We start from the raw sequence: 54249 nt of genomic DNA on the forward strand, positions 1-54249 counted from the left end.
CCGGCGGGTGGTGCCGGTGCCGCGGCGGGTCGCGCCGCGAGCGGTGCCGAGAGCGCGGCGGGTCGCGCCGCGAGCGGTGCCGAGAGCGCGGCGGGTCGCGCCGCGAGCGGTGCCGAGTGCGATGCCGGTGCTGCTGCGGGTCATGGTGCCTCCCGTCGTCGGGGTGGGCGGCGTGCGCCGCCTCTACCCTCTCAGACGACCGGCACGGCCGAACCGTTGGGATGCGCTCAGTAGACTGGAGCATCCCCACCGACGGTCACCGCGGCACCCCCCTGTCTGAGAGGCACGATGTCTGAGATCACCCCCGAGCGCGTCGCGCATCTCGCGTCGCTCGCGCGCATCGCGCTGACGGCCGACGAGATCGAGCAGCTCACAGGCGAGCTCGGAGCGATCGTCGACTCGGTCGCGAAGGTGCAGCAGGTCGCGACGCCCGAGGTGCCCGCGACGAGCCACCCGATCCCGCTCAAAGGCGGCATGCGGGTCGACGAGCCCGGTGTGACCCTCTCGACCGAGCAGGCCCTGGCCGGAGCGCCCGACCACGACGGCAGCCGTTTTCGCGTCACCGCGATCTTGGGGGAGGAGCAGTGAGCGCCGCCGCATCGTCAGGCGCGACATCGTCAGGCGCGACCTCGTCGGGCGCTGGTTCGTCGGGCGTCGGTTCGTCGGGCACAGGTTCGTCCACTGATCTCACGCGCACCTCGGCCGCCGACCTGGCCGCGCACCTCGCCGCGGGAGAGGTCTCGAGCGTCGAGGTCACGCGCGCGCACCTCGACCGCATCGCCGCCGTCGACGGTGACGTGCACGCCTTCCTGCACGTCAATGCTGCAGCCCTCGAGACGGCCGCGCAGGTCGACGCCGACCGTGCCGCCGGCGTGACGCTGCCCGCGCTCGCGGGTGTGCCGATCGCGATCAAAGACGTGCTGTGCACGCTCGATATGCCGTCGACGTCGGGCTCGCGCATCCTCGAGGGCTGGATCCCGCCCTACGACGCGACGGTTGTCGCGCGCTTGCGCGCTGCGCGCATGATCCCGCTCGGCAAGACGAACATGGACGAGTTCGCCATGGGCAGCTCGACCGAGCACTCCGCCTACGGGCCGACGAAGAACCCGTGGGATCTGACGCGCATCCCCGGCGGGTCGGGGGGTGGTTCGGCCGCGGCGGTCGCGGCGTTCGAGGCGCCGGTCGCGCTCGGCAGCGACACGGGTGGCAGTATTCGTCAGCCGGCTGCGGTTACCGGTTCGGTCGGTGTCAAGCCCACCTACGGTGGCGTGAGCCGGTACGGTGCGATCGCGCTGGCGTCGTCGCTCGACCAGGTCGGGCCGGTGTCGCGCTCGGTGCTGGATGCTGCGCTCGTGCACGACGTGATCGGCGGGCATGATCCGCGTGATGCCACGAGCATCCCGGATGCGTGGCCCTCGATGGCCGCGGCTGCTCGGGCCGGGCAGTCGGGTGATGCGCTGAAGGGTGTGCGCGTCGGTGTCGTGAAGCAGCTCGAGGGCGAAGGTTTTCAGGCGGGGGTGTCGTCGGTCTATCACGAGACGCTCGAGCTCATGGCGGCGGCGGGGGCCGAGATCGTCGAGGTGAGTGCGCCGCACTTCGAGTACGCGGTGGCGGCCTACTACCTGATTCTGCCGGCGGAGGCGTCGAGCAACCTGGCCAAGTTCGACTCGGTGCGGTTCGGCCTGCGGTCGGAGGTGCCGGGCGGAACTGTCGAAGACGTCATGGGTGCGACGCGCGAAGCCGGGTTCGGGCCTGAGGTGAAGCGTCGCATCATCCTGGGGACGTACGCGCTGTCGGCGGGCTACTACGACGCCTACTACGGCAGTGCGCAGAAGGTGCGCACGCTCATTCAGCGCGATTTTGCGGCGTGCTTCGAGCAGGCCGACATTCTGGTGTCGCCGAGTGCGCCGACGACGGCGTTCCGGTTCGGCGAGAAGCTCGCTGACCCGTTGGCGATGTACCTCAACGACGTGACGACGATTCCGGCGAACCTGGCGGGAGTGCCGGGCATGGGTCTGCCGATGGGGCTCGCGCCCGAGGACGGTCTGCCCGTGGGCCTGCAGCTCATGGCGCCGGCTCGCCAGGATGCGCGGCTGTACACGGCGGGTGCCGCGATCGAGCAGCTGCTCGAGGCGCAGTGGGGCGGGTCGCTCTGGGCCAAGGCCCCCGAGCTGCGGACGGCATAGCGGCCTGAGCGCAGCGGGCGCATGACGCGGTGCCGGTCTCATCCCGCGCCCGCGACCGGGCGCTCATGACGTGGTGCCGGTCATCCCGCGCCCGCGAGGGCGCGCTCACAGCGCGGCGCCGGTCAGCCTGCGCCCGCGAGGGCGCGTTCGCGCTCGATGATCGGGCTCTTGCTCGGGGCCGGGATCGGTCTCTGCTCGGGGTCGATCGACCGGGGTGGAATCAGCACGAACTCATCTCGTCTGCGTTCGAACCGCCAACCGTTGTTGTGCAGCAACAGGTGATGGTGCCGGCAGAGCAGTACTCCGGTGGCGAGGTCGGTCGCTCCGCCCTCTGACCAGGGGACGATGTGGTGCGCTTCCGTCCACGAGGGTGGGCGGTCGCAACCGGGGAACCGGCAGCCTCCGTCACGGGCGGCGAGGGCAACCCGCTGACGTCGGGTGTAGAGGCGCGTCTCGCGGCCGAGCGCCACGACATCACCGCGGGCATCGATGACGACGGGAACGACTCCGGCGGAGCATCCATGTCGGTCGGCGGTTTCGATGCTGACCGGTTCGGTCTGGCCTTCGATGCGGGCGAGGCCTCGGCGAGCGGCCAGGTCGCGCTCGGCGACGATGACCTGCACGGCGGGGGAGCGCGTGCCGATCACCTCGGTCGGGGCCACGTCGCCGCCGATGCGCACGAGGTCGACGAGGGCGTCGAGCGCGAGCTGCTCGGTGGTGCGGGTGTCGCGCGCGATGCGCTCGGCGCGCTCGCGCTCGCCGGGGCTCACGAAGCGCGGGCCGCCGCGGCGCGGCGAGGTGGCGCCGTCGACCGCGTCGTGCACGAGGGCGGCCGACTCGGGGTCGAGCAGTCCGCTCAGGCGCGTCATGCCGTCGGCCTGGCGGCTGAGGAAGAGGTATCGGCGGTCGCGCAGCGACTGCTCGCGCTCGGCGACGAGCTCGGGCTGGCCGTCGAGATCGAGCAGCGCGCGGGCGTTTCGGGCGCGCACCGACAGCTGCTCGAGCGTGAGCAGAGTCGCCTCGGCGACGAGCTGTGCGGCGGCGACCCCGAGCTGTGCTGCGGTGACGTGCGCGTCGGGTTGGCCGAGCGCGCGGGCGATCGCGTCGCCCGCCTCGACGCTCAACCGGGCCTCGCCGACAGCCGCCGCGATGGGGGCGAGCCACGGCGCTGCTGTGCTGGAAGATGCGTTCGCGGGCGCACCGGCGGGCGCAGGAGAGGATGAGGCAGTCGGGCTGTCATCGACCGAGGAGGCCGCCCCGAGCATCGACCCCACGCGCACGAGTGCGGCGGCGTCGCGGGCGCTCGTTCCGGTGAGGTGCTGCACGAGGTGCTGCGGGGTGCGGCTGCCGAGTCGTTGCGCGAGGCCGTCGTGGCCGAGCGAGTGGTGCGATCGGCGGGCGATCTCGTCGGCCAGGATGGCCAGGTTGGTCTCGGTGCGACGCCGCAGCTCGGCGAGCCTCGACTGCAGGCCGAGCAGCGCGTCATCGCCCAACCCGCCGACCTGCGCCCCGTCGTACACGTCAAGGGCGGGCACAGCGAGGCCAGGCACAGCGCGCACGGGCACAGCGAGCGCAGGCACATCGCCACCAGGCACGTCGAGCACCGCGGCATCGCCCAGCGGGGCGGTCGTCGTGGTGTTCGAATGAGCCATGCCTAATTCTCTCGCACTATAGAACTGGTGTACAGGTCATGAGCGAAACTCGTGGAGAACTTATTTGCGGGCAGCCTGTGGAGGAGGGGCAGCACGCACCCGCACCCGCGAACCCCCGAGACAGAGCATCCACCACCTGCAAGAATCGCCCCACGATGCCCGCCCGCCTGATCACCCTGCTCGCGTACACCGCGCTGCCGCTCGTCGGCGTGATGCTGCTCGGCTGGGACTGGCGCGAGATCGTGCTGCTGTACTGGCTCGAGAACGTCAGCCTCGGGGTGGCGATGGTCACCAAAATGCTGCGCTCGGCCGACGCGCCCGGCGGCGACGACCCCGCCGTCGTGGGCAATCTCACCGTCAACGGCCGCCCGGTGCGCGGCCCCGGCGCCGGTCGAGCGCTCGCGGGCTTCTTCGCCCTGCACTACGGAATCTTCACCCTCGTGCACGGCGTCTTCGTGCTTCTGCTGGTCGCCGGCGTCTTCATCTCGACGGGCAGCGCGCCGGGCCCGCTCAACTGGCTCAGCGCCCTGATCGTGTGGCTCATCGGCGGAACCGCCCAGGTGCTCGCCGCCCGCTTCGGCCCCCTGCCCGAGCAGCGCGGGTCGCGCCTCATGATGAGTGCCTACCCCCGCATGATCGTGCTGCACGTGAGCGTCATCGTGGGAATCGTGCTCATCGACGCACTCGCCTGGCCCGCCGCGGCGGCGATTCTGCTCATCGCCTTGCACGCCCTGGTCGACGGGGCGGGGTGGATGCTCGCAGCGGCCCGCGACCGCGCCCGAGCATCCTGACCCCACCGTCAACGCCCGTAGGATTGCGTCATGGCGCGCGCTGATCTCATGGACTTCGACAAGGCACTGGAACTCTTCGAGCCGGTGCTCGGCTTCGAGGTGCACGTCGAGCTGAGCACGAAGACGAAGATGTTCAGCGACGCCCCGAACCCCGCCTTCAGCGGCAACGCCGTCACCGAGCCCAACACGGCCATCACGCCGGTCTGCCTCGGCCTACCGGGAAGCCTGCCGGTCGTCAACGAGCAGGCGGTGAGCTACGCGATCTCGCTGGGCCTCGCGCTCGGCTGCCAGATCGCCGAGAGCAGCACGTTCAGCCGCAAGAACTACTTCTACCCCGATACTCCCAAGAACTACCAGATCAGCCAGTACGACGAGCCGATCGCGTTCGAGGGCGAGGTCGAGGTCGAGCTGCCCGATGGCCGCCTGTTCACGGTGCCGATCGAGCGCGCCCACATGGAGGAAGACGCCGGCAAGCTGACGCACGTCGGCGGGTCGACGGGCCGCATCCAGGGCGCTGAGTTCTCGCTCGTCGACTACAACCGCGCGGGGGTTCCGCTCGTCGAGATCGTGACGAAGCCGATCATCGGCGCCGAGGCCGACGCGCCCGCGCTGGGGGCGGCGTACGTCTCGCTGATCCGCGACATCGCGCGCGCGCTCGGCATCAGCGAGGCCCGCATGGAGCGCGGCAACCTGCGCTGCGATGCCAACGTCTCACTGCGTCCGCGCGGGCAGCAGAAGCTCGGTACGCGCACTGAGACGAAGAACGTCAACTCGTTCAGAAGCGTCGAGCGCGCCATCCGCTACGAGATCCAGCGGCAGGCGGCGATCCTCGCGGCCGGCGGCAGCATCCAGCAAGAGACCCGCCACTGGCACGAAGACACCGGCACCACCTCACCCGGACGCGTCAAGAGCGACGCCGACGACTACCGCTACTTCCCCGAGCCCGACCTGCTGCCGGTGGTTCCCGGCGCGGCGCTCATTGAGCAGCTGCGGGATGCCCTTCCCGAAGCCCCGGCAACCCGCCGACGTCGCCTGAAAGAGCAGTGGGGTTTCTCTGACCTCGAGTTCCGCGACGTCGTGAACAGCGGCCTGCTCGTCGAGGTCGACGAGACGGTCGCCGCCGGAGCCGCCCCCCAGCAGGCCCGCAAGTGGTGGACGGGCGAGATCGCCCGCATCGCCAACACCAAGAACGCCGAGCCCGCCGCCCTCATCACGCCGACGGATGTCGCGGCCATCGTCGCCCTCGTCGACTCCGGTGCGCTCACCGATCGTCTTGCGCGTCAGGTCGTCGAAGGTGTGATCGCGGGAGAGGGCACGCCGGTTCAGGTCGTGGAGTCGCGCGGCCTGCAGGTCGTCTCCGACGACGGCGCGCTCATCGCGGCGATTGATGCGGCGCTCGCGGCGCAGCCAGATGTTCTCGAGAAGATCCGCGAGGGCAAAGTGCAGGCGGCCGGGGCCGTGATCGGTGCGGTCATGAAGTCGATGGGTGGCAAGGCCGATGCGGCTCGCGTGCGCGAGCTTGTGCTGGAGCGGGCGCAGGCCTGACCCCGCCCGTGATCGTCGAGAGCTCAGCGTCGCTCGTCATCACGAGCCCCACCCTGTCCGCCGAGCAGATCACGCAAAGTCTCGGGATCACCCCGTCGACCAGTCGCAACATCGGCGACCCGCACGGTGCGCCCCGACCAGACGCGAGCGGAGTGGTCGTGCAACGCACGGCACGCGAGACCTTCTGGCGCCTCGATTCCGGCGCGGGACTTTCCCCAGGATCCTTCAGTGGCCTGGTCGCCCTAGCCGAGCTCTTGAGTGACAAGAGCGAACAACTCGCGTCGCTCAGGCCGTTGTGTACGACGGTGATTAGCTGGGGCGGCTTCAGCGACAGCGACCAAGGCGGCTTCGTTTTCCCGGCAGCTCTCCTCACCGACCTCGGAGCCCTAGGTTGCGACCTCTACGGCACCGCATACCTCGCCAGCTAGGAGAATCGCGATGTCGACTAAGGGTTCACGTTGACTTCTGGCTGTCCCGTTCACTGCGGTTGCGTTCGTGTTGGCTAGAGCAACTTGCGCCCTGTCGGCAACCGCGACACCCACCACGCGGATCGCGAGCAACGTCTTGAAGGTCTTGGGCTCACTAGCCGTGTTCCCGTGTCGGGTCTAGTAGCGATCTAGGCAACGCGCGGATCGCAATTGAGATCTCCCTTGAATCTGAATCGCGATAGCCGTGGCCTTGGCTTAGATCTCAGGATGTCTTCGTAGCGTTGCCCTCAGAGAGTCCGATAACAGAGCGTTGGGAGCCGCGGCGTAACGCCGCATTTCCTCGAGAACTTCAGCGAACGCGTGACTCTTGATTCTCTTTAGCGTTTCGACCCCATCTTCTGTGAGTCCCGCGTCCATTTGCCTTCCGTAGGCAGCGACAAGGGCCTCGAGCCCCGCCCATGCATCGGTTCGACCGGCGCGAAGTCTCTCGCGATTCAGGTTGAAGACGCGGATGGTTTCGAGGCCTTTCTCTGTGTGCGTCACGATTTGCCCATTGGCAGGATTCAGGGTTAGGTGGTCGCTCGGTTCCTCTCGCATCGGATTCACGAGTAGGGAGTCGCCGTTTTCGTCAATGGGAAACTGTGATCTCTTTGCATTCGAGTTGCAGCCCGAGCAAGCAAGCAAGTAGTTGTTCCATTCAAACGTCAGCTCGGGACTTCGGATCCTCGGATCAAAGTGGTCGATGGCCGTCCCCTCGTTGTCATCGCAATACATGCATCGAAGGTTGGTCCCGGCCGCTCGCTCGAGTGCGGCCCTGATCTCACGGAACCTGGCGCTGCTCTTGTTGGTCCACGTCCTTTTCGAAGCGTTGGCGCGATCGGGCGATGCCAAGATCTCTTGAGTCTTGGAATTCAGATAAGCAGTTTCGCTAGCGGCAAGAGCGGGGCGATGAAACCTACGCACGTCGCGCTCTCAGAATCTCATTGAGCGCGTTAATGGCCTGTTGCACGTCATCCGAAGGGCCGATCCCGAGGGTCCTGCGCAAATCTCGGAGGTCTTCGGAAGGAGCCTGGCCCATTTGAGCATCTTCCAGTTCAGACCACTTTCGGCGTCGCACCAGCGTCTCTTCGCTGTAAGTACTCTCAAGTCCAAAGAGGTGGCTCATGGATACTCGGTCCACGTCTCCGTTCACGATCTGATCGAAAGTGTCCTCTGCGATGAAGCTCGGTGTCCGGTTCTCGTCGTTTGGCGCAGGCAGCCTCAAGAGCCCGTTGGGGCTTGCTGCCTGAGCCACGAACGGACTGTGGGTGGAGACTATGAATTGAATATTGGGGAAGTGCTCGCGCAACCAGAAACCAATCCTTTGTTGCCAGCCCACGTGAAGGTGAACGTCAACCTCGTCGATGAGCACGACGCCTTCATGGCTGCAATACACCCCGCCTGACCCGTCGTCGATGATGCCGAGATGGCCAAACGACGCATATAGACGGCGAAGAATGTCAATCACGAGCGCGGAGACAACACGATATCCGTCGGACATTTCCTCCAAGACAAGCTCGGCCCCGCCTTGACGAACCCAAAGGCCTTCGGATGTGTAGTCAATAACCTCAGTGCCGTCTGGCATCAAGCCATCGTTGAGAAATCGGCGAATATCTTGATGAATTAGTTCAGAGGTTCGATCACCCTCCAATTGCTTCGGATAAAGCTCCTGGAGCCACCACGTGGACTCAGCTAGTGATGCGGATTCATCAAAAAGTGTGACCAAAGCGGCAGTTCGTTTGCTGCCTAGCATCGAACGTTGCGCTTCTGCCGCCGCGCCACTCAGTCGTCGAAAGGGTCCGTAGCCGGCGAGAAACCAGCCTGATGGATTCTCTAGCCAAGGACCACGTCGAGCCGTGAGCTTCGCAGAGCTCTTGGGAATCGACTCCTGCATCTCGACGAACGAGCCTGTTGACTCTTGGTCCCAGCGGAGTCCCGCCCAGGGCCGTGTCTTCGGCGGGGCCCCTCCGGTTCCGAATGAGTCCGCATGACCTTGGGAAAAGGCGGCCTCTACGCGTGCCGACCTTGAGCCGTTGGAGATCCATCCGTGGAAGCCGGGCGAGAGAGTTCTAGCAGTAGTCGGGCCGGAAAGTGCAAGCGCTATGCAGCGAAGCAGCGTCGATTTTCCACTCCCGTTTCGCCCGGCGACAACTGTGAATCCTGCGTAGGTTCCATCTGGTCGCGCAAAGTCGAGCTTTATTGGTTCCTCTGACGTCCGGAAACCTCTGACGTTCTCCAGGACCAAGGTCTCTAAAAACATGCTTGCCATTCCTCACGCTTGGACTGACGTGAACATACATCATCTGAATCCTCCACGATCGGCTAGAGAGCCCCCTTCTACCTCTCTCCAACCGGCTCCAACCCACAACCCATCGCGGGCGCGGGTCATGCCGACGTACAACTCGCGCCGCTCGATCTCTCGCCGTTCGAGCGCGCCCTCGTCGAAGTCGGCGGCAGCGGGGGAGAGTAGCGACCCATCGACTCGCGCCAGCAGCACTTGCTTGAACTCGAGGCCCTTGGCGCGCTTGATCGTTCCGACCTTGACCAGCGGTGCGGGTGTGCCTGCGTAACTCTCGAGCTCGATGGCGTCGAAGCCGGCGGCGCGCAGCGCGGCGAGCATGGCGAGAGCATCCCGATTCGTTGCGGTCAGCACGCCGATGTCGCCGGGGTCGACACCCGAGGCGACCAGCGCGCGCACGTGCGACACGAGCGCCGCGTCATGCAGTGAGACAGACTCGAACGACGCGAGTTCGGGCGACGGGCCCGTGCGGGGAACGTCGAGCGCAGCATCCGCCCGCCCCGGACCGCCCTCGAGGTCGACGAACTCGTCTCCCTCGACGATCGCCGCAGCGAACTGGGCGATCTCGCGGGTGTTGCGGTAGTTGGTCGAGAGCAACACTCCGCGGCCGGCGACCGAGATGCCCGCCTCGGCGAGCGAGTAGCCGCCGGGGTAGATGGTCTGCTGGCCGTCGCCGATGAGGGTCAGGCCGTCGGGCGGTCGCCGACAATCGCGTGCAGCTCTTTCTGTTGAGTAGCTGGAGAGGGCTGGGCGGTTTCGTGAGTCTCGCATCAAAGCGATATTGCCTACGCCTTGCCCGCAGTCTTGGCGTGCTCAGAACTGAAAGCTCCCAGCGGAGTCTTTGGATGCGCGTGGGCTAGGTAAGGCAGTCGCCTAGCGGTTTAGTACTAACGTCTGATCATGGATCTACTTGCCGAAGTGTCAATGAGCGCGGCGATCGGAGCGGCTACTGGACTGGGTGCGAGTTTCACCGTCTGGTGGTACGTCACGAGATATCTAGTGCCGAAGTTGGCGTTCAGCCCTGGCATTCGACAAGCGGTGGTGAACCGTCGGCTCGTCAACAGCGTCAAAGTGCACAACTATGGCAGGCGAGCAATCGTCGACGTGACCGTCCAAGTGGAGCTCCGCTTTGGACCTATACCCGACAACAAGGCTCGGGTGAAGGTTGTCAGGCTCAAGACATCTCCCGAGTCGATTCTCTTCCTCGCCCCAGGAAACGGTCGCCTCATTCGGCTCGAGTGCCGCGAGTGGTCTGATTTGTTTCGCGGCCGTGTGCCGGCCCGCGTGCGGCGAACACTACGAGCAAGCAGAACTGTTTCTCTGAGTGAGATGTTTAGCGAGCTTGGCCCCACAGCGAAGGTTCGGGTGGTTGTGACTGGCTACGACGAATACACAGGCGCTAGGCGCACTTTTGTGTCGCCGCGCTACTCTGGCGGTGACATCGACAGTCGCGTATTCGACACGAATTCTGCGGAGTTCGCCTGATACGCAGCCCCTTGGGTCTCTCGCAAGACGTCAGTGAAGGTCCTCACCCGGCCCAAACCGACGTGACTCGTGTGCGGCGATGAAAGGCTGCAACCATTCCAATTGTCCTCGACTCTTGCAAGCGGATCGTCACTGGGGATACTTGACTCATCGCCAGCCGAGCTTCCAGCGTCGCTCAGCGGCGCCCCCCCGTTTGCGGCGCGACCGAGAGTCAAGTAGAGCCTCGTCCTGATTTACGTGGTTGTACAAGGGCACCCCGCAAGAGTGGGCGAGTCACACGATTCGGGAGTCGCGCGTCACCCCTCTGCGGCAGACTGACCCGGTGCGAGCATCCGACGCCAACCCCACCGTCTACGACTTCACGGCCGCGCTCTACGAGTGGACCGGCCCCGCCGCCTGGCACTTCGTCACCGTTCCGGTCGCGATCAGCGATGAGATCGACGCGCGCACCCACGGCCTCACGAACGGGTTCGGCAGCGTGCGGGTGCGCGTGCGCGTCGGCGGCAGCGAGTGGGCGACGAGCCTGTTCCCCGACTCCAAGCAGCAGGCCTATGTTCTGCCCATGAAGAAGGCCGTGCGGCAGGCCGAGGGGCTGACCGCGGGCGACGACGTGCGCGTGCGCCTCGAACTGATCGAGCTCTCGTGAGGCACGCGTTCCTCTTTCGCGCCGTGAACGTCGGCGGCACCGCGAAGCTGCCGATGGCCGAGCTACGCGCGCTCGCCGCCGAGCTCGGCGCCACCGACGTGCAGATCTACATCGCCTCGGGCAACCTCGTCGCCGTGCCTCCGGGCGACCCGGCCGCGTTCGCTGTGCAGCTCGCAGACGCGGTCGAGACCCGCTTCGGGTTCCGTCGCGAGGTCATCGTGCGCGATGCGGCGGCGTTGCGTGCGGCTCGGGATGCGCATCCTTTCGTCATCGTCGACCCGGCCTTCTCGTACCTGGTGCCGCTCACGAGCGCCCCCGTCGACCCCACCGCCGCGGCCGACGTGCCGAGCGGAGACGACGAGTGGTCACTCATCGGCGTCGACCTGCACGTGCGCTACGCGAAGGGCGCGGGCCGCGCCGAGCTCGATCTCACCCGCCTGCTGCGCGCGCTCGGCGTCGTCGGCACGGCCCGCAACCTGCGCACGATCGACGCGCTGCTCGCCCTGCTCGACCGCCAACCCGTGACAGAACCGTGACCACAGCCAGCGCGACACGCCCGGGATGCATGAGCTAGTGTCGTGACTCGCACCTGCACGAGGCAGGCGCAGAATCACGAGCGCCTGCCATCGGCAGGCGCCAGAACACCGCCCACGGAAGGAGCACGAGCATGAATACGGCCTATTCGCCGATTCGCGAACAACTCGCGCAGCGCCTCGAGCGCTTCCTTCCCGACCTCACCTAGGGGCGGTCCGTCGCATCCAGCGACGCTCCGTGCCATGAGGCCCGGGGCGTCGTTCTTCTGTGTTGCCCATCAACACGGCTCCCACCGCGGGGGAGCAGAGCGCGACTCTTCGGGACCGGTCGGTCGAGCATCCACTCGCCGACCCACGACAGAAACGAACACCGAAGAGAATCGAAAGGATCATGCAGAAGATCTCGAAGACCCTCGCCAGTTGGGCGAGCATCCTCGACGAGAAGACGCTCGAGCAGGCGCGCACGACCGCGACCATGCCGTTCATCTACCCGCACCTGGCCCTCATGCCCGACGCCCACCTGGGGTTGGGCGCGACGGTCGGCTCGGTTATTCCGACGCTGCGGGCAGTCATGCCGGCGGCCGTCGGGGTCGACATCGGGTGCGGAATGATCGCCGTGCTGACCGACAAGACGGTCGACCAGCTGCCGGATGACCGCACTCCGTTGCGGCTCGCCATCGAGCGGGCCATTCCTCTGAGCGCGGGTGCGGCGAACAACCGCATTGTCGCAACGGCCGCGCCGCGAGTGGCCGAGCTCGAGGCGATGGCCGAGCGGGCCGGGTTCGACCCGGCGCAGCGGGCCGGCCGGTGGAAAGAGCAGCTCGGCACGCTCGGCAGCGGCAACCACTTCATTGAGGTGTCGGCCGACGAGCTCGACCGGGTGTGGCTGTTCTTGCACTCGGGCAGCCGGGGCGTGGGCAACAAGATCGCCCAGACCTACATCGACATCGCGAAGAAGCTCGCCGCGCAGTGGTTCATCTCACTGCCGGATGCCGACCTCGCGTACCTCGTGGAGGGCACCCCGGAGTTCAGCCGGTACATCGCCGAGCTTCGGTGGGCGCAGCACTACGCGCTGCTCAACCGGGAGGAGATGATGGACCGGGTCGTGCGGCAGTTCACCGAGTGGGTGGGCGGCGACGTCGCGCAGCTCGAGCGGATCAACTGCCACCACAACTTCACCCAGAAAGAGACCCACTTCGGCAAGGAGGTGTGGGTCTCGCGAAAGGGTGCGATCTCGGCGAAGGCCGGAGAGCTCGGGTTGATCCCCGGCTCGATGGGCACCGCGTCGTACGTCGTGGAGGGCACGGGCAACGCGATGGCGCTCGAGTCGTCGCCGCACGGAGCCGGACGGCTCTACTCACGGTCGGCGGCCCGGAAGACCTTCACGCAGGATCAGCTGCGGGAGGCCATGGTGGGCATCGAGTTTCGCGACACCGACGCCTTCATCGACGAGATTCCGCACGCGTACAAGCCGATCGACGAGGTGATGGCCGACGCGGCCGACCTGGTCACGATCCGGCACACGCTGCGGCAGCTCGTGAACGTGAAGGGCGACTGAGTGAAGCGCGACTGAGCACGCCGCCGGTCGTCTCGCTGCTTCGGCAGCGGGGCGGCCGGCGTCGTCGTGCTACAGCGGCAGGCAGAGGTGCGCCCACTGCCCGCCCGCGGTGGTTCCCCACTGCAGCAGGTTGACGACGGGCGAGCCGTCGGTGAGCGCGAAGACGTACTTGGCGTCGCTGTCGGGGTCGTCGACGGTGATGCGCGTCATCGGCCCGACACTGATGTCGTCATAGGCGTCGACGACGGCCGACGGGTAGGCCGCGAGCACCTCGGCCTCGGTCGATCCGACACCCACGCCCTCGGCGTTGCGCGGCATATCGCCCATCACTTCGCCGAACGCCTGGGTGTAGAAGAACGAGATTCCGGGGTCGACGCCCTCGGGGTCGGTGAAGGCGTAGGTGGCCGCGTCGGCACCGTGCGTCTCGACCTCGGCGTACCAGGGGCACTCGGCGATGCCCGTGATGGTCGCACCGAACTGCGTGCTGAATTCGGCGAAGTCGGCGGCGCTCAGCTGCCCGCCGCGAAAGTACGTGAAGCCGTAGTCGGCCAGCTCGGGCTCGGGGCTCGGCGTGACCGTCACGGTCACGGTCGGCACCGGCGTCTCGGCGGCGGGCGGCGCGGGCGTCGCGCACCCCGCGAGGGCGAGCAGCACGGCGGCGATCAGCCCGGTGGATGCGGTGCGCACGGTCATGCGGGGACTCTAGCCCCCGCGCACCCCTGCGCGATAGGGAGGATCCGGCCTATTCCCGTGCGGCGAACAGCGGAGCGCACGCCGCCGCGATCGCGTCGATATGACGGTCGTCGGTGCCGCAGCATCCCCCCATGATCGTCAGGGCCGGCAGCAGCGCGGTGAGCTCGCGATAGCGCTGGCCGAGATCGGCCGGGTCGCCCGCATCGAGCTCGTCGGCCTCGTCGAGCTCGGCATGGCTGAGCGTCGACGCGTTGGCCCGCACGCCGCGCAGCCGGGCGAGCGTCGGCGACCCCTCCTCGAGCGCCGGCATGAGGTGCGAGGGATGCGCGCAGTTGACCATGACGTACGCCGCGCCGGCGGCGGTCGCCGCGTCGAGCTCGGCGATGGCGTCGACGAGCCGCTGGCCGCTCGGCAGGTGGCCGTCGACCTCGACCGTGAAAGAGATCACCACGGCGGCACCGACGCTCACGGCTGCGCGAACGATGCCGATGGCCTCGTCGACGTTCGTGATCGTCAGCGCGGTGATCAGCTCGGCGCCGGCGTCGACGAGCGACTCGATCTGCTCGCGGTGGTACTGCTCGGCCTCGGTCGCGCTCATGGCGCTCGTCGGCGCGTAGCCGTCGCCGCGCGGGCCGAGGTTGCCGCTGATGACGATGGGCGCGCCCCCCGCGGCGTGCGCGGCCCGCACCCGCTGCAGCAGCTCGACCGCCGCGGCGTTGACCGCGCGCAGCGCCTCGGGGCTGTAGCCCAGCCGGTCGCCCCAGTCGGCGCTCGCCCGCCAGGTCGGCGTCTCGAGCACGATGCCGGTCGCATGCCGCTCGGCGATCTCGATGTACGAGCGGTAGTACTGCTCGAGGGCCGCCCGACCCACCTCGGTCTCGATGAGCGGAAACGCGGCGAAGTCGGGCAGCTCGAATCCGCCGTGAAAGATGAGCGTGGTCTCGAGGCCGCCGTCGGTGAGAAACAGGCGCGGCGCGAGCTGGGGCAGGGAAGCGGGTGCCGGCACGGTGACTCCTCGTTCGGTCGGGTCGACGCTCGGGGGTGAGCGGGTGCTGGCCCCCAGTGTGGCCCGCGAGGAGGTCGGCAGCAACCGACGGTTCGCGGTCGGCGCCCGCGCGGCGGGCCCCCGATCTCGGGATTGTGAGCCCGCACGACCGGTCGTACTCTCAGCCCTGTGCCGAGCAGCGGAGGGATCAGCGACGACACCTTCGCGAGCGTGCTGAGCGCGGCGCAGGCCGGGGCCGGGTGGGCCTGCACGCGCCTGTGGCGCGACCATGCTCCCGCCGTCGCCGCGTTCGCCACCGCGCGAGGATCGCGAGATTCAGAAGACCTGACGAGCGAGGTGTTCTTGGTCGTCTTCGATCGCCTGCGCGAATTCACCGGTGATGCCGCCGCCTTCCGCTCCTTCGTCTTCTCGATCGCATACCGCCGCCTCGTCGACGAGCTGCGGGTGCGCGGGCGGCGCGGCGAGCCGGTGCAGCTGATCGCCGAGGAGGACCCGCGCCGGGCATCCAGCGCCGAAGAGGATGCGCTCGAACGACTGGCGAGCGAGCGAACGGTGGCGCTGCTGGACTCCCTGGCTCCTGACCAGCGCGACGTCATGATGCTGCGCATCGTCGCCGATCTCACTGTCGAGCAGGTCGCCGTCGTGCTCGGTAAGCGCGAGGGTGCGGTGAAGGCGCTGCAGCGCCGAGCGCTCGTGCAGCTGCGAAAAAACTTTGCCGAACCCCGTACCCCTGCGGGCCCCGCCGACGATAGCGATTAGTGAGATGAGCAAGAGAATCGACGACACGGAGGCCGAGCAGCTGCTGGCCGGGATGACCCCCGCGGGTCGCCCGGAGCTTCGCGACCTCGCAGACGCCCTCGGTTCGGTGCGGACGTCGGCGCTCGCCGTCGCCGCGCCGCAACCGAACGAGCGCCTGGTCGCGCGACTGGAGGGGCAGGCGCTCGCGCCCATCTCGATCACCGGCGTCGCTGATGTGGCGACGCCGTCGACAGCCGGTACGGCATCGCACGCGGTGCGCCGACCGGCGTTCATCGAAGGGGTGCGCAGCATGATGGAGTGGATCTCGGGCGTGAGCCTGACATCGAAGATCGCGATCGGCATGGGGGTTGTCGTGTTCGGGGTGACCGGGGTGGGCGCTGCTGGCGCGCTGCCCGGCCCGGCGCAGTCGGCCTTCGACACGATCGTCTCGACCGTGACGGGCTCAGAACCCGAGGTCGATGACGACCCCGCGCCGTTCGTCGACGACGAGTCCGATGTCGATGACGACCCGGTGCGGCAGGAGGAGAACGAGGTCGAGGTCGACGACGACCCCGAGTCGTCGACCGACGATGACGAGGGCGAGGTCGACGACGACCCCGTGCGTCACGACGACGACGATGAGGCCGAAGTCGACGACGACCCCGTGCGTCACGACGATGACGACGAGGGCGAGGTGGATGACGACCCCGTGCGCGACGGCGATGACGACGAGGGCGAGGTCGATGACGATCCGGCTCCTGAGGGCGACGACGAGCCCGAGGTCGACGACGACCCGGCGCCGGAGACCGAAGAAGACTGATCCGTCGCGCCGCGGCCCCGCGCAGCTCAGCGCCGCCGGGGCCGCGGGTGCGTCGTGGCTATTCGCGCAGTCGCACGAGGTGGATCTGCGTCGATTCGTCGAGTTCCACGATGTTGGCGCGAGACTTGACGAACTTCGAGAAGCTGCTGTACCCGAGCGCCTTCTCATTGAAGGCCGGGTCGAGGCGCTTCATCTGGTTCTTGAGAGCCGAGGCATGCGCCCAATCGGCGTCGTCCGCTTCGTGCACGAGCCGCAGAGCACGAACGAGGAGGGCGCTCGCAGCGCGCTTCGAGGTCGCGGTCTCGGCGAGAGCGGTGTCGTTGGCGGGCTCGGTGACCACGGCGGTGGTTGACGCACGGCGTGGCGCCTTGGTCGCGGCAACCGCCTCTCCGGGCACGACGACGAGGTCGGCCACGATGTGGGCGGCCGGCCGGATGCCCGGCAGCGAGTCGTAGTCGGCGTACTCGTTGCACGCCGCCGCGAGCGACTTGCTCGTGCCGCCGGCCACACCGATGCCGACGATGTACCGGCCGAGCCGCTTGGCCCGCTGCGCGAGGGCGATGTAGTCGCTGTCGCCCGCGGCGATGACGACGTGCGTGATGTCGGGCAGGCGGAAAAGGTCTTCGACCACGTCGACCGAGAGGCGGATATCGGCGCCGTTCTTCATCTGCTGCGTCGCGGGGAAGAGCTGGGTCAGGTCGACCGCGCGCTCCATGAGCTGCCCCTGGTAGGTGGCGTTGACGCCCACCGACCAGTCGGCGTAGGCGCGCGAGAGCACGATCGTGCCGAACGACGAGGCGAAGTCGAGGATCGCGCTGATGTCGACCGTCGCGTGCCGCACCTTGTCTCTCTGCTCGGCGCTCGCATCCGACAGCCCCGGCGCGAGCTTGTAGACGTTGTCTTTGCGCCAGGCGCTGCGGCCGTGCACCTGGTCGTAGCGCGAGATGACGATGTTGTCGAAGTCGATGTAGACCGCCACGCGGTTCTCGGCCGATTCGGCCATGGGTCGCCTCCTTCTGGATCGGGACCCGGTCGCCCCCATCCTGTCAGCCTCGGCCCCCGAACGCGGGAGTGGGCACCGATGGTGTGCGGTGTTCGGATTGCGAATAGACGTCACGCTCGCTCGCTACCGCGCGCGCGCTGCAGGTCTACCGTTCGGGTGAGTGCAGCAACCATGAAGGGGGGGTGCATGACTGAGCCGTGGCTGTGGCCGTTCAGCGGCGCGTACGGCATCGCCGTCGTCGGCGTGATGGGGCTCGCACTGCTTCTCGCGCGCCGATGGCCGCTCGCGGGCCGTCGGGTCGCTCTCCTGCTCGTGGCCCTCACCACCGTGGCCTATCTCACCTGGCGCCTTGTCGAGACGATCCCGACCGGTTCGTGGCCGTCGACCGTGGCGGGCATTCTTCTCATCACGGCGGAGATCGTGGGGGCCGTGCAGGTCATCGCGACGATCGCCACCGGCTGGCGGCGCAGTCCTCCCGTGCGATCGCGCACCCTCGCCACGACCGGGGCGAGCGAACTGCCGACCGTCGACGTCTTCATCACGACCTACGACGAGTCGGTATCGGTGCTCGAGCCGACCCTCGCGGGCGCGATGGGTATGCGCTACCCCGGCCAGTTCACGGTTTACCTGTGCGATGACGGCAGCCGCGCATCCATTCGCGAGCTCGCTGAGCGCTACGGCGCCGTGCACCTGACGCGCACAGAGCACCAGCACGCCAAGGCCGGCAACCTCAACAACGCGCTCTCGTTGACGACGGGCGACCTTGTCGTCACGCTCGACGCCGACATGATCCCGCGCGCGAACTTCCTCGAGGAGACCGTCGGGTACTTCGACGACCCGCGCATGGCCTACGTGCAGGCACCGCAGGCGTTCCACAACGAAGACCCGTTCCAGTACAACCTGTTCTCGGGCCGCTCGCTGCCCAACGAGCAGGACTACTTCATGCGCAGCATGCAGCAGGGCAAGGCGGCCTACAACGCCGTGATGTACGTGGGCAGCAACACCGTCTTCCGGCGCTCAGCGCTCGAGTACATCGGCGGCTTCGCCACGGGGGTCATCACGGAGGACATGGCGACGGGCATGCTGCTGCAGGCGGCTGGCTACCGGAGCGAGTTCGTTCCGCAGGTGATCGCCGCAGGGCTCGCACCCGAGAGCTTCGCGACGCTGCTGACGCAACGCACCCGCTGGAGCCGCGGCAACATCCAGACGGCCCGAAAGTGGAACCCTGCGACCCTGCCCGGACTGTCGTTCATGCAGCGCTGGCTCTACATCGACGGCATCATCTACTGGCACTTCGGCATTCTCAAGATGGTCTTCGTCATCGCGCCGCTGCTGTACCTGCTGGGCGGCATCACGGTCGTCGACGCCGATGTGCCGTCGGTGCTCGTTATGTGGCTGCCCTACTTCGTCACCTCGATGTGGGGCATGAAGCTCATCTCGGGCGGACGCCGCAGCGCGCTGTGGACCCACGTCTACGAGACCGCGATGGCGCCCACCGTCGCGCTCGCCGTGATCGCCGAGTGGGTGGGTCTGAGCAACAAGGCCTTCGCCGTCACGCCGAAGGGCGTCTCGAGCGGCAGCCTGAACTTCCGGCTCGGCATCGCCGCCCCGAACATCGCGCTCGTGCTGCTGTCGGTGCTGGCTCTGCTCAACGCGTGGTGGTGGTCGGCCGACCGCTACAGCGTCGACGCGCTGCTCATCACCTCGTTCTGGACCCTCTACAACATCGTCGGCCTCACGATGGCCGTGCTCGTGTGCCTCGAACGCCCTCGGCACCGTCGCTCCGAGCGCACCGAGGTGCAGGTTCGCGCCACTGCAGCGTTGTGGCGGGGGGATGCTCGGCCGGCCCGCGTCGTCGATCTCAGTTCGGGCGGCGCCCGGGTCGTCGTGCCGTGGCCGGTGGATGGTGATCGCTCGTTCACCCTCAACGCTCCGAGGGCGCAGCCGCAGCTCGAGATCGTCGACGTCGGCGCGGTGCCCGGAGTCGTGCGCTGGGCCTCGGAGGAGCCGTCAGGACTGATGGTGGGGTTCGAGTTCTCGAACCCCACACCGACGCACATGATCGGCGTCATGCGCCACATCACCGATTCGCCGACGTGGGTGCGCAGCGATCGTGAAGACGCCGCCCGTGTCTGGGGAGCGGCGAGTCGCACGCTCGTGGGTGCCACGCAGCGGGTGCGCCCGTGGCAGCGCTCGGAACCGAGACTCGAGACTCGCGGCATCGCGGTTGTAAGTCGGGGCGACGAGGTCGAGCGCGTTCATCTCGAAGACCTGAGTTTCGGCGGGTGCCGGATTCGCGTCAGTGCCGGCATGACCCTTGTCGTGGGAGACAGCCTGCTGATCGACTTGAGCGAGTCGCACCTCGACGACTCGACGATCGCTGCGCCGCGGACAGCGACCGTGCGCTGGATCGAGAACCGTGGTGCTCGCCACATCGCTGGCCTGAAGTTCGAACCGGTAGCCGCTTCGCAGAAGGTGACTCGATGACCGACTCAACGCTCGACCCGCACACCCCGGCGGTGACGCGCCCGGTTCCGACCGGTCTCGCTCCCGAGGTCTCGCCCCTGCTGCTGGCGCGCGCGCTCGAGACCGTGAGCGAGGGCTCGCTCATCACCGATGCGCACCGCAACACCATCTATAGCAACTCGGCGTTCACCTCGATCACCGGCTACCGGCAAGACGAGATCGTGGGCACGAACTGCCGCTTCCTCCAGGGCCCGCAAACCTCGCCCGAGACGATTCAGCACATCCGCGACGCGCTGAGCGCGGGCACGGTTTTCCAGGGAACGATCTTGAACTACCGCAAAGACGGGTCGACATTCTGGAACCACCTCACGATCACACCGCTGTTCGATGACGAGGGTCAGGTCACCAACTTCGTCAGCGTTCAGCGTGACGTCACCGACAGCGTCGAGGAGCGCGAACGGCTTTCCCACGCGGCCAGCCACGACCCCTTGACAGGCCTGCCGAATCGGGAGGGCACGCGACGACTGCTCCGTCGCAGCCTCACCTCGGCTGATGAGAGCGGTGCAGTGGTGGCGGTCGGCTTGCTCGACCTCGACCACTTCAAGGCAATCAATGACGACCACGGGCACCCGGCTGGTGATGAGGTGCTGATCGAGCTGGGGGCTCGCATTCGTGGGGCCCTGCGACGCAACGATCACGTCGCACGCCCCGGCGGAGACGAGTTCGTGCTCATCGTCGCCGACCTCGATCCCGACCGGGCAACGCAGCAGTTCGCCGATGTGGCACGCCGGATCCGGGCTGAGATCGTGCGACCTATGACTCTGTCTGGCGGCGTTGAGGTGGCGATCACGACCAGCATGGGCGTCGCGATGTACCCGACCGACGGCGTCGACAGTCGCTCGCTCTACGCCGCGGCCGATCGCGCCCTGTACACGGCGAAGGAGCGCCGGGGTGCGGTGGACTGGTACGAATTGGCGACGCCCGCACCCTCAGCGCCGCCGACGATGCCGACGGACGCGACCGCCGAGGAGCGATTCGACTACCAGGGTGCGCCGGCGCATCACGTCGAGGGCACGCTCACGATGTTCATGCAGCCCATCGTCGACCTGCAGACGGGGAGCGTGACGCAGTTCGAGGCGCTCGCGCGCATCCGTCGCCCCGACGGCTCGCTCCTTATGCCCGACCAGTTCTTGCCGAACTACACGCCCGAACAGTTGCACGAGGTGTTCTGGATCGGCATCCACAACGCGCTCGACTGGGTCGCCCGCTGGCAGGAACGGGGCCACGAACTGAGCGTGTCGGTCAACGTCCCTCCCGAGCTGTTCGCATCGCCTGACAGTGCTCAGCTCGTCATCGATGCCCTCGAGTTGACAGGGGTCGACCCGAGCAGGCTCAGCCTCGAGCTTCTTGAGACGCGCGAGATCGAGCTCAGCGCGAGCGATGAGGCGATCGATGAGTTGGTGCGGCTCGGGGTCAAGCTGCACCTCGACGACATCAGCTCGGGATACAGCACCTTGAAGCGCGTGACCGAACTGCCCTTCGACGTCATCAAGATCGATCGGCACATCTTCGACAACATCCACACCCGCGCCCTGCACGTCATCACGGTGCTCGCCGCGATCACCAAGCTCGGGGCCGACTTCGGCTACGGCGTGACGGTCGAGGGCATCGAGAACCGCGAGCGCCTAGAGGTGAGCGCGGTGCTCGGAGCGCACTTCGGTCAGGGGTACCTTTTCGCGCGGCCCATGCCGCCGGAGGATGTCGTGGACTGGATTGAGTCGGTGTCTGTCCCGGTGGTCGCCGACCGCATCACGACCGCGCTCGGGGCGCTCGCCTACCACTGGAGTCGGATGCGGGGGGACGGCTCCCAGCATCCGCCGCGCGAGAGGTGCCCGCTCACCGCCTTCTTCGCGGGCGCCGACCGGCAGATCTCTGAGGTTCACGACCGGATGCACGACGACCCGGAGGGCAACGCCGAGGCGGCCACGCTCCTGACGTCATGGCTGATGGAGGAGGCAGCGGGCCGTCACTGAGGCGCGCCGATCACGGCTGCGGGTCGAGCGCGTCGTAGTCGCGCAGGCTGCGGTACACGCGCAGAAACACCGCGCAGACGACGATGATGATCAGCCCGCCGAGCAGGGGAGGGAACCATAGCAGCAGCGTGAGGCTGAGCGCGCCCATGTAGAGGTCGCCGACGCGCGGTCCGCCGTTGACGACGACCGTGAAGAGGCCCTGCAGGCGCCCGCGCATGACGTCGGGCACAGCGGCCTGGATCATGGTGGTGCGGTAGATCATGCTCACCGAGTCAGAGGCGCCCGAAAGCGCGAGCAGCACCGAGGCGATGACGAGCGCCGGCACGTTGGCCTCGGTGATGTCGGTGCCCACCTCGATCGGCAGCACCGCGGTGACGAGCAGCAGCGCCCCGAAGAGCAGGATGCTCGCGCCGTATGCCGCGACCGCGATCACCATGCCCTTTCCGTGCGCGCGCACCGCGGCGACGCGACCCGACAGCAGGCCCAAGACGAGCATCCCGACCGCCCCGGCCGACGAGAGGATGCCCACCGTGACGGCCCCGCCGCCGATGAGCAGGGCGCCGATGGCGGGAAAGAGCACGCGCGGGTTGCCGAAGGTCATGGCGACGATGTCGAGCACGAACGAGGCGCGAATATTCGGCGCGACCCGCAAGAACCGCCAGCCCTCGACGATCGAGCGCAGGTCGGCTCGGCGGCGATCGCCCTCGGGGATCATCGCGGGCAGCGTGTAGAGGCCGTAGAACGCGGCGAGAAACAGCACGACGTCGACCGTGTAGGTGACGCTGAAGCCCAGGTAGGCCACGGCGAGTCCGGCGAGGGCGGGGCCGACGGTCAGCTGCACGCCCGCACTGATGCCGCCGAGCGCACCGGCGGCGGGCAGCAGCTCGAGGCGCACGAGGCGCGGCACCATCGCCTGGCGGGCGACCTGCACCATGACGGCGGCCACCGAGTTGACGGTGATGAAGGCGTAGAGCGGCCAGATGTCGGGCACGCCGAGCCAGCTGTAGAGGGCGATGGCGGCGGTCGAGCCCCACGCGGCGAAGGCTGCGACGAGAGCCACGCGGCGGCGGTCGAAGCGGTCGGCGAGTGCGCCGCCGTACAGGCCGAAGATGATCATGGGCCCGAGTGCGAAGGCTGCGACGAGCGAGACGGCGAGGGTCGACGCGGTGCGGTCGTAGATGTCGAGGCCGACCGCGACGATGGTCATCTGGCTGCCGATACCGGTGATCGCGGCCCCCGCCCACATGCGGGCGAAGGCGGGGCTCTCTCGCAGCGGGCGCAGGTCGACGAGGTGGCCGCGGCGCGCGGCGGCAGGAGCAGTCACAGTAGCTCCAAGCTACGCGTTTTTTGAGCTATCGAGACACTGTCTCAGCAATTTCGGCGTACCGAACGCCCGTCAGTCGCTCCGAGGCATCCCACAGCAGCACGGCCGCGGTCGCGTCGCGCGCACCGCGCGGCAGGCGGGCGGGGGCCGGCAGGCCGCGCACCTCGAGAAAACCGTTCGGCCCGTAGTACCCGCCGGGAGTCGCCTTCGGGCTCGTCGCCGCGTAGAGCGAGGGCAGGATCCCCGTGTCGACACCCTGCATGAATCGGGCCGTGCGGCGCTGCTGGGCCGGGCTCGGCGCGCGCCCGTCGCGCGGGCCCGTCGTCTGCAGGTTCGTCGCCGTGCCGCCCGGGTGCGCCGCGGTGCTCGTGACGCCCCAGCCGTTGAGCGTGCTCAGGCGCTGCAGCTCGCGCGCGAAGACCAGGTTGGCGAGCTTCGAGAGCCCGTAGGCGCCCCAGGCGCTGTAGCTCTTCTCGGCCTGCAGGTTGTCCCACTGCCAGCGCCCGGCGTTGGCGGCGAGACTGCTCGTCGAGACGACGCGCGGGGCCTCGGCGCGCTGCAGGGCCGGCAGCAGCAGGCCCGTGATCGCGAACGGCCCGAGGTGGTTGCTGCCGAACTGCAGCTCGAAGCCGTCGGCCGTCTCGCGGCGGTCGGGCACGGCCATGATGCCGGCGTTGTTGATCAGGATGTCCACCGCGCGATCCTCATCGAGCAGGCTCTGCGCGGCCGAGCGCACGCTCGCGAGCGAGGCCAGGTCGAGGTCGAGCAGGCGCAGGTGCGCATCCGGAATCTGCGCCTGCAGCTCGGCGAGCGCACGCTCGCCCTTCTCGCGGTTGCGCACGGCCATGACGACCTCGGCCCCCGCGGCGGCGAGGCGGCCGGTGAGGCCGAAACCGAGGCCGCTATTGGCGCCCGTGACGACGGCCAAGCGGCCCGTCAGGTTCGGAACGGTCGTGTCGAGGGCGGTGCGGGGCATGGGGTCTCCGTCGTCAGGATGAGTGCTGTCATCTCATCATTCGGAGCCCGGCCCGACCTGGGAGCGGTCGGTGCGCCGACCCACCGCCGACCCAGTGCCGACTCAGTGCCGACTCACCGTCGCGGGCGCTCCATCGCGCTCGGCCCGACGGCCGTCGCGAGCCACGCGCCGACGGGCTCGCCCGCGCTCCAGATCGCGGACACCCGGGCCGCGGCGTCGTCGACCGGGTGGGGCAGGCGACCGAACACCTCGACGCCCTTCCAGCGCAGCCAGGCGATGCGCGGGTGGTCGCGCGGCACCCCGCGCGGGGCTGTCGCGAGCGGCTCGGGGTACCCGCTCTTCAGGGTGCCGCCCGCGGCCTGCGCCGCCGATACCGCGCGCACGAAGTGCTCGCCGCGCTCGTCGAGCAGCGCGGCCCGCCACTGCGCCAGCTGATCGGGCGCGAGGTAGGGCATTCCGCTCGAGGCGAGTACGCCGCGCGCATCGAGCTGCAGGTAGCGCCCCGTGCCGTCGGGCTCGATGCGCAGGGCGCCGATGAACGTCTTGAGCACGCCCTTCTCGGCCGAGAACCGCGTGTCGTGGTGGGGGCGGTACACCTTCCACGCGGCGGTGTCGGGGTCGACCGCGCCGAGCAGGGCGAGAAAGGGCGCGCGCACCTCGTCGGCGTAGCGCTGCTTCTCGCGCGCCCAGAACTCGCGCGAGTTGTCGGCCGCGGCGCGCTCGAACCACGACCCCGCGGCGGCTAGATTGTGACTCATCATGTGTCACATCGTAGAAGTGACACACATCGAGTCACAACTGGGAGAATGCCGTGGATGCTCGCATCGCCCGCACGCGCGAATCGGTGCTCGCGGCCGCGCGCGCGGTGCTGCTCGACGAGGGTCTCGTCGCCATCACGCCCACGCGCGTGGCCGAGGTCAGCGGCGTCGCCCGGCGCACGATCTACCGGCACTGGCCGAACGCCGACGAGCTGCTGCACGACGCCCTGGCGAGCGCGAGCTTTCCGACCTACGCGCGCACGGGCCGGCTCACGACGGATGTTCGCGCCCACCTCGAGCAGCTGCGCGACGCCCTGCAGCACGGCCCGCTCGCCACGATCCTGCTCGCCCTCGGAGAGCGTGCGGCCGTCGATGACGGCATGCGCGCGCTGCGCGCGCGGCTCGTCGAGCAGGGCTGCGCCCCGCTGCGGGCGCTGTTCGTCGAGCACGGCGTCGCAACCGCCGAGGTCGACGACCTCGTGCTCGAACTCGAGGGGCCCATCATGACGAGCGTGCTCGTGCACGCCCGCCCCGCCTCCGACGCGCTCATCGCCCGCCTCGTCGAGCGCGTCGCGCCGCTCGGGCCCCCGCCCGCGCGGCACAATTGAGCGCCCGAGCTCGACAAGGAGCCTGCCGATGACCACGCTCGACCCCCGCCGCCTCGCCTGGGAGGCCCGCACGTCGTCGACCCTCGCCGTGCTCGGGCTGCTGTTCCTCGCCGCCTACTCGGCCTGGGTGCTCGTAACCGAGCCCGAGCCCTGGCTCGTCATCCTGCTCGCCGTCGTGGTCGTGGGCACGTGGATCGTGTTCGCCGTCGACATGGTCGCGCGCACGGCGCTGAGCGAGCGCGGGCGGCGCGTGCGCTTTCTGCTGACCCACCCGCTCGATGTGCTCGCGCTCTTCGTGCCCCTCTTCCGCGCCCTGCGCGTCGCGGGCCTGCTGCGGTACATCCCCGTGCTGCGGGGCCGCTCGGGCGCGGCGGTGCGCGGCTCGGTCGTCGCTCACGCGCTCGTCTACGCCGTCGTCTACGTCTACGTCATCGCCCTCGCGACTCTGCAGGTCGAGCGCGATGCGCCCGAGGCGACGATCGTCACCTTCGGCGACTCGCTCTGGTGGGCGGTCGTCACGCTCGCGACGGTCGGCTACGGCGACACCTACCCCGTGACGGGCACGGGACGCTTTCTCGCCGTGCTGCTCATGGGCGGCGGCATCGTCATCGTCGGCACGGCCTCGGCGATCGTCGTGTCGTACATCACCGAGCGGGTCGGCAACCAGCGCGGGCCGACCGAGCCTCACTCGCCGAGCAGCGCGTCCTCTGAGGCGTAGTCGAACCAGCCCTCGGCGCCGTAGCGCGCGAGGCCGGGAATCCGCTCGCGCCAGTCGGCGTCGGCGACGGCCTCGAGCATCCACTCGATCGCCGGCCCGATCGTCGCGCGGTGACTGCCGATGGGCACGTAGCCCAGCTGCTCGCGCGCCGCCTGCATGCTGAGCACGACCGGCACAGGAACCGACCACGGGGTCTGCCCCACGCCGCTCTCGGGCCCGCCCGCGCCGCGCGGCAGCAGGTCGAACTCGGCGCTGTGGCCCAGGTGGGCGAAGACGGCCTGCCCGATCTCGAGCACCGTCGGGGCCGGTTCGTCGACGGCGTTGAGCACGCGGCGGCCCGGATGCTCGCCCGCGAGCCGCACGAGCTCGGCGATCACGGCCGTCGCCGAGGTCGCGAACCGGCTCTCGCCGCGGTCGATCAGGGGCACCCGGCGCCGGCCGTCGAGCGCGCGCTTGATGAAGTACCACTCGCGCAACGCGGGCGAGCCGGGGCCGTGGATGGCGCCCGGCCGCAGAATCGTGACGGGCAGGTCGTCGACCGCGAGCAGCGCCCGCTCCATCGCGGCCTTCTGCGGCGAGTAGCCCTCGACCTCGGCCGTGACGATCGGCTGGTCCTCGGTGACGGGCACCGCGAGACGCGGAAAGTCGTCGTCGCCCGTGGCGGCATCCATCCACGTGCCGTTGCTGCCGAGGTACACCGAGGCGGTCGAGATGACGACGAGCGATCCCACCTCGCCGGCGAGGGCCGTGTAAGCCGCCACGTCGCCCGGGGCGAAGGCGACGCAGTCGAGCACGAGGTCGTGGCCGCGCGCGGCGGCGGCCAGGGCATCCCCGTCGCCACGATCGAGCGGCAGCGACGCCGCGTGGCCGGCGAGATCGGCGGGCAGCGGGCGCGTTCCGCGGTGGGCGATCGTCACGCTCCAGCCGGCCGCCAGCAGCGCGCGCGCCGCCGCCGAGCCGATCTGCCCCGAGCCGCCGACGAGCAGAGCATTCTTCTGCATCCCGACACTCTAGGCGCTAGATTCGCAGGGTCCACTCGAGTCGAGGAGCCCCATGGCGACCACCCAGCCCCGCACCACGCAGCCGCTCAGCCGCAACCAGACGCAGAGCGCTCTCATCGCCGGCGCGGTCGCGCACACGATCTTCCAGACCGGCTGGTTCGCCTTCGGCATGTCGCTCGCGGCCCTCGTCGCGACGGCCCTGTTCGGCAACATCATCGGCACCATCACGCGCGGCCTCGGCGGCGACGACCCCAACGCGGTGCTGCGGGCCCTCGACGGCGGCTCTGACCTGCTGTTCTGGGTCGTGGTCTCGTTCCTTATCGGCAGCCTGATCCTCATCGGCCTCGCCATCCTGGTGAGCGGGTGGATGCTCTCGGCCGCGGGCCTGCGCGCCCCCTGGAAGGTCACGATGGCGGCCGTGGGCATCGCCGCGCTCGTCGACATCGCGCTGTTCTGGGTCTACGTCGGCCTTGCCAACCTGCTGACCGAGAGCCGCCTCGCGGGCCCCGTGCTGCTCACGCCCGTCATCGCGCTTGTCGGCGGGATTCTCGTCGGGTCGCTCATCTGGTGGTTCGTCGCCCTCGCTCAGCGCGAGAAGATCCCCGCCGTCGTGTCGGCGCCGGCCCCCGGCGCTGTGCCGCCCCCGGCTGCGAAGCCGGACGCGGGCAAGCCCGCGGTCGCCACGCCGGACGCGGCGACGCCGGCGGCCGCTAAGCCCGCTACCGCGAAGCCGACCGCCAAGGACTAGTCGAGCAGCTCGCCCAGCAGGACGGTCAGCTCGGCGCGCATCTGCGCGCTCGTGATCGTGCGCTCGCCGTCGCCCGCCTGCGGGCCGTAGTCGCCGAAGCTCGCGTGGTTCGCGCCCGCGATCGTGACGAAGCGGGTGTCGGCCGGCAGCATCCCCGCGTTCTGGTCGATGATCGCGGGGGTCGAGAGTGCGTCGTTCTCGCCCGCGATGCTGAGCACCTCGAGGCCCGCGCCGCTCAGGTCGTTGGCGCAGTAGCTGCCGAAGAGCACGAGGCCCTCGACCTCGGCGCCGGGCGTCATGAGGCACGCCCGCACACCCCCGAGCGAGTGCCCGCCCACGAACCAGCGGTCGACCTCGGGCGCGGCCGTCGTGAACTGGTCGAGGGTGCGCGTGTCGAAGAAGGCCAGGTTCAGGGTCGGCTCGGTGATGAGCACCGTCATGCCGTGCTCGTCGACCGCGCCACTGAGCTGCAGCATGTAGGCGTGCGCCTCGACGCGGGCCCCGGGCACGAAGACGAGACCGGTCGGGCTCGCGGGCAGATCGATCGCGTCGGCGGCGGGCGTCATGAGAATGCCCTCGTCGAGGTACTGCACCTCGACGTCGCCGTTCGCCCACACCTCGATGACGGGGCCGCGCTCGGCGCGGTACGGCGTGTTCGCCCAGATGAGGAAGCCGAGCACGACGAGCGCGAGGGCCGAGAGGGCGCCGAGGCCGATCGCCCGCACGCGGCGGCGGATGCGCCCGGCGGGGCGGTGGCGGCGGGAATCGACGGCGGCGTCAGCAGAGGTCATGCGCCATTATCCCGAGCAGACCTGGCACAATGGAGCCATCATGAACATTCTCGCCGTGGCCGTGTCGATCTTCCTCTTCGTGTCGTCGTTCGTGCTGTTCGCATACGCCTACGCGGTGCCCGAAGAGTTCGCCGCGATCGTGTTCTTCACGGGAATCATGTCGGCGTCGCTCTCGCTCGCCATCCCGTTCCACCTCATGGGTCGGCGCGACTCGCGCTGACGCCCTGGCCGCCGGCTCAGTGGTCGTCAGAATCCTGCCGCCTGTCAGGCGGTCTTGAGAATGTTCGCCGTGAAGTTCTCGAGGCGCTGACGCAGCCCCGCGCTGCGGCGCGCCACGAGCTCGTCGCGCATGAGGGTCAGCTCGCTCGTGCCCGGCACGATGCGGATCATGATCGAGCACGCCAGATCGGCGCAGATGTAGGTGCCGATCGAGTTGCCCTCGCGGCCGGCCTCGCCGCCGCGCGGTGCGCTGAACATGACCACCTGGGTCGAGGGCTGCGGCGTGTGGCACAGCGAGCACATCGCGCCGATGCCGGGCCGCAGCGCCGTGCTCGCGGCCCGCACGAGAATGCCGACGGGGCGGTCGTCGACCCAGTGCACGATGTAGCCGCGGGGCGAACCGGCCGGGTCGCGCCACCCCAGGTACTCCCGGTCGGCCCACACGGTCTCGTGCAGGCCCGGCAGGGGCATCCGCTCGATCTCGGCCTCGCTGGCGTTGACCATGCTGGCGCGGATCTGTTCGGCGGTGAGCTCTCTCATCGCCTCTCAGCGTACGTCACGCCCGCTGAGCGCTGCCGATAGGGTGTGCGTCATGCCCTCGTTGCCTCGGGCGCTGCGGCCGTTCGCGGCCGGCCAGTACCGCCTGCTCGCCACCGCCCTCGTGCTCTCGCTCTTCGGCACGGGCGTGTGGATCGTCGCCGTCGTCTGGCAGGTGATCGAGCTTGGCGGCACCCCGGTCGACCTCTCGATCGTCGCGACGGGCGGCAGCATCGGGCTCGTGCTCGCGGTGCTGTTCGGGGGAGTCGCCGCCGACCGCATTCCGCAGAAGCGCATCCTCGCCGCCGTCGAGAGCGTCAAGGCCGCCTCGGCCGCGGCCATCGCCGTGCTCGCCCTCACGGGCACGCTCGAGGTCTGGCACCTCGCTCTCGTCTCGTTGCTGCTCGGCGTCGCCGACGGCTTCTTCTACCCGGCGTACTCGGCCTGGCTGCCCGCGCTGCTGCCGGCCGACGACCTGCTCGCGGCCAACGGCATCGAGGGCGTGCTGCGCCCCACCCTCATGCAGGCGGCGGGGCCCGCGGCGGCGAGCGCGGCCATCGCCATCCTCTCGCCCGGCCTCGGATTCGCGATCGTCGCCCTGACGCAGGGCCTCGCCACCGTGCTGCTGGCCTGCATGCGCACCACGCCCGTGCGCCGCGAGGCCGACGCCGAGCCCGTGCACGCGCTGCGCGCGGTCTGGGTCGACGTGCGCGACGGCGTGCGGTACATGCTGCGCACGCGCTGGCTGCTCGCGACGCTGCTGTACTCGGCGTTGCTCGTGCTCGTGATCATGGGGCCGATCGAGGTGCTGCTACCCTTCGCGGTGCGCGACCAGACGGGGGGCGGCGCCGGGGCCTTCGCCCTCGCGCTCGCCGCCTTCGGCATCGGAGGAGCGCTCGGCTCAATCGTCGTCGCCTCGATGCGGCTGCCGCGGCGCTACCTGACCCTCATGATCGCGGCGTGGGGGCTCGGGTGCGCTCCGCTCGTGGTCATCGGCCTCACCGACCAGCTGTGGCTCATGGTCGTCGCCCTCTTCGTGTGCGGCGTGCTCTTCTCGGGCGCCACCGTCGTGTGGGGCACCCTGCTGCAGCGGCGCGTGCCCCCCGAGATGCTCGGGCGGGTGTCGAGCCTCGACTTCTTCGTCTCGCTCGCCTTCATGCCGATCTCGATGGCGATCGCCGGCCCGGTCGGCGAGCTCATCGGCATCCCCATCGCGTTCCTCGCCGCCGGGGCGATCCCCGTCGTGCTCGCCGCCCTCACCCTGCTGATCGCCCGGCTCGGGCCCGATGAGCTCGCTCACCCGCTGACCGACACCGAGATCGTCGCGACCACCGACACCGGCCCGATCGTCACGGGCCCGGGTGCCGCGAGCGGGCGGCAGCGCCCCGTCGACGAAGAGAACCCCGAGGCAGAGGGCACCGGCGCGTAGCCCTCGCGACACGTGCTGTTCACGACGCACAGGCGATGGTCGGCTCGCGTGGGGGCGATGCACTGCCCGCGCACGGGTGCCCACGGGGTGCGGGGGCGCACAGTGGGGGTACCCGATCGAGACCGCTCGGGCGGAAGCCTTTCGGCTTCTCCACGCACGTCATCAGAGATGAGATCCCCATGGCCACCATCGTCGAAACCGCCGTCAGCGCCGGTTCGTTCACCACTCTCGTCGCCGCCGTCGGTGCTGCCGGCCTCGTCGACACGCTCAACGGAGAGGGCCCGTTCACGGTCTTCGCCCCCACCGACGAGGCGTTCGCGGCGCTGCCCGCTGGCACCGTCGAGGGCCTGCTCGCCGACATCCCGACCCTCACGTCGATCCTGACGTTCCACGTCGTGCCGGGTGCCGTGCACGCCGCCGACCTGAGCAACGGCATGAAGGCCGCGACGGTCAACGGCGCCGAGCTCACGGTCGACCTGACCGACGGCGTGAAGATCAACGGCGCGACCGTCGTCACGGCCGACATCGTCTGCGACAACGGCGTCATCCACGTCATCGACGCGGTGCTGCTGCCGTAGAGCGCGACGACTCGCGCAACCTGCCGCCTTCGGGCGGACGGCGAACGGGGCGGTCCCTTTCGGGGCCGCCCCGTTCTGCATTCGAGGGGTCGGGGCGCGCAGCGCCCCGCATCCGGTGCTGACGCCTAGTCGGCCTGCAGCGCGAACTGCGCGTCGATCGTGATCGTCACGTCGTCGCCGAGCAAGAAGCCGCCGGTCTCGAGCGCGGCGTTCCAGTTGACCCCGAACTCGCTGCGGCTGATGACCGTGCTGCCGCTCGCGGCCGCCTTGACGTTCCCCCAGGGGTCGGTGGCGATGCCGCCGAACTCGCCCGTGATGGTGATGGGCTTGGTGACGCCGCGCAGCGTGAGCTCGCCGTCGAGCAGCAGGGCATCGCCCTCGACCCGCAGGCCGGTCGACACGAAGGTCAGGGTCGGAAACTCGTCGATCGCGAAGAAGTCGTTGGTGCGCAGGTGCGCGTCGCGCTCGGCGTTCTTGGTGTTGATCGACGCCATGTCGACGGTCACCGTGAGCTGCGACTCGAGGGGGTTCTCGGCGGCGACGACGGTGGCGTCGAAGGTCTCGAACACGCCCTTGACCTTGCTGATGGCCAGGTGGCGCACGCTGAAGCCGATCTCGGTGTGCGAGTGGTCGACGGTCCAGGTGCCGGTGCGGTAGCCGGGGATCGTGTCGGCGGTGAGGGCGGTCACGAGGGGTTCTCCTTCGTCGGTGGCGAGGTCGAGCCGGTCGGCTCTGAGACGTCGCGACACGGTGCGCAGCAATTCGATGCGAACGCATCGATGCGCGGCGACTCCTCGTGCAACGCGAGGGCGTCGTCGGTCTATTCCCCCTCGCGCGAAAATCGTCCGCATCGCGCGGTGAGGTTGACTAGGGGCGTGGATGCTCACCTCACCGCCCTGCTGCGCACCGACCTGCTCGCGGCCGGCTACACCGTCGACCGGCTGCGGCAGCTCTGGGGCGACGAGGCCGATGCGGCGCTCGCGCGGGGCGATCGCGTCGCGGCGAGCCGGGCGCTGCACGTCGCCCCCGAGTCGGCCGCGGCGACGCTCGCCCGGCTCTTCGTGCTCGGCGAGGCCGTGGACGATGCGGCGCTCGCGCGCGCCCTGCCCGCCCTCGGCACCGCGGGGGCCCGCGCGCTCGGGCTCGTCGACGAGCGGGGCCGCGCCCTGCTCGACCTGCGGCCCTACTCTGCGATCGACGCCGGGGGAGCGGTGCAGTGGTTCATCGCCTCCGACCTCGGCGAGCTCGCGCTGGGCGGCGCGCTGCCGCCCGATCACGTGCTCGGCGTCGGGGGTGCGTCGCTCACGCTCGCGACGCTCATCCCCACCGAGCCGGTCGACTCGGTGCTCGACCTCGGCACCGGGTGCGGCATCCAGTCGCTGCACGCCGCCCGCCACGCGCGCCGCGTCGTCGCGACCGACATCTCGGCGCGCGCCATCGACCGCGCGCGCCTCACGCTGGCCCTCAACGGCGTCGAGGCGGTCGAGCTGCGGCAGGGCGACCTGTTCGCGCCGGTCGCGGGCGAGCGGTTCGACCGCATCGTGAGCAACCCGCCCTTCGTCATCACGCCGCGGCGCGCGGGCGTTCTGGTGTACGAGTACCGCGACGGCGGACGGGTCGGCGACGCGATCGTCGAGCAGGTCGTGCGCGGGGTCGCCGACCACCTGCACCCCGGCGGCACCGCGCACCTGCTCGGCAACTGGGAGTACCGCGACGAGCTCGGGGGCGACGGCCTCGCGCGCGTGCGTCGCTGGATCACCGAGTCGGGGCTCGACGGCTGGGTCGTCGAGCGCGAGCGGCAGAGCCCGGCCGAGTACGCCGCCACCTGGATTCGCGACGGCGGCACGCGCGTCGGCAGCCCAGAGTACGCCGCGCTCGCCGGCGAGTGGCTCGACGACTTCGCGGCACGCGGGGTGACCGCCGTCGGCTTCGGCTATATCGTGCTGCGGCGGCCGTCGGCGCCGGATGCGGTGCGCCTGCTGCGCACCGAGGTGCTCGGCTCGCCGCTCGGCGGCACGCCCTCCGGCTTGGGCGACCACCTGCTCGCGGGCCTGCGCGCCCACGACCGCATCGCCGCGCTCGACGACGCGGCGCTCGGCGCCTTGCGCCTCGAGGTCGCTCCCGATGTCACCGAAGAGCGCCACTACTGGCCGGGCGAGGAGAACCCCACGGTCATCCGGTTGCGGCAGGGCGGCGGCTTCGCGCGCACGATCGAGGCCGATGCCGCGCTCGCCGGTCTCGTCGGCGCGAGCGACGGCGAGCTGACGGTGCACGAGATCGTGGGCGCCCTCGCCGACCTGCTCGAGGTCGACGAGGGCGCCCTGCGCGCCGAGCTGCTGCCGCTCGTGCGCGATCTGATCGTGACGGGGCTGCTCAGCCCTGCGACGGCGTCGCCCGCCGCAGGATGACCCAGGCCGCGAGTGCGCAGAACGCGGTGATGATGAGGCTCCACGCCGCCGAGCCGAGCACGCCCGCCGCGGCGAGGAAGGCGCCCACCTGCTGCCAGGCCTGCAGCCAGGTCACGAGGGCCGCGCCGCCGATGCCGATGAGCACGAGCCCCGCCCAGAAGACGTACATGCCCATGGCCTTCCAGCGCACGTACACCGCGGCCGTGGCGGCGCCGATGCCGAAGAACAGCAGGAAGGCGAGGATGCTGAACCCGAATCCCTGCACCCAGTCGGCCCGCCAGAGCTCATCGATCGAGAAGAAGCTCAGGCCCAGCCCCCAGCCGCCGGTCGCGCGCTCGAGCACGGCCCCCGTGGCGAGCAGTGCCGCGTACCCGATCGAGAGCACGACCGCGAACACGCCGAAGCCCAGCAAGAAGTCGCGGCGCGTGCTGCCGTAGCCGAGCGCGAGCGGGAAGGCCTGGTTCACGGTCTGCACCGCGACGACGAGCATGTACACGAAGAGGAAGAAGACGCCGCCGTTGACGGAGGTCGCCATCTCGCCCTCGGGCGGGATGCTCGCGCGCACGATTCCCCAGACAGCCAGGTTCATGAGCACGATGACGGTGAGAATGAGCAGCGGCGTGTAGATCGCCGTCCACGGGTTCGCGAACAGCAGGCGCACGACGGTGCCGATGCGCGCGACGAGCGGTCGAGCCGTCATCGTCAGGGGAGTGGTGGTCGTGGTCATCGCGAGACCTCCTCGTGCTCGGTGGGGGTGCCGCCGGTCTGGCGGATGATGAGCTGCTGCAGCGACACGGGCCCGACCTCGAGGCCCGCGGCACGGGCGTCACGCGTGACCTGCTCGGTGATGCCCGCGACGGTCGCGCTGACGAATCCGCCCAGGCGCTCGCGGTGGATCACCTCGAGGCCCGCGACCGCGCGGTCGACGGCCTCGGCCGGGCCGGCGATGGTGGCGGCGTGGGCGCGCAGGGCATCCACGGGCGAATCGATCAGCACTCGGCCGGCGTCGATGACGATCGCGTGCTCGAGCAGATCGGCGACCTCGTCGATGAGGTGGGTCGAGAGGATGACGGTGCGGGGATGCTCGGCGTAGTCGGCAAGCAGGCGGTCGTAGAAGGCCTGCCGCGCGATCGCATCGAGGCCCAGGTAGGGCTCGTCGAAGATCGTGATCGGGGCGCGCGAGGCGAGGCCGACGATGATGCCGACGCTCGACAGCTGCCCGCGCGAGAGCTTCTTGATGCGGCGGTCGACGGGCAGACGGAACTCGGCCACGAGCTCGCGGGCGAAGGCGGCATCCCAGTGCGGGAAGAAGCCCGGGGCCGCCGCGAACACGTGCTTCGGCTTGAAGTCGTCGGGGTAGCGCTGGCTCTCTTTGATGAAGCACGTGTGCTGCAGCACGCGCGGGTTCTCGACGGGGCTCTCGCCCGCCACGGTGATCGAGCCGCTGCTCGCGAACTCCTGCCCCGTGAGCAGGTGCATGAGGGTGGTCTTGCCCGCGCCGTTGCGGCCGAGCAGGCCCGTGATGGTGTCGCGCTCGAGCGTGAAGTCGACGCCGTCGACGGCCGTGATGCCGCGATAGTGCTTCGTGAGGCCGCGCGCCTCGACGATGGTGGTCATGGGGTGCCCTTTCGGATCATCTCGATGAGGTGGTCGGTGGTGAGGCCCAGCGCACGCGCTTCGACGACGAGCGGCTGCACGTACTCGGCGGCGAACCGCTCGCGGCGCTCGTCGAGCAGGCGAGCCCGCGCGCCCTCGGCGACGAACATGCCGATACCCCGGCGCTTGTAGAGCACGCCCGCGTCGACGAGCAGGGCGATGCCCTTGAGTGCCGTGGCCGGGTTGATGCGGTGGAACGCCGCGAACTCGTTCGTCGAGGGCACTTGGGCGCCCTCGGCGAGCGAGCCGTCGATGATCTGGTTCTCGATCAGCTCGGCGATCTGGAGGAAGATCGGTCGACCGTCGTCCACGCGAGCCTCCCTTCTGTGTTGGTTACTTAGTCAAGTAACTAGCCAGAGAAGTCGAGGCCTGTCAAGCGGCGCGGCCGCGGCCGCCGTCAGCGGGTCGGGCGCCGCCAGTCGGGCACGGTGATGAGGATGGCGATCGCGCTGAGCGCGACCCCCGCGAGCCCGAAGGCGAGGCTCGCGGCGCTCTGCACGCCGCCCGCGGGGAAGGGCAGCTCGTCGGGCAGGCTGATGCCCATGCTGAGGTGCGGGAACCATGCGGCGACGACGATCGCGCTGCCGGCGATGCACGCCGCGGCGAGCATGCGCCGCGGCGTCAGGATGCGGTCGGCGGCGAGCGCCGGCAGCAGCGCGAGCACGGCCACGCCGAGCACGACGGCGAGCGAGAGCACGACCCAGATGGTCATCGTGATCGTGAAGCCCACGCGCGAGGCCGTGCCCCAGACGGCGTAGACCTCGTCGAGCGTCAGCTGGCCCTGCGCGATCGCGAGCGGCTGCTCGACCGCGAGCGCGAACGCCCCGAACGCGACGAGCCCCAGCAGTGCCGCGGCCGCGGCGAGGCCCACGCGGCGTCGGACGCCGCGCGAGGCGGGGCCCGGCGTCACAGGATTGTCGACCCCGCCCTCGCCCACCACGGTGCCGTCGACGAGGATGACGCGTTGACGGGGGGCGAGCGGTTCGTCGAGGAACTCGCCCGCGCGGTCGCCCGGCGTCATGCCGTCGAGGCTCGTCATGAGCGCGCCCGAGCCGACGCGGCGAACGCCGCGCACGATCGCGGCGGCGTTGAGCCCGCCGCCGAGCAGCACGAGGGCCAGCGCGAGCCACAAGAAGCCCACGGCGCCGCCCGCGGCGAACCAGCCGAAGCCGGCGACGGGCACGAGCAGCAGGCTGGTGAGCCCCCAGCGGAACAGTTGACCGGTCGAACGCACGGCTTCTCCCTCGCATCGCGTGTCGTGATGCGCACACCCTACTCACCGCGGCCATACGACGACATCGGCGAGGCATCGCGTGCGTCGACGTGCCACCTCATAGCCTCGCGGGATGCGTGACTACAGCGACGACGTGCTTTCCGGCGATTGGCGGGCAGTCGGGCGCACGGTCGTGCCCGAGACCCCCGCCGACCTCGACCTCGTCGTCGAACTGCCCGCCGGTGCCGCCGCCGAGAACGCGGCGGGCTTCGTGGGCGCCGTCGTGCGCGTCGACGCGGGAAATGTGCACCTCGAAGATCGGCACGGCCGCGTTCGGGTGTTCCCGCTCGGTGCGGGCTTCCTCGTCGACGGCGCTCCGGTGCGACTCGTCGCCCCCGCGGCGCCGGCCGCCCCCGCGACGCGCGCCCGCACGGCGAGCGGCTCGTTCGCGGTGGCGGACGCCCGCGCGCGTGTGGCCCGCGCGAGCCGCATCTGGGTCGAGGGTCGCCACGATGCCGAGCTCGTCGAGCAGGTGTGGGGTGACGACCTGCGCCTCGAAGGGGTGGTGGTCGAGCTGCTCGAGGGCGTCGATCACCTGGCCGAGCTGCTCGTCGACTTCGCCCCATCGCCGGGGCGCCGCGTGGGGGTGCTCGTCGACCACTGGGTGCCCGGATCGAAGGAGATGCGGCTCGTCGAGCAGGCGATCGCGCGGGTGGATGCCCGGCACGTGCTCGCCATCGGGCATCCATTCATCGACATCTGGCAGGCAGTGCGCCCGGCCGTGGTCGGCATCGCGGCGTGGCCCGACGTGCCGCGCGGGCAGGACTGGAAGAGCGGAACGTGCCGCGCCCTCGGCTGGCCCCACGAGACAGTGGCGGATCGTGCGGCGGCCTGGCGGCGCATCCGCGGCAGCGTGCGGGGCTACGCCGACCTCGAGCCGGCGCTGCTCGGCCGGGTGGAGCAGCTCATCGACTTCGTCACCGCCGAGTAGCGGAACCGAGCGCCCCTCTCACGGTTTGCGACAGTTCGCACGATGGTGAGCGTGCGAGGTGTCGTTTTCGGTGCGACAAACGTGTGCAGGAATGACGAAAGCCGCCCCACGTCATCGGGGGGCGGCTGTCGTGCTTGTTTCGTGAGCCGGATCAGCGTGAGCCGGCTCGAAGAAACGGGGAGGGAACTAGAGCGGGCGGATGTTCTCGGCCTGCAGACCCTTGGGGCCCTGCGCGACGTCGAATTCGACCTTCTGGTTCTCGTCGAGCGAGCGGTAGCCGTTCGACTGGATGGCGGAGAAGTGCGCGAACACGTCGGCGCTTCCGTCATCGGGGGTGATGAAACCGAAACCCTTTTCGGCGTTGAACCACTTAACAGTGCCTGTCGTCATTACTGACTCCTTGTTACTCACGGAGTTTCGACTGTCGAAACCACCAGTCGAACCACTCGTGAATCCTGCTCTATACGAGAGCACGTACTGCTTGCACCGCACGTTCGGATCGCCGAGGCGTATCAACTTCGCTCTTGACAGTAGTGCACAGGGGGCGCTGCGGGGGCATCCTTCACCGAGTTGTTACACGAGCTCTGCACAGCCTGCACCGAACGTCGGGCCTTAATGTGGGGGATCCGACCCCCAGGAGACACCGCATGAGCTTCTTCGACCGCCTCTTCGGCGCCCCGACCCCCGAGCCCGCACCGCGTCGTGCCGGTGCGCGCACCGACGACGACCGCGCCGTCGAGCGCTACCGCTACCTGCTGCAGACCGCACCGCCCGAGACGATCGAGCAGGTGCACGCCGAGGCCTTCGCGAAGCTGAGCCCCGAGCAGAGGCGCCTCGTGTTCAACGAGTTCGCGCGCACGGCCCCCGCGGGCGAGGCGCCCGCCGACGACGAGCCCGGCACGCTCGCGCGCGCCGCCACGCGGTCAGAGCTGCGGCAGCCTGGAACCATGGAGCGCTCGCTCGCCGGCCCCTCGTTCGGTCAGATGGTGGGCGCCTCGCTGCTCGGCACCGTCGCGGGCTACGTCATCGGCTCGGCGCTCGCGAGCGCCTTCCTGCCGCCGATGGATGCCGGGGCGACGGATGCCGGGGCGACGGACGCCGGTGCCGCAGACGCCGGTGCCGCGGACGCCGGTGCCGCCGATGCCGGTGCGGCCGACGCGGGCGGGTTCGACGGCGGCGGCTTCGGCGACTTCGGCGACTTCGGGTTCTAGGCCGCGATCATGGCGCGGCCGAAGCGCATCGAGCCGGGACCGGGCCAGGAGTCGGTCTGGGATTATCCACGGCCCCCGCGGGTCGAGCCCGTGCCCGCGCGCGTGACCATCGAGCTGGGTGGTCGGCTCATCGCCGACACGACGCGTGCCGTGCGCGTGCTCGAGACGAGTCATCCCCCCGCCTACTACCTGCCGCCCGACGACTTCGTCGACGGTGCGCTCGTGCCCGGTGAGGGCTCGTCGTTCTGCGAGTTCAAGGGCCGTGCCGCGTACTTCGACATCGTGGGCGGCGGCGGCGTCGTCGCCGAGCGGGCGGGCTGGTACTACCCGAGCCCGAGCCGCGGCTTCGAGAGCATCGCGGGCTATGTGTCGGTGTACCCCGGCCGCATGGACCGCTGCACGGTCGACGGCGAGACCGTCACCGCGCAAGAGGGCGGCTTCTACGGCGGGTGGATCACCGCGAGCATCGTCGGCCCGTTCAAGGGCGCGCCCGGCACCTGGGGCTGGTGACGACCCGCTGATCGGGCCGTGGATGCTCGGCCTCGACCGTTTCGGAGCACCGAACTGCGCCCGCCTCGCCCCCGCTGACATCATGGGCGCGTGACCGCGAGCGCCCAGCCGAACCCCGCCGACGTGCGTCGGTGGCGGCGGTACCTCGCCGACGAGCGCGCCGAGGCCGCCGTCTACCGCGACCTCGCGGCACGACGGTCGGGCGAGGAGCGCGCGATCCTGCTCGCCCTCGCCGAGGCCGAGTCGCGGCACGAGGCGCACTGGGTCGCCCTGCTCGGGGCCCACGCCGAGCGCGTGCCCGCGGTGTCGCTTCGCACGCGCGTGCTCGGGTTCTTCGCCCGCCGATTCGGCAGCGTCTTCGTGCTCGCCCTGGCTCAGCGGGCCGAGTCGCGCTCGCCGTACGCCGACGACGCGCACGCGACGGCCGCGATGGCCGCCGACGAGCGCATCCACGGAGAGGTCGTGCGGGGCCTCGCGGCACGTGGCCGCCAGCGCCTGTCGGGAACCTTTCGGGCGGCCGTGTTCGGCGCCAACGACGGCCTCGTCAGCAACCTCGCCCTCGTGATGGGCATCGGGGCGGCCGGGCTCGGGCCGGGTGCCGTGCTGCTCACGGGCCTCGCGGGGCTGCTCGCTGGCGCCCTGTCGATGGGGGCCGGCGAGTACGTCTCGGTGCGCTCGCAGCGCGAACTGCTCGATGCCTCCACCCCCGACCCCGAGGCGCACACCGCGCTGCCCTACCTCGATGTCGACGCGAACGAGCTGGCGCTCGTGTACCGCGCCCGCGGCATGGACGAGGCGCAGGCGGTCGAGCATGCGCGACGCATCCTGGCCGATTACGACCCGGTGGCCGCCGCGGCCCGGGCGGCGGAGGCCGAGGCCGAGCAGCACGAGGCGATCGGCTCGGCGTGGGGTGCGGCGCTCTCGAGCTTCGCGTTCTTCGCCTCGGGGGCCGTCATCCCGGTGATCCCGTACCTGCTGGGGCTCGACGGGGTCACGGCGATCGCGGTCTCGGCCCTGCTCGTGGGCCTCGCGCTGCTCGTGACAGGAGCGATCGTCGGGGTGCTCTCGGGAGCCTCGCCGCTCAAGCGCGCCCTGCGCCAGCTGGCGATCGGCTACGGCGCGGCGGCCGCCACGTATCTGCTCGGGCTCGCGTTCGGCGCAACGATCGCCTGATCGTTCGGCCACGAACAGCACTTTCACAGGTTTCTGCGTCAGGCTGGAGTGTTGGCTGCGTAGCCGACAGGGGCGAGTGCCGCCGGTGCGAATGATTCCGCCGGAGCGGGTGCGACGACCTCCTGACCTTGTGCCGAGTGCCCGACCGGGTGCCGCGAGGTCGAACTGCGCAATGACGTGCACTCACCGTGTCCACGGCCTGCCGGCCGCCACCAGGAAGTGTTTCTCTTCTCATGCTCCATCTTCTGCACCCTTCGCTGCCGCGCGCTGTCGCGCTCGACCCCTACCGGGTTCGCCACCACCTGCTGGTCGCCGCTGCCTCGGTCATCACGCTCACCCTGCTGCTCGGCAACGGGGTCTCGACGGCGTTGGCCGTGGCCGCCGAGCAGGCGGAGCAGTCGTCGCAACCGGCCCCGCAGCTCTTCGTGACCGCGCCCGAGGGCGCCGTCGCTGACGCCGCCGACCCCGCGGCGGCCGCCGCCGCATCGCTGAGCGCAACGACCGACGGCGCCGCCGACGAGGCCGCCGCGGCCGAGGCCGATGCGCTCGCAGCGGCAGTCCCCTCGGCGCGGCCGGAGTTCACGATCGACGTGCGGCCGCCCGTCATGTACCCCGTCGGTTCGGGGGCCCCGGTCGGCAGCCCCTTCGGTCCGCGCGACCAGGCCTGCGGCGCCTGCTCGACGCAGCACCAGGGGGTCGACTGGAACCCGGGCCGCGGCACCCCCATCGTCGCGATGGCCGATGGCGTCGTGAGCAAAGTCGTCACCTCGGGCAGCACCCTCGGTGTCTACCTCATCATCGATCACGTCGTGAACGGCCAGGCGATCTCGAGCGTCTACGGGCACATGGAGAACGGCTCGCTCACCCTGCGGGTGGGCGACGAGGTGCGCGTGGGCGACCAGGTGGGCACCGTCGGCAGCACGGGCGTCACGACGGCCCCGCACCTGCACTTCGAGCTGCGCATCGGCGGTGGCGCGATCAATCCGCTGCCCTGGCTCGCCGCCAACGGCGCCCAATAGCGGCGCTGGCCCGCACGGTTTCGCACGCGGGCCGATCGGCGGCGCGACCGACGACCAAACCGATGAGGGCTCGGTTCCGAACCCCTCGTGCTTAGACTGACGACCGACGGCCCCGGTGCACCGGGAACCGTCTGACGAACCGCACGAGGAGCCCCCATGTCGATCGCCACCGCCCTTCGCGAGTTCGAGCTGCAGACGCGGCCGATCCACCCCGACACGCGCCGGGCGCTCGACAAGCGCTGGGCCGAGCTGCCCGAGCACGCCAAGACGCCCGAGCAGCTGCTCGGCAAGTGCGCGGTCGGCTGCGAGGGCACGCATGGCGTGTTCCCCAAGTGCAACCTCACGTGCTCGCCCTGCTACCACTCGGCCGACGCCAACAAGGTGCGCATCGACGGTGACCACACCGTCACCGAGGTGACGAAGCAGATGGCGCTGCTGCGGCAGATCCGCGGCCCGCGCGCCCACGCGCAGCTCATCGGCGGCGAGGTGAGCCTGCTGCCGCCCAAGGCGCACCGCGACACCCTGCTCGCCATGCGCGCCGTAGGCCGCGAGCCCATGTCGATGACGCACGGCGACTTCGACTACGACTACCTGATCGACGTCGTGCTCGACGAGCAGGGCAAGCCCGCCTTCAAGAAGGTCTCGTTCGCCGCCCACTTCGACTCGCTCATGCGGGGGCGCCGCGGTGCCGTGCGGCCCAAGAGCGAGGCCGAGCTCAACCCCTTCCGCGAAGAGTTCGCGGCCATGTTCGAGAAGCTCAAGGCCGAGCACAAGGTCGATTCGTACCTCGCCCACAACATGACGGTGACGCCGACCAACCTCGACGAGGTCGAGCAGGTCACGCGCGACGTGCTCGCGATGCCCTACGACATGATGTCGTTCCAGCCCGCGGCCTTCATCGGCGACGACCGCCGCTGGAAGGAGAACTTCGAAGAGGTCACGATCGACGCGGTGTGGGAGCGCATCGAGGCCGGCGCGGGCCAGAAGCTGCCCCACAAGGCCGTGCAGTTCGGCGACCCGCGCTGCAACCGCCACACGGTCGGCGTCATGGTCGACGGGCGGTTCGCCTCGGTGCTCGACGCCGACGAGCCGAAAGACATCGCGGCCCGCGACCGGTTCCTCAAGCACTACGGCGGCATGATCTTCGGCGATGTTCCCACCTGGGCGCTCACGATCAAGGTCATGCGCGCGGTGCTGAGCCACCCGCAAGACCTGCCGCCGATGGTCGGCCTGGTCGCGCGCATCGTCAAGCGCGGCGGCGGCATGCGCGCGCTGCTGCGCGCGGCCCGGCGCGGCAAGGTGAGCTTCAAGACCTTCGTCGTGCACAACTTCATGGACGCCGAGCAGGTCAAGCCGGCGTGGGAGATGATGAAGCAGGGCATCGTGGCCGACGACCCGAAGCTCAAAGAGACGCAAGAGCGCCTCGGATCGTGCATGTACGCCATGAGCCACCCCGAGACGGGCGAGCTCGTGCCGGCCTGCGCTCAGCACTCGGTGCTCGACCCGATCGAGAACATCGGCTTGCGCACGCTGCTGCCCCTCGAGCCCAAGGGCGAGCGCCGCACCGGCATCTCGAACGGCAAGGTCGACGAGCTCGCCGACAGCGCCTCGCGCTGGTAGCGGGCCACCCGACCCGGGTCAGACCGGGGGCCGGATGCCCTCCCGCTCGTCGAGCGGAACGACCGTGCACGCCGAGCGCGGGATGAGCGCGGTCGCGCGCTGACCCACGACGAGCGGCCGGCTCGCGGGCACCTCGGCCTCGAGCATGGCCTCGCCGCCGGCCAGGGTGATCTCGGCGCGAGGTCCCCGCGCCCGCCGGTCGGCCACGACGACCTCGATGCCCACCATGCCCTCGGGCACGCCCGCCTCGAGCGTCGCGACCTGCACGGCCTCGTGGCGCACCACGAGCATCCCGGGGCCTTCGGGCCACGATTCGCCGTCGGGGGCCGCGATGTCGCCGAGCGCCGAGCGGTGCACGCCGCCGCGCACCTCGCCGGGCAGCTCGATGCGCCCGCCCATGAGGCGCGCGACCGCGAGCGCGACGGGGCGCGTGTAGAGCCGCTCGACCGTGTCGTGCTGCAGCAGCCGCCCGGCGCTCAGCAGGGCGACGCGGTCGGCGACGACAGCGGCCTCGTCGCGGTCGTGCGTGACCATGACGATCGTCGGATTGAGCTGCTGGCGGATCTGTCGCAGCAGCGCGTGCATGTCTGAGCGCAGCTCGGGGTCGAGCGCGCTGAACGGCTCGTCGAGCAGCAGCACGCGCGGGCGCGCGGCGAGCGCGCGCGCGATGGCGACCCGCTGCTCTTGCCCGCCCGAGAGCGCCGTGACGGGGCGCTCGCCGAAGCCCTCGAGCTGCACGAGCTCGAGAAACTGCCGGGCGTCGGCCCGTGCCTCGCGCTTGGGCTGCCCGGCGACGGTCGCGGCGAAGGCCACGTTGTCGAGCACGCTCAGGTGCGGGAACAGCAGGGGCCGCTGGAACACCATGGCCATGCCGCGGCGCTCGGGGGCGACGCCCGCGACATCGGTGCCGTCGACGAGGATGCGCCCGGAGGTGGGCGCGTCGAGCCCCGCGATAGCGCGCAGCACCGAGCTCTTGCCCGAGCCGGAGGGGCCGAGGATGGCGAGGCACTCGCCGGCGTCGACGCCGAGCGAGACCGACTCGAGCGCGGGCGCGATGGCGCCGTCGAAGACCTTCGTCAGCGAATCGAGGGCGAGGCTGGCGCTCACGGGGCACCTTTCGGGGAACGACTGGCCGTGGGGCCGGTGAGGTAGCGGGCGGTGGGGTAGCGGCGGCCGAAGCGGCCGAGGCCGAGCAGCAGCACGAGCGGCGGCACGATGGCGCTGAGCGAGAGCACGGCGACGACGGCGTCATTGCCGACCCCGGCCGCGAACGAGGCGACGAGCAGCGGCAGCGTCACGATGGTGCCCCCGCCGACGAGCACGGTGACGACGTAGTCGCTCCAGCCGACGAGGAAGGCGAGGAAGGCCGCGCGCGCGAGCCCGGGGGCCACGAGCGGCAGGTGCACGCGCCACAGCACCTGCGCCCGCGAGGCGCCGAGCGTGCGCGCCTCCTCCTCGTAGGCCAGGTCGTGGGCCGCGTAGGCGACCCGCATCGTGTAAACCGTGTACGGCAGCGCGGCGGCGACGAGCAGGATCACGACGCCGATGAGCCCCGGCACCCGGGCGCGCAGCAGCACGATCGTGAGCCCCATGACGGCCACGAAGGCGGGCAGGGCGAGCGGGGCGAGCAGGATGCCGCTCACGAGCCGCGGCGCCGGCACGGCTCCTCGGGCCAGCGCTCGCGCGGCCATGGCCCCGAGGGGCGTGGCGACGGCCGCGACCACGAGGCCCAGCAGCAGGGATCGGCCGAAGGCGGGCACCGCCCCCGCTGTGACGGCCGAGGCGAGGCCGTCGAGCCCCCACTCGGTCGGCAACGCAGCGGGTGCCGACCAGCGGTTGGCGACCGACCACAGCAGCAGGGGCACGAGGGGCAGCGCGAACCAGACGGCGAGCAGGCTCGCCACGACGATGCGCAGGGTGCGGCCGGCGGGCCGCGGGCGCATGAGCGGGCGGGCCGCGACCGTGCGGTCATCGGGTGTGACACGCTCGCCGTAGGGGATCATCATGGCCATCGCCGCATCACCGCCACAGCGGCGTGCGCCGCAGCAGGGCCATGCCGAGCGCGACGACGACGAGCGAGACGGCCGTCGTGATGACGGCGACGGCGGCGGCCTCGGGCCGCGAGGTGAGCGAGATGGCATCGAACAGCCGGAAGGCGAGCACGGGCAGGGGCTCGGGGTACGGCCGGCCGAGCAGCCAGGCGACCTCGTACGAGCCGAAGGTGTAGACGAAGATGATGATGGCGCTCACGATGACGGCGGGCGTCGCGAGCGGGATGACGACGTGCCGCAGCCGGCGGGCGCGCGAGGCGCCGAGCAGGGCGGCGGTCTCGTCGTAGCGCGCGACGCGTGAGGCGAGCACGCCCGCCACGACGAGGGCGACGAACGCCGATTCCTTCCAGGTGTACTCGAGCACCACGGCGACCCACCAGGGCCCGCCGACGAGGTCGGGCCAGTCGGTGCCGTCGATGCCGAGCATCCGGGGCAGCACGCCCGCGTCCGAGATCAGCAGGCCGACCGCTGCGGCCCCGATGAGATGAGGCACGGGGATCGTCAGGGCGCTGAGCGCGGCGACGAGTCGACCCGTCGTGCGGCCCTGCGTGATGACGACGGCCGCGGTGAGGCCGATGACGCATGACAGCACGGTGGATGCGGTGGCGATGCCCAGCGAGAGCCCCAGGCCCGTCAGCAGCTCGTCGCCGTTGGCGAGGTAGGCGTCGAGGCTGAGGCGTGGCTCGCCGACGAGGGGCAGCAGCCCGAGGCTCTGCACGAGCGACATTCCGATGCCGCCGAGCACGACGAAACCGGCGATCGCGACGGCGGGGGCGACGAGCGCGATTGACGCCCAGCGCCGGGAGCCCGCGGTGCGGGCCCCCGGCGTCAGGGAGTCGATGGCGACGATGGTGCTCGGCCCTACTGCGCGAGCACCAGCTGGCGCCAGCCCTCGTCGATGGGCGTGACCCACGCCGCCGCGAGTTCGGGGTTGGCGTTCTCGCTCAGCACGTCGTAGGCGGGCACGACGGGCGAAGAGGGCAGGGCGTCGAAGAGCGCGCGCTGCTCGTCGCTCAGCTGGTCGAGGTCGAGCACCGTGAACTGGCCCCACACCTCGGGCTCGGCCTTGGCGGCCTGCTGCTCGGCCGAGAGCGACAGGTTGGCGACGACCATCGCGCCGGCCTTGCTGCCCGAGGTCGAGGCGAGGCCGAGAAAGCTCGCGTTGCCGACCGTGCCCTCGTCGAGCGTCAGCACCTTCGTGCCGGCGGGGTAGGTGCCGTCGGCCACGAGCTGCGTGAGCGTCGCGGGGCCGTAGGTCATCGTGAAGTCGACCTCGCCGTCGGCGAACAGCTGGTTGAGCTCGTTCGAGTCTTGCGGGTAGGTCTCGCCGCCGCGCCAGAGGCTCGGCTCGAGATCCTGCAGCTCGGCGTAGAGCGCGGGCGTCAGCTCGTCGAACGCGGCCTGGTCGAACGCGAGCGGCACGTTCTCGTAGCCGCCGCTCACGCTGTAGAGCACCTCGCGCACGAATACCGAGCCCGTGAAGTCCGGCGGAGCCGGGTACGTGAAGCGGCCCGGGTTCGCGCGGGCCCAGTCGAGCAGCTCGTCGAGCGAGCTCGGCACGTCGGTGACGGTGTCGCTGTTGTAGACGAAGGTGAACTGCGCCTTGTGCCACGGCGCCTCGCAGCCGTCGACGGGCGTGCCGAAGTCGTCGAGCAGCAGCGGGTCGGCGGGGTCGGTGAGCGCCATGTTCGGCAGCAGGTCCGTCCAGCCACACTCCCAGGCGCCCGCTTCTTTGCCCGTGCCGAAGTTGTTGCCGTTGACCCACACGAGGTCGACCTCGCCGTCGGTCTCGCCGGCCTGCACCTCGCTGAGGATGCGGTTGAGGGCGTCGGGCGTGTCGGCGATCGGCACCTGCTCGAGCGTCACGCCGAGCTCGGCCGCGGCCGGCACCAGCACGTCGTTGACGTAGGCGTTGCCCTGCTCGTCGCCGCCGTACATCCACAGCTTGACGGTCTGACCCTGCGCGGCCGCGACGACCTCGTCCCAGCTCTCATACTGCTGGTCGTCGGCGGCGGGCGCCGAGCACGCGGCGAGCGGCACGACGAGCCCGAGGGCGATCGTCGCGGCGAGCGCGGCTCGACGGGCGGGGTGCTGGGGTGACATGGGTTCTCCTCGATCGGTCGGTCGGTGCGGGCCGGGGGTGGTCGAGTCGGTTCGGCCGACTCTTAGACTTACCCACCATGACCGATGCGCCGGGCTCCGACACGGGCGGCGGCCCCGATCGGGTTCGCCGCACCGCTGTCATCGTCCGTGCGATCGCTCTCGTGGTATTCGTCGCGGCGGGCGTCGCGGTTTGGCTTCTCGTTCCCCTGCCGCCCGTCGACGAGGTGCGCGCAGGCGTGCAGCAGCTCGGATGGGGGGGTGCGATCGTCACGATCGTGCTCTACGCGGCGATCACCCTGACGCCCGCCCCCAAGAACGTGCTCTCGATCGCGGCGGGCCTCGTGTTCGGTTTCGGCCTCGCCCTCGTGCTCGTCTACCTCGGCGCCCTGCTGGGCGCGGCGATCGCGTTCGTGCTCGGCCGGGCGCTCGGCCGCGAGGCGGTCGAACGGTTCACGGGCGCACGCGTCGCGCGACTCGACGCCCTGCTGCAGCGGCGCGGCCTCGCGACCGTCATCGGCTTGCGGCTCATCCCGGTCATCCCCTTCACGGCCATCAACTACGGCGCGGGGCTCACGGCCGTGCGGCGCCGCGACTACGCGCTCGGAACAGCGCTCGGCATCATCCCGGGCACGGCGGCCTACGTCGCTCTCGGAGCCTTCGGTCTCGAGCTGCAGTGGCCGGCCTGGCTGGCGATCGGGCTGCTCGGAGCCCTCACGATCGCCGGGGCCATCCTGGGCGAGCGAGGGCGCCGAATACGTCGTGATGCCGCGGCCGCGGCACCCCCGACCGCCCCACTGACGGAGTCCTGATGCTCGATCGCCCGATGCGCGCGCTCATCGCGCGACCCGTGGATGCTCTCGCGCGCGCCCTCGACCGCCCGGGCATCACGCCCGACGGCCTCACCCTGGCGGGGCTCGCGATCGGCCTCGGCTCGGCGGTCGCGGCCGCCGTGCAGTGGTGGATTCCCGCGCTCGTGCTCTGGCTGCTCTCGCGCGTCGTCGACGGGCTCGATGGCGCCCTCGCGCGCCGTCGTCGCGCGGCGGCGCCCGCGGGGGCCGCGCACAGCGAGGCGGGCGGCTTTCTCGACATCACGGCCGACTTCGTCGTCTACGGCGCGACGGTCGTGGGCGTCGCGGTCGGGGCGACGGCCGGCTTCGGCGCCCCGTGGTGGCCGTTCCTCGCCGTGCTGCTCGCGTACTACATCAACGGCGCGGCCTTCCTGGCGTTCTCGTCGATCGCCGAGCGCACCGGTCGTCAGCTCGACGACGGACGCTCGCTGTCGTTCCTCGGCCGCATCGCCGAGGGCACCGAGACGATCGTCGTGCACGCCCTGTGGCTCATACTGCCGTTCTGGGCCGCGCCCATCGCGATCGGCTGGGCGGCGCTCGTCGGCGTGAGCGCCGTGCAGCGCATGGTGGCCGGCTACCGCGCCCTGCGCTGACGCCTGGGTCGGGGCGGCCCGTCTACCGCGTGGTGAATCGCCGCCAGCGCGCGAGCACCGCGATGGCGCGCGCGACTGCGCCGCGCTCGAGCCGCACCCGCACATCGGCGATCGCGGCGTTCCAGAGGGCGTCGCTGTAGGTCGGGTAGGGGTGCGTCGTGCTCGCGATCGCGCTCGTCGTGATGCCCTGGCGCACGGCGAGCGCGGCCTCGCCGATCGTCTCGCCCGCGCGGGGCCCGACGATGACCGCGCCGCGCACGCGGCCCTTCGCGTCGACGACGAGGCGCGTGAAGCCCGCCGTCTCGCCCTCGGCGATCGCGCGGTCGGTGTGCTCGTGGCGCACCTCGCGCACCGTGCAGCCCGCCGCCGCGGCCTCGGCGGGCGCGAGCCCCACGGCCGCGACCTCGGGGTGCGTGAAGGTGACGCGCGGCACGGCATCAGCATCCACCCGTCGCCGCAGCCCGAGCGCCGCGTTCGTGGCCGCGAGGCTGCCGTTGACGCCCGCGATGTGGGTGAACTGGGGCAGCCCGCTGACGTCGCCCGCCGACCAGATGCGCGGGTTGCTCGAGCGCAGCGCGGCGTCGACGGCGACGTAGCCGCGTTCGTCGAGGCGCACCCCCGCCGCCTCGAGGCCGAGCCCGGCGATGCGGGGGGTGCGGCCGAGCGCCACGAGCAGGCGGTCGAACGGCACGGCCGCGCCGTCGGAGAGGTGCAGGATGCCCGCGCGGCCATCGGCCCCGGCCTCGACCCGCTCGACCGTCGTCGACACCCGCACATCGATGCCGTCGTGGGCCATGGCCGCGGCGACGAGGGCCGAGGCGTCGGGATCCTCCTTGGGCAGCACGCGCGCGTTGCGCTGCACGAGCGTCACTCGAGAGCCGAGGCGGGCGAAGGCCTGGCTGAGCTCCGAGCCGATCGCGCCCGCGCCGAGCACGGCGAGCCGCTCGGGCTGCTCGTCGAGATCCCACACTTCGTCGCTCGTGAGCACCGCGATGCCGTCGATGCCGGGCAGCGCGGGCACCTCGGGCGCCGAGCCCGTGGCGATGATCGCCTGGCGAAAGCGCACGAGGCGCGCGCCGCTGCCGTCGAGGGGCTCGACCTCGGCGCTGCGCGGCCCCGTGAATCGCGCCCGGCCCATGATGACGCGAGCACCTGTTGCTTCGACCACTTCGGCCGAGTCGGCGGGCTCGATCTCGTGGATCGCCGCGTGCACGTGCCGCATGACGGCCGCGAAGTCGACGCGCACGGCGTCGGTCTCGATGCCCAGCCGGCCGCCGTTGCGGGCGCGAGCGGCGGTGTCGGCGGCGGCGATGAGCGACTTCGACGGCACGCACCCCGTCCACAGGCAGTCGCCGCCCATGCGGTGCGCCTCGACGAGCAGGGTGCTCGTGCCGAAGCGTGCGGCGGTCTTCGCGGCGACGAGCCCGGCCGTGCCGCCCCCGATCACGAGCAGGTCGACATCGAGGGCGGGCGCAGAGGCGGTGGTCATGGGCCGAGCGTATCGCCGCCGCGGCTTGTTACCCTGGACCGGGTACCGGGTCGTACGAGCACTGACGACGACGAACAGCACTCGACGACGAGGGGAAGGGTCATGGGGTCACGCGAGCGATACCGCTCGGGGGCGCGGCTCTACGACCTGCTCTCGGCCGAGTGGCCGGTCTACCGCGTCGGGCGCACCGAGGCGATCCGGCTGCTCGATCCGCGTCCGGGCGAGCGCGTGCTCGACCTCGGCTGCGGCACAGGCCTCAACCATCCGCTGCTGCACGCGGCGGTCGCCCCCGAGGGGCGCATCCTCGGCGTCGATCTCAGCGCGTCGATGCTCGAGGTGGCGCGCCGGCGGGCCGAACGGCGGGGGCTCGATACCGTGCGCCTGCTCAGCACCGATGCGGTCGCGCTCGACCCCCGTCGCGTCGTCGCCGAGCTCGGCGGCCTCGCCGACGTGGTGCTCGCCACCTACACCCTCTCGATCATGGCCGACCCCGCCGAGGCCTGGCGGCGCGCGATGACCGCGGCCCGGCCGGGGGCGCGCGTCGCGATCGTCGACATGCAAGAACCCTCCGGCGCCGCCCGGGTGATCGCGCCGCTCGCGCGCGCGTTCGCCGGGTTCGGCGGGGCCGACCTCGAGGCCCGACCGTGGACGGCGCTCGAGCGCACCGCTGAGCACGTGCGCGGCCGCTCGCTGCGCGGCGGCCACATCCAGGTCAGAACAGGAGTCCTCCCCATGCACGACCGCTCCGCCCGTCCTCTTCCCGACGGCGTCTCGCTGCGCCCGCTCACGGTGGCCGACGCCGACGAGCTCGTCGCTCTCAACGATGCGGCGGCGCCCGCCGTGCCGATCACCCCCGCCCCGCAGCTCGCGCGCCTCATCGGCCTCGCCGAGCTCGCCCTCGGGCTCGAGCGCGACGGCCGGCTCGTCGGCTTCGTGATCGCGATGAGCCCCGGAGCCGCGTACGAGAGCGAGAACTACGCCTACTTCGAGGCGCGCGGGGTCGACCACCTCTACGTCGACCGCATCGTGATCGCCGAGAGCGAGCGCGGTCGCGGCCTCGGGGTTCTGCTCTACGACGCGGTGTTCGCCGAGGCGCGGTCGCACGGCCGCCGCGAGGTGACGTGCGAGGTCAATCTCGACCCGCCGAACCCCGGAAGCCTCGCCTTCCACGAGCGGCTCGGGTTCCGCCCCGTCGGCACCCAGGCCACGAAGGGCGGCGCGGTCACGGTCTCGCTGCTCGCCGCCGCCGTCGACACGGTGCCGGGCGAGCCCGTCGGGGTGCGATCGTGACCGGGGCGCTGCCGACGGTCTCGATCGTCGTGCCGGCCTACAACGAAGAGCAGACGATCCGCTCGTGCGTCACCGCCGCGCTCACGCAGACCGTGCCCGCCCACGAGGTCATCGTGGTCGACAACCGCTCGACCGACCGCACCGCCGAGATCGTCGCCGAGCTGCAGGCGGCGAACCCGGATGCTCCGCTGCGGTTGCTGCGACAGTTCGACGAGCAGGGGCTCGTGCCGACGCGCAACCTCGGGCTCGACAGCGCGACGGGCGAGGTCATCGGCCGCATCGACGCCGACTCGGTGCTGGAGCCGACGTGGGTCGCCGAGGTGCAGAAGGCCTTCGTCGACCCGAGCGTGGCCGCCGCAACGGGCCCGGTGCTGTACTACGACATGCCGCTGCGCCGCTTCGGCCTGCGCGCCGACGACACCCTGCGGCGTGCGATGCTGCGCCTCGCCCGTGAGTACCACTTCGTGTTCGGCAGCAACATGGCGCTGCGGGCGACGGCGTGGCAGGCCATCCGCGACGAGGTGTGCCGTGACGAAGACGACCTCTTTCACGAAGACATCGACATCTCGGTGCACCTCTACGATGCGGGGCTCACGGCCGTCTACGTGCCGACGATGGTCACCGGCATGTCGGCGCGGCGGGTCGACGACAGCCCGCGCGACTACGTCTCGTACGTCGGCCGCTTCGACCGCACCTACACCCACCACGACGTGCGCAATCGCGCGCTGCGGGCGCCCGCCTGGGTGTTTCTCGCGGTGTACCCGATCGCGAAGGGCCTGCGGTGGGGGCACCAAGAGCTCGCATCGCGGCGGGCCGACGCCGCGGGCGATTGAGCGCCCGGGCCTAGCGGCGGCCGGCGCCCTTCGGCATCCACTCGGTCGCGAGCACCGCCGCTTGCGTGCGCCGCTGCATGCCGAGCTTGGCCAGAATGCCGCTGACGTAGTTCTTGACCGTCTTCTCGGCGAGGAACAGCGTGCTGCCGATCTCACGGTTCGAGAGGCCCTCGGCGATGAGGGCGAGGATCTCGGTCTCGCGCGGCGTGAGCGCGTCGAGCGGCGATGCGGGATGCGCGGCCGCGATTCGGCCCATGACCCCCTCGGCCAGGGCGGGGTCGAGCAGCGTCTCGCCCGCCGAGACGCGGCGGATCGCATCGACGAGGCTCGTGGCGCGCACCTCTTTGAGCAGGTAGCCGTTCGCCCCCGCGAGCACGGCGGCGAGCACGGCCTCGTCGTCGTCGTACGAGGTCAGGATGAGGCAACCGACCTCGGGCCGCGCCGACTTGATATCGCGGCACACGTCGATGCCGCTGCCGTCGGGCAGGCGGCCGTCAAGCACTGCCACGGTCGCGCTCGAGCCCAGGATCGCGCCCGCGGCACCCGTGGCGAGCCCCGCTTCGCCGACGACCGAGATTCCCTCTTCGTGCTCGAGCAGGTCGGCGATGCCGCGACGCACGATCTCGTGATCGTCGAGCAGGAATACGTGGACTGGCCGGGTCATCGTGCCTCCCAGGGTACGCTCCATCGCACCTCTGTGCCGTGCGCATCCGCGGGCTCGATGGTGAACGAGCCGCCCCGCTCGTGCGCACGCGCTGCCAGGTTGGCGAGACCGCTGCGACGCCCCGAGGGCGGCATGCCGATTCCGTCGTCGCGCACCGTCACGACAACGAGCGCCCCCCGCACGGCGACGCTCACCTCGATGAGCCCGGCCTGTGCGTGGCGCACCGCGTTCGAGAGCGCCTCGCGCACGACCGCCGCGACCTCGTCGCCGAGCCCGAGGTCGACGAGCGTGTCGACGGGCCCGCTGAACTCGAGACGCGAGTCGAGCGACTCGCCCTCGAGGGTCTCGCGCACGAGCTGGTTGATGCGCGCGCGCAGGCTGTAGGTGCCCGCGCTCGGCGGGGCCGAGAGGCGGAAGATCGCCTGGCGGATCTGCCGGATGGTCGAGTCGATCGCGTCGACCTGCGCGGCGATGCGCGCGCCCGTGGGGTTCGAGGGGTCGCCGACGACGCTCTGCAGCGAGAGGCCGACGGCGAACAGGCTCTGGATGACGTGGTCGTGCAGGTCGCGCGCGATGCGGTCGCGCTCGTCGGTGAGCGCGACCCGCTGCTCGTCGAGGCGCGCGCGGGCGAGCTCGCGGGCGATCGCGACCGACCGGCCGAACCGCGCCACGGTCTCGCGCTGCGCCTCGGTCTGCGGGTGCCCCGTCGTCGGCGGCGCGATGACGATGCCGCCGTCGGCGGTCTCGGTCACGACCGTGTCGGGGTCTGCCGTCAGCTCCCGCACGGCGAGAGTGATCGCCTCGAGGTCGTCGGGGCCGACCTCGCCCGACAGCAGGCGCTGGGTGAGGCGCTCAGAGGCGGCGAGCCAGCGGCGGTCATCCTGAGACTGCTCGTAGAGGCGCGAGTTCGCGATCGCGGTGCCCGCCATCGCGGCGAGAGCGGCGATGATGCCCTCGTCGATGTCGTCG

Annotated in this window: 56 protein-coding genes and 1 pseudogene (1 of these 57 only partly in view); 30 read left to right on the top strand and 27 right to left on the bottom strand. The window is 70.5% G+C overall.

The window, feature by feature from the left end:
* Positions 1–288 precede the first annotated feature (288 nt).
* Together gatC and gatA are read left to right on the top strand one after the other, a co-directional pair.
* Positions 289–588: an Asp-tRNA(Asn)/Glu-tRNA(Gln) amidotransferase subunit GatC gene (gene gatC, locus ACK4HH_RS06215; protein WP_409649596.1), complete on the top strand. Its 300-nt coding sequence runs from the start codon at positions 289–291 to the stop codon at positions 586–588.
* 122 nt (positions 589–710) lie between these two features.
* The gene (gene gatA / locus ACK4HH_RS06220) at positions 711–2186 is read left to right on the top strand and encodes an Asp-tRNA(Asn)/Glu-tRNA(Gln) amidotransferase subunit GatA (RefSeq protein ID WP_409649865.1); all 1476 of its coding nucleotides are present in this window, start codon (positions 711–713) and stop codon (positions 2184–2186) included.
* A 122-nt stretch (positions 2187–2308) separates the two neighbouring features.
* Here gatA and ACK4HH_RS06225 read toward each other — a convergent pair whose 3' ends face one another.
* A complete protein-coding gene (locus ACK4HH_RS06225; RefSeq protein WP_409649599.1) occupies positions 2309–3838 on the bottom strand; it encodes a DUF222 domain-containing protein in 1530 nt (509 codons plus the stop codon).
* Between the two features lie 155 nt (positions 3839–3993).
* Here ACK4HH_RS06225 and ACK4HH_RS06230 point away from each other — a divergent pair, with 155 nt between their 5' ends.
* The 3 genes from ACK4HH_RS06230 to ACK4HH_RS06240 are packed head-to-tail and all read left to right on the top strand — an operon-like array spanning position 3994 to position 6602.
* Positions 3994–4629 carry a DUF6498-containing protein gene (locus tag ACK4HH_RS06230; protein WP_409649602.1) on the top strand — a complete coding sequence of 212 codons (636 nt, stop codon included), beginning with the start codon at positions 3994–3996 and terminating at the stop codon, positions 4627–4629.
* Positions 4630–4659: 30 nt separating this feature from the next.
* On the top strand, positions 4660–6174 hold the full coding sequence (gene gatB, locus ACK4HH_RS06235; protein ID WP_409649605.1) for an Asp-tRNA(Asn)/Glu-tRNA(Gln) amidotransferase subunit GatB: 1515 nt from the start codon (positions 4660–4662) through the stop codon (positions 6172–6174).
* Between the two features lie 8 nt (positions 6175–6182).
* Positions 6183–6602, top strand: a complete 420-nt coding sequence (locus ACK4HH_RS06240; protein WP_409649608.1) for a DUF4279 domain-containing protein — start codon at positions 6183–6185, stop codon at positions 6600–6602.
* A 255-nt stretch (positions 6603–6857) separates the two neighbouring features.
* Here the strand turns inward: ACK4HH_RS06240 and ACK4HH_RS06245 are convergent, their stop codons facing one another.
* The 4 genes and pseudogenes from ACK4HH_RS06245 to ACK4HH_RS06260 form a co-directional block, all read right to left on the bottom strand.
* Positions 6858–7493, bottom strand: coding sequence for an HNH endonuclease (locus ACK4HH_RS06245; RefSeq protein ID WP_409649611.1), 636 nt, complete (start codon positions 7491–7493; stop codon positions 6858–6860).
* Between the two features lie 64 nt (positions 7494–7557).
* On the bottom strand, positions 7558–8535 hold the full coding sequence (locus tag ACK4HH_RS06250; RefSeq protein WP_409649868.1) for an AAA family ATPase: 978 nt from the start codon (positions 8533–8535) through the stop codon (positions 7558–7560).
* A gap of 189 nt (positions 8536–8724) precedes the next feature.
* Positions 8725–8910 (bottom strand): annotated as a pseudogene (locus tag ACK4HH_RS06255) (AAA family ATPase); the annotation flags it as partial.
* A 30-nt stretch (positions 8911–8940) separates the two neighbouring features.
* On the bottom strand, positions 8941–9711 hold the full coding sequence (locus ACK4HH_RS06260) for a 3'-5' exonuclease (RefSeq protein ID WP_409649614.1): 771 nt from the start codon (positions 9709–9711) through the stop codon (positions 8941–8943).
* A 129-nt stretch (positions 9712–9840) separates the two neighbouring features.
* Here ACK4HH_RS06260 and ACK4HH_RS06265 point away from each other — a divergent pair, with 129 nt between their 5' ends.
* The 4 genes from ACK4HH_RS06265 (at position 9841) to ACK4HH_RS06280 (ending at position 13162) form a co-directional block, all read left to right on the top strand.
* On the top strand, positions 9841–10425 hold the full coding sequence (locus tag ACK4HH_RS06265; protein WP_409649617.1) for a hypothetical protein: 585 nt from the start codon (positions 9841–9843) through the stop codon (positions 10423–10425).
* 322 nt (positions 10426–10747) lie between these two features.
* A complete protein-coding gene (locus ACK4HH_RS06270; RefSeq protein ID WP_409649620.1) occupies positions 10748–11071 on the top strand; it encodes a DUF1905 domain-containing protein in 324 nt (107 codons plus the stop codon).
* Entirely contained in the window at positions 11068–11607 is a 540-nt protein-coding gene (locus ACK4HH_RS06275) for a DUF1697 domain-containing protein (protein ID WP_409649623.1), read from the top strand. Before ACK4HH_RS06270 ends, ACK4HH_RS06275 begins: the two co-directional genes overlap by 4 nt.
* 388 nt (positions 11608–11995) lie before the next feature.
* Positions 11996–13162, top strand: a complete 1167-nt coding sequence (locus ACK4HH_RS06280) for an RtcB family protein (RefSeq protein ID WP_409649626.1) — start codon at positions 11996–11998, stop codon at positions 13160–13162.
* 69 nt (positions 13163–13231) lie between these two features.
* On the opposite strand, the gene ACK4HH_RS06285 is transcribed toward ACK4HH_RS06280, so the two are convergent.
* Both ACK4HH_RS06285 and ACK4HH_RS06290 read right to left on the bottom strand, forming a co-directional pair.
* Positions 13232–13855: a hypothetical protein gene (locus ACK4HH_RS06285; RefSeq protein ID WP_409649629.1), complete on the bottom strand. Its 624-nt coding sequence runs from the start codon at positions 13853–13855 to the stop codon at positions 13232–13234.
* A 49-nt stretch (positions 13856–13904) separates the two neighbouring features.
* Entirely contained in the window at positions 13905–14861 is a 957-nt protein-coding gene (locus tag ACK4HH_RS06290) for a homocysteine S-methyltransferase family protein (RefSeq protein ID WP_409649632.1), read from the bottom strand.
* Between the two features lie 168 nt (positions 14862–15029).
* Between ACK4HH_RS06290 and ACK4HH_RS06295 the strand changes: the two genes are divergently transcribed.
* Entirely contained in the window at positions 15030–15620 is a 591-nt protein-coding gene (locus ACK4HH_RS06295; protein WP_409649635.1) for an RNA polymerase sigma factor, read from the top strand.
* A gap of 4 nt (positions 15621–15624) precedes the next feature.
* Positions 15625–16419, top strand: a complete 795-nt coding sequence (locus ACK4HH_RS06300; protein WP_409649638.1) for a hypothetical protein — start codon at positions 15625–15627, stop codon at positions 16417–16419.
* 58 nt (positions 16420–16477) lie between these two features.
* On the opposite strand, the gene ACK4HH_RS06305 is transcribed toward ACK4HH_RS06300, so the two are convergent.
* Positions 16478–17422 (bottom strand): NYN domain-containing protein, encoded by a 945-nt coding sequence (locus tag ACK4HH_RS06305; protein ID WP_409649641.1) that lies wholly within the window; start codon positions 17420–17422, stop codon positions 16478–16480.
* 186 nt (positions 17423–17608) lie between these two features.
* On the opposite strand from ACK4HH_RS06305, the gene ACK4HH_RS06310 reads away from it, so the two are divergent.
* Both ACK4HH_RS06310 and ACK4HH_RS06315 read left to right on the top strand, forming a co-directional pair.
* Positions 17609–19909 carry a glycosyltransferase gene (locus tag ACK4HH_RS06310; RefSeq protein WP_409649644.1) on the top strand — a complete coding sequence of 767 codons (2301 nt, stop codon included), beginning with the start codon at positions 17609–17611 and terminating at the stop codon, positions 19907–19909.
* Positions 19906–21921: a putative bifunctional diguanylate cyclase/phosphodiesterase gene (locus ACK4HH_RS06315; RefSeq protein ID WP_409649647.1), complete on the top strand. Its 2016-nt coding sequence runs from the start codon at positions 19906–19908 to the stop codon at positions 21919–21921. The genes ACK4HH_RS06310 and ACK4HH_RS06315 overlap by 4 nt, the downstream gene beginning before the upstream one ends.
* A 10-nt stretch (positions 21922–21931) precedes the next feature.
* Here the strand turns inward: ACK4HH_RS06315 and ACK4HH_RS06320 are convergent, their stop codons facing one another.
* From ACK4HH_RS06320 to ACK4HH_RS06330, 3 genes are all read right to left on the bottom strand, one after another.
* On the bottom strand, positions 21932–23245 hold the full coding sequence (locus tag ACK4HH_RS06320) for an MFS transporter (protein ID WP_409649650.1): 1314 nt from the start codon (positions 23243–23245) through the stop codon (positions 21932–21934).
* 28 nt (positions 23246–23273) lie between these two features.
* Positions 23274–24221 carry an SDR family oxidoreductase gene (locus ACK4HH_RS06325; protein WP_409649652.1) on the bottom strand — a complete coding sequence of 316 codons (948 nt, stop codon included), beginning with the start codon at positions 24219–24221 and terminating at the stop codon, positions 23274–23276.
* 113 nt (positions 24222–24334) lie between these two features.
* Positions 24335–24982: a DUF2461 family protein gene (locus ACK4HH_RS06330; RefSeq protein ID WP_409649655.1), complete on the bottom strand. Its 648-nt coding sequence runs from the start codon at positions 24980–24982 to the stop codon at positions 24335–24337.
* Positions 24983–25032: 50 nt separating this feature from the next.
* On the opposite strand from ACK4HH_RS06330, the gene ACK4HH_RS06335 reads away from it, so the two are divergent.
* Positions 25033–25587, top strand: coding sequence for a TetR/AcrR family transcriptional regulator (locus tag ACK4HH_RS06335; RefSeq protein WP_409649658.1), 555 nt, complete (start codon positions 25033–25035; stop codon positions 25585–25587).
* Positions 25588–25615: 28 nt separating this feature from the next.
* Positions 25616–26305 (top strand): potassium channel family protein, encoded by a 690-nt coding sequence (locus ACK4HH_RS06340; RefSeq protein ID WP_409649661.1) that lies wholly within the window; start codon positions 25616–25618, stop codon positions 26303–26305.
* On the opposite strand, the gene ACK4HH_RS06345 is transcribed toward ACK4HH_RS06340, so the two are convergent.
* On the bottom strand, positions 26272–27306 hold the full coding sequence (locus ACK4HH_RS06345) for an NAD-dependent epimerase/dehydratase family protein (RefSeq protein ID WP_409649664.1): 1035 nt from the start codon (positions 27304–27306) through the stop codon (positions 26272–26274). The genes ACK4HH_RS06340 and ACK4HH_RS06345 overlap by 34 nt on opposite strands.
* A 52-nt stretch (positions 27307–27358) precedes the next feature.
* Between ACK4HH_RS06345 and ACK4HH_RS06350 the strand changes: the two genes are divergently transcribed.
* Positions 27359–28054 carry a hypothetical protein gene (locus ACK4HH_RS06350; RefSeq protein WP_409649667.1) on the top strand — a complete coding sequence of 232 codons (696 nt, stop codon included), beginning with the start codon at positions 27359–27361 and terminating at the stop codon, positions 28052–28054.
* Here ACK4HH_RS06350 and ACK4HH_RS06355 read toward each other — a convergent pair.
* Positions 28051–28845 carry an alpha/beta hydrolase gene (locus ACK4HH_RS06355; RefSeq protein ID WP_409649670.1) on the bottom strand — a complete coding sequence of 265 codons (795 nt, stop codon included), beginning with the start codon at positions 28843–28845 and terminating at the stop codon, positions 28051–28053. The genes ACK4HH_RS06350 and ACK4HH_RS06355 overlap by 4 nt on opposite strands.
* Between ACK4HH_RS06355 and ACK4HH_RS06360 the strand changes: the two genes are divergently transcribed.
* Positions 28844–29065 (top strand): hypothetical protein, encoded by a 222-nt coding sequence (locus tag ACK4HH_RS06360; protein WP_409649673.1) that lies wholly within the window; start codon positions 28844–28846, stop codon positions 29063–29065. The two genes, ACK4HH_RS06355 and ACK4HH_RS06360, sit on opposite strands and share 2 nt — an antisense overlap.
* A gap of 44 nt (positions 29066–29109) precedes the next feature.
* Here the strand turns inward: ACK4HH_RS06360 and ACK4HH_RS06365 are convergent, their stop codons facing one another.
* A complete protein-coding gene (locus tag ACK4HH_RS06365; protein WP_409649676.1) occupies positions 29110–29604 on the bottom strand; it encodes an FBP domain-containing protein in 495 nt (164 codons plus the stop codon).
* A 52-nt stretch (positions 29605–29656) separates the two neighbouring features.
* Between ACK4HH_RS06365 and ACK4HH_RS06370 the strand changes: the two genes are divergently transcribed.
* A complete protein-coding gene (locus ACK4HH_RS06370) occupies positions 29657–31030 on the top strand; it encodes an MFS transporter (protein WP_409649679.1) in 1374 nt (457 codons plus the stop codon).
* A 179-nt stretch (positions 31031–31209) separates the two neighbouring features.
* Positions 31210–31608, top strand: a complete 399-nt coding sequence (locus tag ACK4HH_RS06375; RefSeq protein ID WP_409649682.1) for a fasciclin domain-containing protein — start codon at positions 31210–31212, stop codon at positions 31606–31608.
* Positions 31609–31733: 125 nt separating this feature from the next.
* Here the strand turns inward: ACK4HH_RS06375 and ACK4HH_RS06380 are convergent, their stop codons facing one another.
* Positions 31734–32297 carry a YceI family protein gene (locus ACK4HH_RS06380; RefSeq protein ID WP_409649685.1) on the bottom strand — a complete coding sequence of 188 codons (564 nt, stop codon included), beginning with the start codon at positions 32295–32297 and terminating at the stop codon, positions 31734–31736.
* A 186-nt stretch (positions 32298–32483) separates the two neighbouring features.
* Between ACK4HH_RS06380 and ACK4HH_RS06385 the strand changes: the two genes are divergently transcribed.
* Positions 32484–34016 carry a methyltransferase gene (locus ACK4HH_RS06385; protein ID WP_409649688.1) on the top strand — a complete coding sequence of 511 codons (1533 nt, stop codon included), beginning with the start codon at positions 32484–32486 and terminating at the stop codon, positions 34014–34016.
* Here ACK4HH_RS06385 and ACK4HH_RS06390 read toward each other — a convergent pair.
* The 4 genes from ACK4HH_RS06390 to ACK4HH_RS06405 form a co-directional block, all read right to left on the bottom strand.
* Positions 33982–34743 (bottom strand): ABC transporter permease, encoded by a 762-nt coding sequence (locus ACK4HH_RS06390; RefSeq protein ID WP_409649692.1) that lies wholly within the window; start codon positions 34741–34743, stop codon positions 33982–33984. The genes ACK4HH_RS06385 and ACK4HH_RS06390 overlap by 35 nt on opposite strands.
* Positions 34740–35633 (bottom strand): ABC transporter ATP-binding protein, encoded by an 894-nt coding sequence (locus ACK4HH_RS06395; RefSeq protein WP_409649695.1) that lies wholly within the window; start codon positions 35631–35633, stop codon positions 34740–34742. Before ACK4HH_RS06395 ends, ACK4HH_RS06390 begins: the two co-directional genes overlap by 4 nt.
* Positions 35630–35983: a GntR family transcriptional regulator gene (locus ACK4HH_RS06400; RefSeq protein WP_409649698.1), complete on the bottom strand. Its 354-nt coding sequence runs from the start codon at positions 35981–35983 to the stop codon at positions 35630–35632. Before ACK4HH_RS06400 ends, ACK4HH_RS06395 begins: the two co-directional genes overlap by 4 nt.
* A gap of 86 nt (positions 35984–36069) precedes the next feature.
* Positions 36070–36906: a hypothetical protein gene (locus ACK4HH_RS06405; RefSeq protein WP_409649702.1), complete on the bottom strand. Its 837-nt coding sequence runs from the start codon at positions 36904–36906 to the stop codon at positions 36070–36072.
* A gap of 112 nt (positions 36907–37018) precedes the next feature.
* On the opposite strand from ACK4HH_RS06405, the gene ACK4HH_RS06410 reads away from it, so the two are divergent.
* Positions 37019–37876 (top strand): DUF3097 family protein, encoded by an 858-nt coding sequence (locus ACK4HH_RS06410; protein WP_409649705.1) that lies wholly within the window; start codon positions 37019–37021, stop codon positions 37874–37876.
* Between the two features lie 186 nt (positions 37877–38062).
* Here the strand turns inward: ACK4HH_RS06410 and ACK4HH_RS06415 are convergent, their stop codons facing one another.
* Positions 38063–38266 (bottom strand): cold-shock protein, encoded by a 204-nt coding sequence (locus ACK4HH_RS06415; protein ID WP_055860048.1) that lies wholly within the window; start codon positions 38264–38266, stop codon positions 38063–38065.
* Between the two features lie 257 nt (positions 38267–38523).
* Between ACK4HH_RS06415 and ACK4HH_RS06420 the strand changes: the two genes are divergently transcribed.
* The 5 genes from ACK4HH_RS06420 (at position 38524) to ACK4HH_RS06440 (ending at position 43409) form a co-directional block, all read left to right on the top strand.
* Positions 38524–39087: a hypothetical protein gene (locus tag ACK4HH_RS06420; protein WP_409649710.1), complete on the top strand. Its 564-nt coding sequence runs from the start codon at positions 38524–38526 to the stop codon at positions 39085–39087.
* A 9-nt stretch (positions 39088–39096) separates the two neighbouring features.
* Entirely contained in the window at positions 39097–39597 is a 501-nt protein-coding gene (locus ACK4HH_RS06425) for a DUF427 domain-containing protein (RefSeq protein WP_409649713.1), read from the top strand.
* A 90-nt stretch (positions 39598–39687) separates the two neighbouring features.
* On the top strand, positions 39688–40770 hold the full coding sequence (locus ACK4HH_RS06430; protein ID WP_409649716.1) for a VIT1/CCC1 transporter family protein: 1083 nt from the start codon (positions 39688–39690) through the stop codon (positions 40768–40770).
* A 233-nt stretch (positions 40771–41003) separates the two neighbouring features.
* A complete protein-coding gene (locus ACK4HH_RS06435; protein ID WP_409649719.1) occupies positions 41004–41789 on the top strand; it encodes a M23 family metallopeptidase in 786 nt (261 codons plus the stop codon).
* Between the two features lie 156 nt (positions 41790–41945).
* On the top strand, positions 41946–43409 hold the full coding sequence (locus tag ACK4HH_RS06440) for a hypothetical protein (protein ID WP_409649722.1): 1464 nt from the start codon (positions 41946–41948) through the stop codon (positions 43407–43409).
* A gap of 18 nt (positions 43410–43427) precedes the next feature.
* Here the strand turns inward: ACK4HH_RS06440 and ACK4HH_RS06445 are convergent, their stop codons facing one another.
* The 4 genes from ACK4HH_RS06445 to ACK4HH_RS06460 are packed head-to-tail and all read right to left on the bottom strand — an operon-like array spanning position 43428 to position 47563.
* Positions 43428–44516, bottom strand: coding sequence for an ABC transporter ATP-binding protein (locus tag ACK4HH_RS06445; protein ID WP_409649725.1), 1089 nt, complete (start codon positions 44514–44516; stop codon positions 43428–43430).
* Positions 44513–45421 carry an ABC transporter permease gene (locus ACK4HH_RS06450; protein ID WP_409649728.1) on the bottom strand — a complete coding sequence of 303 codons (909 nt, stop codon included), beginning with the start codon at positions 45419–45421 and terminating at the stop codon, positions 44513–44515. The genes ACK4HH_RS06445 and ACK4HH_RS06450 overlap by 4 nt, the downstream gene beginning before the upstream one ends.
* Positions 45422–45428: 7 nt before the next feature.
* On the bottom strand, positions 45429–46373 hold the full coding sequence (locus ACK4HH_RS06455; protein WP_409649731.1) for an ABC transporter permease: 945 nt from the start codon (positions 46371–46373) through the stop codon (positions 45429–45431).
* Complete coding sequence (locus ACK4HH_RS06460; protein WP_409649734.1) at positions 46322–47563, bottom strand: ABC transporter substrate-binding protein; 1242 nt, start codon at positions 47561–47563, stop codon at positions 46322–46324. The genes ACK4HH_RS06455 and ACK4HH_RS06460 overlap by 52 nt, the downstream gene beginning before the upstream one ends.
* Positions 47564–47640: 77 nt before the next feature.
* Here ACK4HH_RS06460 and ACK4HH_RS06465 point away from each other — a divergent pair, with 77 nt between their 5' ends.
* Both ACK4HH_RS06465 and ACK4HH_RS06470 read left to right on the top strand, forming a co-directional pair.
* Positions 47641–48372: a TVP38/TMEM64 family protein gene (locus tag ACK4HH_RS06465; RefSeq protein ID WP_409649736.1), complete on the top strand. Its 732-nt coding sequence runs from the start codon at positions 47641–47643 to the stop codon at positions 48370–48372.
* On the top strand, positions 48372–49004 hold the full coding sequence (locus tag ACK4HH_RS06470) for a CDP-alcohol phosphatidyltransferase family protein (RefSeq protein WP_409649740.1): 633 nt from the start codon (positions 48372–48374) through the stop codon (positions 49002–49004). The genes ACK4HH_RS06465 and ACK4HH_RS06470 overlap by 1 nt, the downstream gene beginning before the upstream one ends.
* 22 nt (positions 49005–49026) lie before the next feature.
* Here the strand turns inward: ACK4HH_RS06470 and ACK4HH_RS06475 are convergent, their stop codons facing one another.
* A complete protein-coding gene (locus tag ACK4HH_RS06475; RefSeq protein WP_409649743.1) occupies positions 49027–50493 on the bottom strand; it encodes a dihydrolipoyl dehydrogenase family protein in 1467 nt (488 codons plus the stop codon).
* Between the two features lie 102 nt (positions 50494–50595).
* Between ACK4HH_RS06475 and ACK4HH_RS06480 the strand changes: the two genes are divergently transcribed.
* Both ACK4HH_RS06480 and ACK4HH_RS06485 read left to right on the top strand, forming a co-directional pair.
* Positions 50596–51783 carry a GNAT family N-acetyltransferase gene (locus ACK4HH_RS06480; RefSeq protein WP_409649746.1) on the top strand — a complete coding sequence of 396 codons (1188 nt, stop codon included), beginning with the start codon at positions 50596–50598 and terminating at the stop codon, positions 51781–51783.
* Complete coding sequence (locus tag ACK4HH_RS06485; RefSeq protein WP_409649748.1) at positions 51780–52616, top strand: glycosyltransferase; 837 nt, start codon at positions 51780–51782, stop codon at positions 52614–52616. The genes ACK4HH_RS06480 and ACK4HH_RS06485 overlap by 4 nt, the downstream gene beginning before the upstream one ends.
* Before the next feature lie 10 nt (positions 52617–52626).
* Here ACK4HH_RS06485 and ACK4HH_RS06490 read toward each other — a convergent pair whose 3' ends face one another.
* The gene (locus tag ACK4HH_RS06490) at positions 52627–53280 is read right to left on the bottom strand and encodes a response regulator (protein WP_409649751.1); all 654 of its coding nucleotides are present in this window, start codon (positions 53278–53280) and stop codon (positions 52627–52629) included.
* On the bottom strand, positions 53277–54249 hold the 3' portion of the coding sequence (locus ACK4HH_RS06495) for a GAF domain-containing protein (protein WP_409649754.1). The gene runs 482 nt beyond the window's last position; only the last 973 of its 1455 coding nucleotides appear in the window; its start codon lies off the right edge, out of view; its stop codon occupies positions 53277–53279. Before ACK4HH_RS06495 ends, ACK4HH_RS06490 begins: the two co-directional genes overlap by 4 nt.

It is taken from the genome of Microcella sp., from assembly GCF_046296455.1.
Lineage (GTDB): Bacteria > Actinomycetota > Actinomycetes > Actinomycetales > Microbacteriaceae > Microcella.

What these genes read in the sequence shown, in the direction of transcription:
- ACK4HH_RS06480 (WP_409649746.1), top strand. Translation starts at nt 50,596, where the DNA reads ATGGGGTCACGCGAGCGATACCGCTCGGGGGCGCGGCTCTACGACCTG.
- gatC (WP_409649596.1), top strand. Translation starts at nt 289, where the DNA reads ATGTCTGAGATCACCCCCGAGCGCGTCGCGCATCTCGCGTCGCTCGCG.
- ACK4HH_RS06410 (WP_409649705.1), top strand. Translation starts at nt 37,019, where the DNA reads ATGCGTGACTACAGCGACGACGTGCTTTCCGGCGATTGGCGGGCAGTC.
- ACK4HH_RS06390 (WP_409649692.1), bottom strand. Translation starts at nt 34,743, where the DNA reads ATGACCACGACCACCACTCCCCTGACGATGACGGCTCGACCGCTCGTC.
- ACK4HH_RS06230 (WP_409649602.1), top strand. Translation starts at nt 3,994, where the DNA reads ATGCCCGCCCGCCTGATCACCCTGCTCGCGTACACCGCGCTGCCGCTC.
- ACK4HH_RS06355 (WP_409649670.1), bottom strand. Translation starts at nt 28,845, where the DNA reads ATGACCTCTGCTGACGCCGCCGTCGATTCCCGCCGCCACCGCCCCGCC.
- ACK4HH_RS06470 (WP_409649740.1), top strand. Translation starts at nt 48,372, where the DNA reads ATGCTCGATCGCCCGATGCGCGCGCTCATCGCGCGACCCGTGGATGCT.
- ACK4HH_RS06460 (WP_409649734.1), bottom strand. Translation starts at nt 47,563, where the DNA reads ATGTCACCCCAGCACCCCGCCCGTCGAGCCGCGCTCGCCGCGACGATC.
- ACK4HH_RS06280 (WP_409649626.1), top strand. Translation starts at nt 11,996, where the DNA reads ATGCAGAAGATCTCGAAGACCCTCGCCAGTTGGGCGAGCATCCTCGAC.
- ACK4HH_RS06465 (WP_409649736.1), top strand. Translation starts at nt 47,641, where the DNA reads ATGACCGATGCGCCGGGCTCCGACACGGGCGGCGGCCCCGATCGGGTT.
- ACK4HH_RS06350 (WP_409649667.1), top strand. Translation starts at nt 27,359, where the DNA reads ATGGCGACCACCCAGCCCCGCACCACGCAGCCGCTCAGCCGCAACCAG.
- ACK4HH_RS06265 (WP_409649617.1), top strand. Translation starts at nt 9,841, where the DNA reads ATGGATCTACTTGCCGAAGTGTCAATGAGCGCGGCGATCGGAGCGGCT.
- ACK4HH_RS06490 (WP_409649751.1), bottom strand. Translation starts at nt 53,280, where the DNA reads ATGACCCGGCCAGTCCACGTATTCCTGCTCGACGATCACGAGATCGTG.
- ACK4HH_RS06260 (WP_409649614.1), bottom strand. Translation starts at nt 9,711, where the DNA reads ATGCGAGACTCACGAAACCGCCCAGCCCTCTCCAGCTACTCAACAGAA.
- ACK4HH_RS06325 (WP_409649652.1), bottom strand. Translation starts at nt 24,221, where the DNA reads ATGCCCCGCACCGCCCTCGACACGACCGTTCCGAACCTGACGGGCCGC.
- ACK4HH_RS06340 (WP_409649661.1), top strand. Translation starts at nt 25,616, where the DNA reads ATGACCACGCTCGACCCCCGCCGCCTCGCCTGGGAGGCCCGCACGTCG.
- ACK4HH_RS06300 (WP_409649638.1), top strand. Translation starts at nt 15,625, where the DNA reads ATGAGCAAGAGAATCGACGACACGGAGGCCGAGCAGCTGCTGGCCGGG.
- ACK4HH_RS06310 (WP_409649644.1), top strand. Translation starts at nt 17,609, where the DNA reads ATGACTGAGCCGTGGCTGTGGCCGTTCAGCGGCGCGTACGGCATCGCC.
- ACK4HH_RS06225 (WP_409649599.1), bottom strand. Translation starts at nt 3,838, where the DNA reads ATGGCTCATTCGAACACCACGACGACCGCCCCGCTGGGCGATGCCGCG.
- ACK4HH_RS06395 (WP_409649695.1), bottom strand. Translation starts at nt 35,633, where the DNA reads ATGACCACCATCGTCGAGGCGCGCGGCCTCACGAAGCACTATCGCGGC.
- gatB (WP_409649605.1), top strand. Translation starts at nt 4,660, where the DNA reads ATGGCGCGCGCTGATCTCATGGACTTCGACAAGGCACTGGAACTCTTC.
- ACK4HH_RS06365 (WP_409649676.1), bottom strand. Translation starts at nt 29,604, where the DNA reads ATGAGAGAGCTCACCGCCGAACAGATCCGCGCCAGCATGGTCAACGCC.
- ACK4HH_RS06250 (WP_409649868.1), bottom strand. Translation starts at nt 8,535, where the DNA reads ATGCAGGAGTCGATTCCCAAGAGCTCTGCGAAGCTCACGGCTCGACGT.
- ACK4HH_RS06345 (WP_409649664.1), bottom strand. Translation starts at nt 27,306, where the DNA reads ATGCAGAAGAATGCTCTGCTCGTCGGCGGCTCGGGGCAGATCGGCTCG.
- ACK4HH_RS06370 (WP_409649679.1), top strand. Translation starts at nt 29,657, where the DNA reads ATGCCCTCGTTGCCTCGGGCGCTGCGGCCGTTCGCGGCCGGCCAGTAC.
- ACK4HH_RS06360 (WP_409649673.1), top strand. Translation starts at nt 28,844, where the DNA reads ATGCGCCATTATCCCGAGCAGACCTGGCACAATGGAGCCATCATGAAC.
- ACK4HH_RS06315 (WP_409649647.1), top strand. Translation starts at nt 19,906, where the DNA reads ATGACCGACTCAACGCTCGACCCGCACACCCCGGCGGTGACGCGCCCG.
- ACK4HH_RS06305 (WP_409649641.1), bottom strand. Translation starts at nt 17,422, where the DNA reads ATGGCCGAATCGGCCGAGAACCGCGTGGCGGTCTACATCGACTTCGAC.
- ACK4HH_RS06415 (WP_055860048.1), bottom strand. Translation starts at nt 38,266, where the DNA reads ATGACGACAGGCACTGTTAAGTGGTTCAACGCCGAAAAGGGTTTCGGT.
- ACK4HH_RS06285 (WP_409649629.1), bottom strand. Translation starts at nt 13,855, where the DNA reads ATGACCGTGCGCACCGCATCCACCGGGCTGATCGCCGCCGTGCTGCTC.
- ACK4HH_RS06425 (WP_409649713.1), top strand. Translation starts at nt 39,097, where the DNA reads ATGGCGCGGCCGAAGCGCATCGAGCCGGGACCGGGCCAGGAGTCGGTC.
- ACK4HH_RS06420 (WP_409649710.1), top strand. Translation starts at nt 38,524, where the DNA reads ATGAGCTTCTTCGACCGCCTCTTCGGCGCCCCGACCCCCGAGCCCGCA.
- ACK4HH_RS06450 (WP_409649728.1), bottom strand. Translation starts at nt 45,421, where the DNA reads ATGGCCATGATGATCCCCTACGGCGAGCGTGTCACACCCGATGACCGC.
- ACK4HH_RS06330 (WP_409649655.1), bottom strand. Translation starts at nt 24,982, where the DNA reads ATGATGAGTCACAATCTAGCCGCCGCGGGGTCGTGGTTCGAGCGCGCC.
- ACK4HH_RS06435 (WP_409649719.1), top strand. Translation starts at nt 41,004, where the DNA reads ATGCTCCATCTTCTGCACCCTTCGCTGCCGCGCGCTGTCGCGCTCGAC.
- ACK4HH_RS06375 (WP_409649682.1), top strand. Translation starts at nt 31,210, where the DNA reads ATGGCCACCATCGTCGAAACCGCCGTCAGCGCCGGTTCGTTCACCACT.
- ACK4HH_RS06475 (WP_409649743.1), bottom strand. Translation starts at nt 50,493, where the DNA reads ATGACCACCGCCTCTGCGCCCGCCCTCGATGTCGACCTGCTCGTGATC.
- ACK4HH_RS06440 (WP_409649722.1), top strand. Translation starts at nt 41,946, where the DNA reads ATGTCGATCGCCACCGCCCTTCGCGAGTTCGAGCTGCAGACGCGGCCG.